At 41.3% G+C, this 57,671-nt stretch carries 49 protein-coding genes, 1 tRNA gene and 1 riboswitch; of the genes, 22 read left to right on the top strand and 28 right to left on the bottom strand.

Features of this window, described 5'->3' with window-relative positions; translation table 11 throughout:
* Window positions 1–63: 63 nt before the first annotated feature.
* A tRNA-Asp gene (locus tag BTO08_RS00005) sits at window positions 64–140 on the top strand.
* 173 nt (window positions 141–313) lie between these two features.
* On the opposite strand, the gene BTO08_RS00010 is transcribed toward BTO08_RS00005, so the two are convergent.
* Window positions 314–1,171: a TIGR03899 family protein gene (locus BTO08_RS00010; RefSeq protein ID WP_105059402.1), complete on the bottom strand. Its 858-nt coding sequence runs from the start codon at window positions 1,169–1,171 to the stop codon at window positions 314–316.
* 295 nt (window positions 1,172–1,466) lie between these two features.
* Window positions 1,467–2,018: a YtfJ family protein gene (locus tag BTO08_RS00015; RefSeq protein WP_105059403.1), complete on the bottom strand. Its 552-nt coding sequence runs from the start codon at window positions 2,016–2,018 to the stop codon at window positions 1,467–1,469.
* Between the two features lie 214 nt (window positions 2,019–2,232).
* On the opposite strand from BTO08_RS00015, the gene BTO08_RS00020 reads away from it, so the two are divergent.
* From BTO08_RS00020 to tamB, 3 genes are all read left to right on the top strand, one after another.
* Window positions 2,233–2,442 carry a DUF1107 domain-containing protein gene (locus BTO08_RS00020; protein ID WP_006646030.1) on the top strand — a complete coding sequence of 70 codons (210 nt, stop codon included), beginning with the start codon at window positions 2,233–2,235 and terminating at the stop codon, window positions 2,440–2,442.
* Between the two features lie 579 nt (window positions 2,443–3,021).
* Entirely contained in the window at window positions 3,022–4,773 is a 1,752-nt protein-coding gene (gene tamA, locus BTO08_RS00025; protein ID WP_105059404.1) for an autotransporter assembly complex protein TamA, read from the top strand.
* On the top strand, window positions 4,770–8,525 hold the full coding sequence (gene tamB, locus BTO08_RS00030) for an autotransporter assembly complex protein TamB (protein ID WP_105059405.1): 3,756 nt from the start codon (window positions 4,770–4,772) through the stop codon (window positions 8,523–8,525). Before tamA ends, tamB begins: the two co-directional genes overlap by 4 nt.
* An 83-nt stretch (window positions 8,526–8,608) precedes the next feature.
* Here the strand turns inward: tamB and BTO08_RS00035 are convergent, their stop codons facing one another.
* The 3 genes from BTO08_RS00035 to fbp all read right to left on the bottom strand — a co-directional run bounded on the left by BTO08_RS00035 (window position 8,609) and on the right by fbp (window position 10,683).
* Window positions 8,609–8,971, bottom strand: coding sequence for a rhodanese-like domain-containing protein (locus BTO08_RS00035; RefSeq protein ID WP_105059406.1), 363 nt, complete (start codon window positions 8,969–8,971; stop codon window positions 8,609–8,611).
* Between the two features lie 36 nt (window positions 8,972–9,007).
* Window positions 9,008–9,538: an inorganic diphosphatase gene (gene ppa / locus BTO08_RS00040; protein ID WP_105059407.1), complete on the bottom strand. Its 531-nt coding sequence runs from the start codon at window positions 9,536–9,538 to the stop codon at window positions 9,008–9,010.
* 131 nt (window positions 9,539–9,669) lie between these two features.
* Window positions 9,670–10,683, bottom strand: a complete 1,014-nt coding sequence (gene fbp, locus BTO08_RS00045; protein ID WP_105059408.1) for a class 1 fructose-bisphosphatase — start codon at window positions 10,681–10,683, stop codon at window positions 9,670–9,672.
* Between the two features lie 199 nt (window positions 10,684–10,882).
* Here fbp and mpl point away from each other — a divergent pair, with 199 nt between their 5' ends.
* A complete protein-coding gene (mpl, locus tag BTO08_RS00050; protein WP_105061285.1) occupies window positions 10,883–12,235 on the top strand; it encodes a UDP-N-acetylmuramate:L-alanyl-gamma-D-glutamyl-meso-diaminopimelate ligase in 1,353 nt (450 codons plus the stop codon).
* A gap of 12 nt (window positions 12,236–12,247) precedes the next feature.
* Window positions 12,248–12,865, top strand: a complete 618-nt coding sequence (locus BTO08_RS00055; RefSeq protein WP_105059409.1) for a flavin prenyltransferase UbiX — start codon at window positions 12,248–12,250, stop codon at window positions 12,863–12,865.
* Window positions 12,866–12,905: 40 nt separating this feature from the next.
* Here the strand turns inward: BTO08_RS00055 and BTO08_RS00060 are convergent, their stop codons facing one another.
* On the bottom strand, window positions 12,906–13,889 hold the full coding sequence (locus BTO08_RS00060) for a TAXI family TRAP transporter solute-binding subunit (protein ID WP_105059410.1): 984 nt from the start codon (window positions 13,887–13,889) through the stop codon (window positions 12,906–12,908).
* Between the two features lie 260 nt (window positions 13,890–14,149).
* Window positions 14,150–14,620: a transcriptional regulator ArgR gene (gene argR, locus BTO08_RS00065; protein WP_045083547.1), complete on the bottom strand. Its 471-nt coding sequence runs from the start codon at window positions 14,618–14,620 to the stop codon at window positions 14,150–14,152.
* A 392-nt stretch (window positions 14,621–15,012) separates the two neighbouring features.
* On the opposite strand from argR, the gene mdh reads away from it, so the two are divergent.
* Entirely contained in the window at window positions 15,013–15,951 is a 939-nt protein-coding gene (gene mdh / locus BTO08_RS00070; protein WP_105059411.1) for a malate dehydrogenase, read from the top strand.
* Window positions 15,952–16,021: 70 nt separating this feature from the next.
* Here mdh and BTO08_RS00075 read toward each other — a convergent pair whose 3' ends face one another.
* Together BTO08_RS00075 and ispB are read right to left on the bottom strand one after the other, a co-directional pair.
* On the bottom strand, window positions 16,022–16,213 hold the full coding sequence (locus tag BTO08_RS00075; RefSeq protein WP_045083545.1) for a hypothetical protein: 192 nt from the start codon (window positions 16,211–16,213) through the stop codon (window positions 16,022–16,024).
* A 124-nt stretch (window positions 16,214–16,337) separates the two neighbouring features.
* Window positions 16,338–17,309 (bottom strand): octaprenyl diphosphate synthase, encoded by a 972-nt coding sequence (gene ispB, locus BTO08_RS00080; RefSeq protein WP_105059412.1) that lies wholly within the window; start codon window positions 17,307–17,309, stop codon window positions 16,338–16,340.
* Window positions 17,310–17,587: 278 nt separating this feature from the next.
* Between ispB and rplU the strand changes: the two genes are divergently transcribed.
* The 7 genes from rplU (at window position 17,588) to folA (ending at window position 22,347) form a co-directional block, all read left to right on the top strand.
* A complete protein-coding gene (gene rplU / locus BTO08_RS00085) occupies window positions 17,588–17,899 on the top strand; it encodes a 50S ribosomal protein L21 (RefSeq protein ID WP_005369904.1) in 312 nt (103 codons plus the stop codon).
* Between the two features lie 18 nt (window positions 17,900–17,917).
* Window positions 17,918–18,175: a 50S ribosomal protein L27 gene (gene rpmA / locus BTO08_RS00090; protein ID WP_005369901.1), complete on the top strand. Its 258-nt coding sequence runs from the start codon at window positions 17,918–17,920 to the stop codon at window positions 18,173–18,175.
* Window positions 18,176–18,241: 66 nt separating this feature from the next.
* Entirely contained in the window at window positions 18,242–19,168 is a 927-nt protein-coding gene (locus BTO08_RS00095; RefSeq protein ID WP_005369900.1) for a DMT family transporter, read from the top strand.
* An 83-nt stretch (window positions 19,169–19,251) separates the two neighbouring features.
* The gene (gene cgtA, locus BTO08_RS00100) at window positions 19,252–20,421 is read left to right on the top strand and encodes an Obg family GTPase CgtA (protein ID WP_005369899.1); all 1,170 of its coding nucleotides are present in this window, start codon (window positions 19,252–19,254) and stop codon (window positions 20,419–20,421) included.
* Between the two features lie 127 nt (window positions 20,422–20,548).
* A complete protein-coding gene (locus BTO08_RS00105; RefSeq protein ID WP_105059413.1) occupies window positions 20,549–21,352 on the top strand; it encodes a threonine/serine ThrE exporter family protein in 804 nt (267 codons plus the stop codon).
* On the top strand, window positions 21,349–21,825 hold the full coding sequence (locus tag BTO08_RS00110; protein WP_105059414.1) for a threonine/serine exporter family protein: 477 nt from the start codon (window positions 21,349–21,351) through the stop codon (window positions 21,823–21,825). The genes BTO08_RS00105 and BTO08_RS00110 overlap by 4 nt, the downstream gene beginning before the upstream one ends.
* 39 nt (window positions 21,826–21,864) lie before the next feature.
* Window positions 21,865–22,347 (top strand): type 3 dihydrofolate reductase, encoded by a 483-nt coding sequence (gene folA, locus BTO08_RS00115; protein ID WP_105059415.1) that lies wholly within the window; start codon window positions 21,865–21,867, stop codon window positions 22,345–22,347.
* Between the two features lie 61 nt (window positions 22,348–22,408).
* On the opposite strand, the gene BTO08_RS00120 is transcribed toward folA, so the two are convergent.
* The 6 genes from BTO08_RS00120 to lptD all read right to left on the bottom strand — a co-directional run bounded on the left by BTO08_RS00120 (window position 22,409) and on the right by lptD (window position 29,411).
* Window positions 22,409–23,224 (bottom strand): symmetrical bis(5'-nucleosyl)-tetraphosphatase, encoded by an 816-nt coding sequence (locus BTO08_RS00120; protein WP_105059416.1) that lies wholly within the window; start codon window positions 23,222–23,224, stop codon window positions 22,409–22,411.
* A gap of 36 nt (window positions 23,225–23,260) precedes the next feature.
* The gene (gene apaG, locus BTO08_RS00125) at window positions 23,261–23,644 is read right to left on the bottom strand and encodes a Co2+/Mg2+ efflux protein ApaG (RefSeq protein WP_045148724.1); all 384 of its coding nucleotides are present in this window, start codon (window positions 23,642–23,644) and stop codon (window positions 23,261–23,263) included.
* Window positions 23,645–23,761: 117 nt separating this feature from the next.
* On the bottom strand, window positions 23,762–24,586 hold the full coding sequence (gene rsmA / locus BTO08_RS00130; RefSeq protein WP_045083538.1) for a 16S rRNA (adenine(1518)-N(6)/adenine(1519)-N(6))-dimethyltransferase RsmA: 825 nt from the start codon (window positions 24,584–24,586) through the stop codon (window positions 23,762–23,764).
* The gene (pdxA, locus tag BTO08_RS00135; RefSeq protein ID WP_105059417.1) at window positions 24,583–25,575 is read right to left on the bottom strand and encodes a 4-hydroxythreonine-4-phosphate dehydrogenase PdxA; all 993 of its coding nucleotides are present in this window, start codon (window positions 25,573–25,575) and stop codon (window positions 24,583–24,585) included. Before pdxA ends, rsmA begins: the two co-directional genes overlap by 4 nt.
* 8 nt (window positions 25,576–25,583) lie before the next feature.
* The gene (gene surA / locus BTO08_RS00140; RefSeq protein WP_105059418.1) at window positions 25,584–26,885 is read right to left on the bottom strand and encodes a peptidylprolyl isomerase SurA; all 1,302 of its coding nucleotides are present in this window, start codon (window positions 26,883–26,885) and stop codon (window positions 25,584–25,586) included.
* 45 nt (window positions 26,886–26,930) lie between these two features.
* A complete protein-coding gene (lptD, locus tag BTO08_RS00145) occupies window positions 26,931–29,411 on the bottom strand; it encodes an LPS assembly protein LptD (protein ID WP_105059419.1) in 2,481 nt (826 codons plus the stop codon).
* 172 nt (window positions 29,412–29,583) lie between these two features.
* Between lptD and djlA the strand changes: the two genes are divergently transcribed.
* Window positions 29,584–30,435, top strand: coding sequence for a co-chaperone DjlA (djlA, locus tag BTO08_RS00150; protein WP_105059420.1), 852 nt, complete (start codon window positions 29,584–29,586; stop codon window positions 30,433–30,435).
* Window positions 30,436–30,501: 66 nt separating this feature from the next.
* Here the strand turns inward: djlA and BTO08_RS00155 are convergent, their stop codons facing one another.
* The 3 genes from BTO08_RS00155 to rapA form a co-directional block, all read right to left on the bottom strand.
* Window positions 30,502–31,455 (bottom strand): D-2-hydroxyacid dehydrogenase, encoded by a 954-nt coding sequence (locus BTO08_RS00155; protein ID WP_105059421.1) that lies wholly within the window; start codon window positions 31,453–31,455, stop codon window positions 30,502–30,504.
* A 140-nt stretch (window positions 31,456–31,595) separates the two neighbouring features.
* Window positions 31,596–32,288: a bifunctional tRNA pseudouridine(32) synthase/23S rRNA pseudouridine(746) synthase RluA gene (rluA, locus tag BTO08_RS00160; protein WP_242446258.1), complete on the bottom strand. Its 693-nt coding sequence runs from the start codon at window positions 32,286–32,288 to the stop codon at window positions 31,596–31,598.
* Window positions 32,289–32,449: 161 nt separating this feature from the next.
* Window positions 32,450–35,368, bottom strand: coding sequence for an RNA polymerase-associated protein RapA (gene rapA / locus BTO08_RS00165; RefSeq protein ID WP_105059423.1), 2,919 nt, complete (start codon window positions 35,366–35,368; stop codon window positions 32,450–32,452).
* 322 nt (window positions 35,369–35,690) lie between these two features.
* Between rapA and BTO08_RS00170 the strand changes: the two genes are divergently transcribed.
* Window positions 35,691–37,067 carry a PhoH family protein gene (locus BTO08_RS00170; protein ID WP_045083531.1) on the top strand — a complete coding sequence of 459 codons (1,377 nt, stop codon included), beginning with the start codon at window positions 35,691–35,693 and terminating at the stop codon, window positions 37,065–37,067.
* A gap of 81 nt (window positions 37,068–37,148) precedes the next feature.
* On the opposite strand, the gene thiQ is transcribed toward BTO08_RS00170, so the two are convergent.
* The 8 genes from thiQ to leuA all read right to left on the bottom strand — a co-directional run bounded on the left by thiQ (window position 37,149) and on the right by leuA (window position 46,431).
* Window positions 37,149–37,883: a thiamine ABC transporter ATP-binding protein gene (gene thiQ / locus BTO08_RS00175; RefSeq protein WP_105059424.1), complete on the bottom strand. Its 735-nt coding sequence runs from the start codon at window positions 37,881–37,883 to the stop codon at window positions 37,149–37,151.
* Window positions 37,870–39,480, bottom strand: coding sequence for a thiamine/thiamine pyrophosphate ABC transporter permease ThiP (thiP, locus tag BTO08_RS00180; RefSeq protein ID WP_105059425.1), 1,611 nt, complete (start codon window positions 39,478–39,480; stop codon window positions 37,870–37,872). Before thiP ends, thiQ begins: the two co-directional genes overlap by 14 nt.
* A 12-nt stretch (window positions 39,481–39,492) precedes the next feature.
* Window positions 39,493–40,482 (bottom strand): thiamine ABC transporter substrate binding subunit, encoded by a 990-nt coding sequence (gene thiB, locus BTO08_RS00185; RefSeq protein WP_198038441.1) that lies wholly within the window; start codon window positions 40,480–40,482, stop codon window positions 39,493–39,495.
* Window positions 40,483–40,595: 113 nt separating this feature from the next.
* Window positions 40,596–40,709: riboswitch (TPP riboswitch) on the bottom strand.
* A gap of 27 nt (window positions 40,710–40,736) precedes the next feature.
* Window positions 40,737–41,519 (bottom strand): DUF547 domain-containing protein, encoded by a 783-nt coding sequence (locus tag BTO08_RS00190; protein ID WP_105059427.1) that lies wholly within the window; start codon window positions 41,517–41,519, stop codon window positions 40,737–40,739.
* A 140-nt stretch (window positions 41,520–41,659) separates the two neighbouring features.
* Window positions 41,660–42,262, bottom strand: coding sequence for a 3-isopropylmalate dehydratase small subunit (gene leuD / locus BTO08_RS00195; RefSeq protein ID WP_005369865.1), 603 nt, complete (start codon window positions 42,260–42,262; stop codon window positions 41,660–41,662).
* A 15-nt stretch (window positions 42,263–42,277) separates the two neighbouring features.
* On the bottom strand, window positions 42,278–43,720 hold the full coding sequence (leuC, locus tag BTO08_RS00200; RefSeq protein WP_105059428.1) for a 3-isopropylmalate dehydratase large subunit: 1,443 nt from the start codon (window positions 43,718–43,720) through the stop codon (window positions 42,278–42,280).
* 14 nt (window positions 43,721–43,734) lie between these two features.
* On the bottom strand, window positions 43,735–44,823 hold the full coding sequence (gene leuB, locus BTO08_RS00205; protein WP_105059429.1) for a 3-isopropylmalate dehydrogenase: 1,089 nt from the start codon (window positions 44,821–44,823) through the stop codon (window positions 43,735–43,737).
* Between the two features lie 63 nt (window positions 44,824–44,886).
* Entirely contained in the window at window positions 44,887–46,431 is a 1,545-nt protein-coding gene (leuA, locus tag BTO08_RS00210) for a 2-isopropylmalate synthase (protein WP_105059430.1), read from the bottom strand.
* A 507-nt stretch (window positions 46,432–46,938) separates the two neighbouring features.
* On the opposite strand from leuA, the gene BTO08_RS00215 reads away from it, so the two are divergent.
* From BTO08_RS00215 to ilvN, 6 genes are all read left to right on the top strand, one after another.
* On the top strand, window positions 46,939–47,448 hold the full coding sequence (locus BTO08_RS00215) for a phosphatase PAP2 family protein (protein ID WP_105059431.1): 510 nt from the start codon (window positions 46,939–46,941) through the stop codon (window positions 47,446–47,448).
* Window positions 47,449–47,458: 10 nt separating this feature from the next.
* Window positions 47,459–48,577: an MJ1255/VC2487 family glycosyltransferase gene (locus BTO08_RS00220; RefSeq protein ID WP_105059432.1), complete on the top strand. Its 1,119-nt coding sequence runs from the start codon at window positions 47,459–47,461 to the stop codon at window positions 48,575–48,577.
* Window positions 48,578–48,900: 323 nt separating this feature from the next.
* Window positions 48,901–49,857, top strand: a complete 957-nt coding sequence (leuO, locus tag BTO08_RS00225; protein ID WP_105059433.1) for a transcriptional regulator LeuO — start codon at window positions 48,901–48,903, stop codon at window positions 49,855–49,857.
* Window positions 49,858–50,204: 347 nt separating this feature from the next.
* On the top strand, window positions 50,205–52,028 hold the full coding sequence (locus BTO08_RS00230; protein ID WP_105059434.1) for an AMP-dependent synthetase/ligase: 1,824 nt from the start codon (window positions 50,205–50,207) through the stop codon (window positions 52,026–52,028).
* A gap of 326 nt (window positions 52,029–52,354) precedes the next feature.
* On the top strand, window positions 52,355–54,073 hold the full coding sequence (locus tag BTO08_RS00235; RefSeq protein ID WP_105059435.1) for an acetolactate synthase 3 large subunit: 1,719 nt from the start codon (window positions 52,355–52,357) through the stop codon (window positions 54,071–54,073).
* Entirely contained in the window at window positions 54,073–54,570 is a 498-nt protein-coding gene (gene ilvN / locus BTO08_RS00240; RefSeq protein ID WP_005369845.1) for an acetolactate synthase small subunit, read from the top strand. The genes BTO08_RS00235 and ilvN overlap by 1 nt, the downstream gene beginning before the upstream one ends.
* 321 nt (window positions 54,571–54,891) lie before the next feature.
* On the opposite strand, the gene BTO08_RS00245 is transcribed toward ilvN, so the two are convergent.
* Both BTO08_RS00245 and pykF read right to left on the bottom strand, forming a co-directional pair.
* A complete protein-coding gene (locus tag BTO08_RS00245; protein ID WP_105059436.1) occupies window positions 54,892–55,515 on the bottom strand; it encodes an FCD domain-containing protein in 624 nt (207 codons plus the stop codon).
* A gap of 363 nt (window positions 55,516–55,878) precedes the next feature.
* Complete coding sequence (pykF, locus tag BTO08_RS00250; protein WP_005369842.1) at window positions 55,879–57,291, bottom strand: pyruvate kinase PykF; 1,413 nt, start codon at window positions 57,289–57,291, stop codon at window positions 55,879–55,881.
* Between the last annotated feature and the right edge of the window lie 380 nt (window positions 57,292–57,671).

The following is a 57,671-nucleotide window of genomic DNA, read 5'->3' on the forward strand; positions in this document are numbered from 1 at the left end:
AAAATTTAAGATACTTGTTCTGAACGACAGGTATCGGATAAAACGAAAGTTTTATCTCCGTGTGGAGCGGTAGTTCAGTTGGTTAGAATACCGGCCTGTCACGCCGGGGGTCGCGGGTTCGAGTCCCGTCCGCTCCGCCACTTTATTAGAGAAACCTGAATCGAAAGATTCAGGTTTTTTTTCGTCGGTAGAAAATAATTATTAATAAAGTAATGAGTAGATGCTTTATTGGGAAACTGCAGCCTTGTTATTTCGAGTTCCTCCTGCTTTAACAATTATTAAAAAGCGGAGTCACAAAAATTTAGGCTATGTATCAGTATTGGTGGGCTACCGTAAAATATTTTAAAAGTAGTTCATTAAGTTGATCTTGATATTCATGATGAGTCTGTGAACCAATTAGTTGGGCTAATTCCTGTCCTATTGGTGATAAACGATAATAGGTAAAAGATGTCCCTTTTTTGATGGGAGATAAGCTGTAAGACTCTGTATGATAGTTGAAATTGAGTTTATCTGTGTAACTTATTAGGTTTGTTTCCAGTTCAGTGCTGAGTAATAGCCCAAGCTCAGTTAAGATTAAAATAGACGAATAAGGTAAATGGTATTGGTTATAGTCAATATGTGTTTGATGGCTTCTACGAAAAGTAAAACTGCTTGTTCGTTGTTTGATACTTGTGAGAAGTTTTTTATTTTTATCGTTACCAATACAACAGGTAAGAGTAAGCACTTTTTGAAATAGAGCTGCTTCTCGATGTGTCATTGATAAGAGTATTTTTAAAGTGCGAAGAGATACAGAGCCTGGTTGAATGATCTCTTGTTTTAGAATTTTTGCCCACAGCTTTTGCATAGATGGAGTATAAATTTGTTGGGCCATTTCTATAAATCTCACTAACCAATCAGGATCAGGATCTCTAGCTGTTTCATCATTACATTGGTTATAGGCTTGTTTTATGATCTGCTCTAAATTCGATTGTTCTTGTTGTTGTTTTTTTTGCAGACGAACTTGTAATCTTTCTTCTAAACCTCTCTCTCGAGCATTATTAATTTCCCCATCGATAGCATATTTTTCGGCGATGCTTTTTATTTTGTTTTTACTGTTGGTTAATGTCTTTAATACTCCAAGCGCTCGACTATTTTCTATTGGTTTATCGATACTCTCTGCTTTATAGCTCATACTTTTTTCATTCTCTTAACCAATGCTTCACCCGTTTTTGTTATCTTGATCTCATGATTAGGAACGAACACGATGAGATGTTATCTTTGTGTTAAGTTAAAGTAAGTAATGATTACGGAGAATCCCATGAAAAAATTGAATCGATATATTACTGATCTTATTTTAGTCATTGGTTATTCAACGATCGTGAGTTACTTGCTTTGGTTTTTTAGTAAATAGTATATCGACTAGAGCTATCGTTTCTTTATTACTTTAAAAAAACCTTAGCCACCCTAGAGAGATGACTAAAGTATCATTATAAATTTTTATTCACTAAACTGATCACTTCTTTAATCTCACTAGGTGTCAGTTTGCCATCTTTTGCGAATATGACTTTACCTGCCTTATTCACTACAAATACGGCAGAGCTTTCCTTTTTTAGATCCCATGTTTTTTGAACAATTCCGTTGCTATCTAACACTATTGATGACCATGGGTATTCACGTTTACTGTCTTCTGTTGCTGATTTTACAAAGCCTCCAGTTCCCCAAATCGCATCATTTTGGTTAATGATAGTTGTTGTTTGGTATTCACTTTCCGGAAATTTTGCGGCAGAAATGGCTGTAACAAGTGGTGCATTAAGCTCTTTGGCTGAACTGCGTCCAGCAATGGCGAATACTATACGCATTTTGCCTTTTAGCTTTGTACTTCTCCATGATTGGTAACTAATTGCCTTATCTTTTAAAACAAGCTCACCTTTATTAGTAACAGTAACACCAGGTAATGAATCTCCTGATTTTATGTTGGTAGCAAAGCTGATTGAAGGGGCTAAAGCTGCAAGTAGGATAAAGGTTGCCTTTAATTTCATGTGTTACCTCTTTTTAGTCTGATTTGTGATTATGATAGTTAATCTTCTTTGAACTGGTAGTACCAGAAGTTAATATTTGGGCTCTAAGTCGATCATTATTGTTACAAGGTTCGTATGTATTGGAATATGGCAAGTTGTTTGCATTAAGTTTTGATGTGATGAAACAAAGTCATCGATTTGCGGTCTATACCTGTAACCGTTAAGTGAGGACAGCATGCTTAGAATCTTTAAAATTTACCGACCAAACCAAGTGGCTCGTTATGTAAAAAGCTATTTTCGAGGTCGTATTTTCATTATGGGTGTAGGTGGCTTTGAATTTGATAGTGGACGACTATTACCACCTAAGTCTGGTGATTTAAAAGCATTAAATGTACTAACTGAAGTGAACAAAGAGATTCAAATGCTATCAGGCATGGTCGTGTAATCACTAAAAGCCCATATATATCTAATTCATCCTCGTTTGTGGAATACGAGTAAGATGTAAGTACTACTTTGTTCCTGCTATAGGCTAACTGGGAACATGATCCTGCCATATGACAACACAGATATACTCCCTCCATCGTCATGTATCAATTTACAGATCTGTATTAAATTATTTTTTCTCAAAAAAAGTAATTTAATGTTCTACAGTTGTTTGGTTACTGAAAGTCGTTTGAACCGTTTGAGTGCTATCTTTACTTAGTGATAATCCTTAATAATTCCAACAGGCTATAATACTGACTGTTAAGTTATAGATAAGGCTTTGGATGTGTTTTAATGCTTCCATTAAAGCGATCGCATTATATTAGTGTAGAGGCATTGTTTTTCTTAAGTTCATTGACTTTAGGTTACTTTTTTTTAGATTCATTTTGTTAATATTTATAAATAGGTAGCTGAAAATGGATCAAAATTCTATTCGGTTCAATATTCATAAGTTTTCAGATGGCAAAGGTTGGAAGTTACTTATAGCTTTGTCAAAATGGGTTCGTAATTAATTCTAAATTTCGCGAAGAAGCACAATAGAATGAATAAAGTTTTTAAATGGTTGGGTGTGACATCATTTGCTTTGGTGCTATCGAGTCCGGTTATGGCCTCTTCATTGAAGATAAAAGGCTTAGATGGAAAAGTAGAAGATAATGTCGATGCTTATCTTTCTGCATTATCAAAGGATGATTACAGCGCGACATTGCGCTTTAAAGATCAGGTATTAAATGAAATTAGCGATGCGCTGCAAGCTTTAGGCTATTACCAGCCAAAGTTTGATTATCAAGTCTCGGGTAGTGGCGCTAAAACGAAAATAGTGGTTACTGTTGATCAAGGTCCACGAGCGCATATTAGTAAAAGTAATCTTATTATTACTGGTGATGCTAAAAATGATCCTGCTTTTATGTCATTAGTAAAAAGCAGTGGTTTAGGGCTAGGTGAACCGCTTAATCAAGGTAAATATGAGGCTTTTAAATCATCATTAATGAGTTTAGCTCTTCGTCGTGGTTATTTTGATGCTGAACTAACGAAAAGTACATTAGAAGTGGTGCCTAGTCGTAACGAGGTCTTTATCAATATTAATTTTGATTCAGGTCGACGTTATACTTTTGGTGAAACGACTTTTCAAGGAAGCCAAATTGATGATAATCGCTTACGTTCAATGATCCCTTATACGGAAGATGAACCTTACCTTGCTTCAAAACTGGGAGAGTATAATGAGCGTTTGTCTAACGTTGGTTGGTTCTCCTCCATTTTTGTTGGTGGGGATGTCAAAGAGCGTAAAGATGATGCGATCCCAATTCACGTCGTTGTTTCGCCACAAGTTAAAAATCAATTTGAAACGGGTATTGGTTTTTCGACTGATACCGGACCTCGTTTGAAATTCAATTGGAAAAAGCCGTGGATTACGAGTAAAGGTCATAGCTTTAACTTGAAATCGGAAATATCGAAAGAAGAGCCAAAAGTTGAAGCTGTTTATAAGATCCCACTCGATGATGTGTTGAATGATTATTATCAAGTTGTTGGTGGCATTCGTTATGTCGATACGCACGATACGATAAGTACACAATTTGGTATCGGGGTTGAGCGTCACTGGCGTTTAGATTCGGGATGGAATCGTACTGTTGCACTTCGTTGGTTGACGGAGAAATATGAGCAAGGTGGTATGGAAAAAGGGGTATTCAATGTTTTGATGCCAGGATTGTCGTACAGCAAAAGCAGTATGGTTGGGGGAATATTCCCGACCAGCGGGAGTAAATATAATTTTTCTGTTGATCTTGCTAATGAAAATGTTGGATCAAATACTACGTTCGCTCGAGTGCAAGCAAAAAATGCTTGGATTCGTAGTTTTGGTGAAAATCAGCGCGGTATTTTCCGTTTAGATGGCGGCGCTATTATTAGTGATAGCATTCAAGACGTCCCACCTTCGTTACGTTATTTTATTGGTGGTGATAATAGCCTCCGAGGTTATGGTTATCAGTCTATATCCCCTCGTAATAGCCAAGGGAAAATGGAAGGCGGTCGTTATATGGCAACCTCCAGCATTGAATATCAACACCGCGTTTATGGTGATTGGTGGGGGGCTGTATTTTATGATTATGGTTCTGCTTGGAATTCTACACCAGATTGGAAGCGTGGCGTCGGAGTCGGTGTTCGATGGGTTTCACCTGTAGGTCCTATTCGCCTTGATTTTGCTTGGGGCTTAGATAAGAACAAGAGCAATAATGATGGTTTCCTTAAACTGAGCAAAGATGAATTTCAGCTCCACTTTACTTTAGGTCCTGAATTATGATTTGGGTTAAGCGTATAGCACTTGGTGTATTAGCCTTATTATTATTATTAGTTATTGCCGTAGCTGCACTACTTTACACTCCTGCAGGCATTAAAGTTGCTGCATGGGGAGCGCAGAAAGCACTTCCTGCCTTGTCGATTGGTGAGTCGCAAGGTGCTTTATTTGATGGTTTTGAATTTAAGAATGTCCGCTATAACGACGGAAATATAGATCTTGCTGTTAATAAGCTGAATTTAACATTAAATGATAGCTGTTTATTAACCCCTGAGATTTGTGTCTCTGATCTAGGGGTGCAAGGTGTGAAGTTTTCAATGCCAGAACTTCCACCCGCATCGGATAAGCCTGAACAGCCTTCAGAGCCAGTAACTGAAATTTCAATGCCATTGCCTATTCATATTGAGAAGGTAACGCTCGATGATATCGATTTAGATATATTGGCGAATAAAGTGCGCTGGAAGCATTTCTCTACAGCAGCTGATTTACAAGGCAGTCATGTCACCTTAAAGCCAACGGATTGGGATGGGATTCATTTAGCATTAGCACCATCTAAAGTAGGTGATAAAAAGCCAGCAGCAGCGTCGAAATCAACGAAAAAAGCGGAAGTAATAAAACTGCCTGATGTTGTGTTACCGATGTCGTTTGATATTGAGCGTTTTACGGTAAAAGACTTTGAGTTAGCTGGCGAAACGCCACAAAAGGTCTCGTTATTAGAGCTGATTGCGAATGCTAAAGATAGCGATATCAAGATTGATAAGTTGCAAGTGAATGCGCCTCAAGCGTCTTTAACCGCAAAAGCTGATGTGACGTTAAAGGGAGATTACCCACTTACATTAGATGCGAATGCAAAGGTATCGATGAAGCCTGTTGAAGGTCATCAGTTGCATTTAAAAGCATCAGGATCATTAGCGAAATTGGTACTTGATGCAACGTTAAAAGGTAAATTAGATGCGTTGATTAAAGGTAAATTATCGCCGCTGGATCCGAATCTTCCTTTTGATGTGGTGGTATCAAGTAAGCATTTACAATGGCCTGTTGATAAAAAAGCAGAATTTACTGTTGCCAATACTGATATAAACGCCAAAGGTAGCTTAAAGGGCTTTACGTTTAATGCTAAAAGTAACGTAAATGGCAAGCCTATGCCAAACGTGAAATTTAATTTGAAAGGTAAAGGTAACCTTGATTCGGTGAACTTATCGGCACTGAATGTAGAGACCTTAGGTGGCTCTATTACAGGTAATGCAAAAGCAAGTTGGAAAGATCTTGTTAAATGGCAAGGTCAGCTCGCTTTTGTCAATATCCAGCCAGGTAAGCAATGGCCAGAAGCGGAAGGCAACGTAAGCGGTAAGTTAAATACATCGGGTGGTTTAACTGCAAAAGGTGGTTGGTTTATTAAATTGCCAGAGCTTGCTGTTAATGGCTCCATCATGAAGCAGCCTCTTGATCTTCATGGTCAGCTTGATGCTTCTGATGTGACGGGTAAAGGTAAAGATCTTAAGTTTAAAACACAGGACTTAACATTAAAGCATGGTCCTAATGGTTTAGTCGCGAAAGGTGAATTAGACAAGACGTGGAACGTTGTTGCTGATATTAAAGCGCCAGATTTATCTAAATCATTAGCGGACTTACATGGTCGTGTTACTGGTGAGGTGAAGCTATCAGGCAAGATGGCTGAACCGGATGTAAAACTTGACCTTGAAGGTGATGATCTTGGTTGGCAAAAAGTCGCAAGCCTTGCGTCTTTTAAATTGAAAGGTAGCGTAACGCCATTACCAGCATTAAAAGCTGATATTAGTTTAAATGCTAAAAAAGGGAAATTTGATACTGTTACGTTGGATGATATGGATGTGTTGTTTAAGGGCACAGAGCAAGATCATCGTTTAATGGTAAAAGTAAAAGGAGAGCCAGTAGGTACTGAGTTACTTCTAACGGGTAAATTAGATCGTAAGACAGGCTGGCAAGGGATCTTGCAAAAAGGTGACTTTACAACTCCTGTTGGTGAGTGGGTACTAAACCATCCAACACCTATCCGTTATGATCTGAAAACCGCAATGGCAACAGTGGGTGCACACTGTTGGCAACAAGGCAAAGCTGGAATTTGTTTAACTCAAGATCTGACTGCTGGTACATCTGGTAATGCGCAATTAGCAATAAAGCGTTTCAATTTTGATTTGCTGAAATCATTTATGCCTGAGCAGATGAACGTCAACGGTGAGCTTGGTGCGAATGTTGTCGCTAAATGGGCACCGAAGAGTGCACCTTATGTTAAAGCCCAGATTTTGATGCCGAGCGGTAGTTTTACTCAACAAGTAGATACCGATGATACACCATTAACGTTAGGCTGGGATAAAGTTACCGTCAATGCTGAGATGGAAAATGATGTTCTAAATGCTAATTGGTTAGTGGCGGTTAAAAATAATGGTGATTTATCAGGTAATGCTAAGATCACTGATCTACAAGGTGATAAGCGCATTAATGCTAATGTGAAATTAGATCGTTTTACGCTTGCATTCTTAGAGCCTGTTATTAAGGATTACCATCAGTTTGGTGGTCAAGTTGATACTAACTTGCAAATAACCGGTCCAATTATGCACCCCGCGGTGAATGGTTTATTACAAGTCACGAAGCTAGAAGCAAGAGGGCGTAAAGTACCATTAGATGTTCAGAACGCTGATATTAAATTAGCCTTTACGGGTTATAACGCAACGTTAATGGGGAATATTTATACTCCTGATGGACAATTACTGTTACGTGGCACCGGCGACTGGCAAGATATGGCTGCGTGGAAAACAGAATTAAATATTAATGGTAAAGAGTTGCAAGTGAGTATGCCTCCAATGGTTTCTCTTAAGGTCTCTCCAGATCTCACCATTAAAGCAACACCTAAATCTGCAGATATTAGCGGAAAGGTGGGGATTCCATGGGGACGTATTACGGTTAATCAATTACCAAAATCTGCGATTTCGGTTTCTAAAGATCAGGTCATTTTAAAAGATAACCTAGAACCAGTTAAACCGAAGAAATCAGTGCCGTTTGATATTACAACTAATATCATGGTGCACGTTGGTGATGACGTGAAGTTATCAGCGTTTGGTTTAAAAGCTGGCTTATTAGGTGATCTGAATGTTCGCCAAGATGGCAAAGGACCAATGATTTACGGTGAAGTGAATATTGCCAAAGGGTCGTTTTATCGAGCTCTTGGACAGGAATTACTCATCCGTAAAGGGCAGATATTATTTAACGGTCCTGCAGATCAACCATTCCTGTCGATTGAAGCGATTCGTGATCCTGATAATATCGAAGATGATGTTATTGCTGGTGTGAAAGTGACTGGCTCTGCAGATAAACCAGAAGTAACGATTTTCTCTGATCCGGCTATGCCACAGCAAAACGCCTTATCGTATATTTTAACTGGCCGTAATCTTGATAGTGAGGATGATGGCGGTTCAGGTAATGCGATGACGACGGCATTGATAGGTATGGGACTGGCGCAAAGTGGTCAACTTGTTGGTGATGTTGGTGAAGCCGTTGGGATCAAAGATCTTAGCTTATCTACCGCAGGGGCTGGCGACGACTCACAAGTAACTGTTAGTGGTTATATCGCACCAGGACTACAGGTGAAATATGGCGTAGGCTTATTTAATGATGTGGATGAGTTTACAGTACGTTATCGCTTGATGAAGAATTTATATATCGAAGCAGTAAATGGTCTCGATCAGGCTGTGGACTTGCTTTACCAATTTGAATTTAATTAATCATTAGTGATGCCATCTAATAAAAAAACCCAATGCTTGCATTGGGTTTTTTTATGTTTGTAGCATGTGTTTAGTCCTTTGGTTTAGTCCTTTGGTTTAGTTCGGAGGAGTTGTTGGTAACTTATGCCGTTAAATGTGTTTTTATAGCCAAGAGAATATAGCTCAGCTTCTGCTATTTCAGCACGTCGGCCTGAGCGACAGTAGAGTAATATCGGTTTGGACTTGTCTGTCAAATATTTTGAAATTGTCGCGATCTGTTCAAAAGGAATATTAACAGCATTAGAAATATGTCCTGCGGCAAATTCATCGGCTGTTCTTACATCAACTATGATAGGGTTATGTGTTTGCTCTAGTTGCCAAAACTCATCAGGGCTGACATTTTTAGCAAATGAAATAGCGGTAAAGAAAGTTAAAAATACCGCGAGTAAACCACGTTTATTTTTCATTATATTTTACCGCTATTAATAAGTGTTATTAGCTAGTTACTTCTTTTGAGCACGTTCAAAGGAAGTCAGAATTTCAGCTTTTGCTGCTTCTGCATTATCCCAGCCTTCTACTTTTACCCACTTGTTTGGCTCAAGCTCTTTGTAGCGCTCAAAGAAGTGAGTGATTTGTGCTTTAAGTAATTCAGGCAAATCATTCACATCTTGGATATGATCGTATTCTTTACTTAGTTTACTATGAGGTACGGCAACGATTTTTGCATCTTCACCCGACTCATCTGTCATTTTCAATACGCCAACAGGACGACAGCGGATCACTGCGCCAGGAACGAGTGGATGCGGCGTTGGTACGAGTACATCAACCGGATCACCATCAAGTGATAATGTGTGGTTAACGTAACCATAGTTACACGGATAAAACATCGGGCTAGACATAAAACGGTCAACAAAAATAGCACCACTGTCTTTGTCTACTTCATATTTAATCGGATCTGCATTTGCAGGGATTTCAATAACAACGTAAATATCTTCTGGGATATCCTTGCCAGCAGGGACCTGATTAAGGCTCATGACTAATTCCTTCTAAGGTTAATGAAATGTGTTGTTTGTTAAAATTATAATGAATGTAAACAAAAACAAAAGCAAATCATCATCGTTGATGTGTCGCGCCTTTAAATGCGCGACATGTATCGAGTTAACACTTATTTTTCTGGATATTCACGTAACAAACTTTCGACTTTTTCGACCATATTGGTTGAGCCAACAAAAAAGGGTACGCGCTGATGAAGTTCTGTTGGCTCAATATCAAGTATACGTTGAAAACCATCCGTTGCCTTACCACCTGCTTGCTCGATAATAAATGCCATGGGATTACATTCGTAAAGTAAACGTAATTTACCATTAGGGTAACTGGCGGTACTTGGGTAGAGGTAAATCCCACCTTTTAATAAATTACGATGAAAGTCAGCAACTAAAGAGCCTATGTAGCGTGATGTGTAAGGTCGTTTTTCTTCAGGTACGGCTTCTTGGCAATATTTAATATATTGCTTAACACCGGTAGGAAAACGAATGTAATTACCTTCGTTAATTGAATAAATGACGCCATCTTGTGGAATGGTCATATTTTCATGAGAGAGGCAAAAACTACCTAATGAGGGATCATAGGTAAAACCATGAACACCATTGCCCGTGGTATAAACGAGCATAGTGGATGAGCCATAAATGACATACCCAGCAGCAACTTGTTGGTTGCCGGTTTGCAGAAAGTCTTCTTTTGTTGGAGGAGAGCCGACAGGTGAAACACGGCGATAAATGGAAAATATCGTTCCCACAGAGACGTTAACATCAATATTAGATGAACCATCGAGAGGGTCCATTAAAACAACGTATTTTGCATTTAAATTTAATGGCTTATCAAATCCAACAGCTTCATCTTCTTCTTCACTCGCAATACCACAGACTTGATCCCTTGCTTCAAGAGCGGCTTTAAATTTATCGTTGGCATAGACATCGAGCTTTTGTTGCTCTTCGCCTTGGATATTGTTCTCGCCGACTGTACCTGTAATATCGACCAATCCTGCTTTGTTAATTTCTCGGTTGACGATTTTAGCTGCGAGTTTGATTGACCCTAAGAGGGATGAAAGCTCGCCACTTGCATGAGGAAAGTCACTCTGTTTCTCGACAATGAATTCACCAAGCGTTCTAATATCAGTCATAAACATTCCTTTCATCATGTTGTCATATAATCGGGTGAAGAGAGTAGAATATAGCACTTGATGAACTCACCTGCGGGTGAGTGGAAGTGCTAAATCGTATTTTTTGTTATATAAGAAATTGTATATAAAGATCTTTTTTATGGTAACGAAGTAACGCGAAAGCGTGAAACTAACCGAATTAATCACGGAGCCAGCAGCAATGCATATTCATATTTTAGGTATTTGCGGTACATTCATGGGCGGTGCTGCAATGCTTGCAAGGCAGTTAGGCCATAAAGTCACTGGCTCTGACGCCAATGTGTATCCACCGATGAGTACCATGTTAGAAGCCCAAGGTATTGAAATTATCCAAGGGTATGATCCGAAACAACTTGATCCTGCTCCTGATCTCGTGGTGATTGGTAATGCAATGAGCCGTGGCAACCCTTGTGTTGAGTATGTCCTTAACAGCAATCTACGTTACACCTCAGGCCCACAATGGTTACAAGAGTATTTATTACATGATCGTTGGGTAATGGCGGTATCGGGTACACACGGTAAAACAACAACAGCAAGCATGTTGGCGTGGATTTTGGAAGATTGTGGTTATCAACCGGGGTTTTTAGTCGGTGGTGTGCTGGGGAACTTCGGTATTTCAGCGCGTTTAGGGGAAAGCATGTTCTTCGTGGTTGAAGCGGATGAATATGACAGTGCTTTTTTTGATAAGCGTTCGAAGTTCGTACATTACCACCCTAGAACCTTGATCATGAATAATTTGGAATTTGATCATGCTGATATTTTCGATGATCTTAAAGCTATCCAACGTCAGTTCCATCATCTCGTACGCACAGTGCCTGGTAATGGTCGTATTTTAGCGCCAAAAGGGGTGAAAAATATTGATGAAACGCTAGAGATGGGTTGCTGGAGTGAATTGGAATATATCGGTGGTGACGGTCATTGGCGCGCTGAAAAGCACCATGCTGATGGTAGTGTGTTTGATGTGTATTTAGATAGCGATATGGTGGGTACCGTACATTGGCCTTTAGTGGGTGATCACAACGTTAATAATGCCTTAATGGCTATCGCTGCGGCACGTCATGTTGGAGTTACGCCAGATCTTGCATGTGAAGCATTAGCTAAATTTATTAATACTAAGCGTCGTCTTGAGCTTAAAGGCGAAGTTAACGGTGTAACGGTTTATGATGATTTTGCTCATCATCCAACCGCTATCGAGCTAACGTTAGGTGGGTTACGTGCAAAGGTGAACCAATCGCGTATTTTAGCCGTATTAGAACCTCGATCTAACACCATGAAGTTAGGGGTACATAAAGATGATCTTGCTCCTTCTTTACATGCTGCAGATGAAGTTTTTTTCTTCCAACCGCCAAATATTCCATGGTCAGTAGAAGAGATTGCTGAGCAATGTTCACAGCCTGCTTATTGCAGCGCGGATTTAGATGATTTGGTCAATAACATTACAAACAAAGCACAACCGGGCGATACCATTTTAGTGATGAGTAACGGTGGTTTTGGTGGTATTCATGATAAGTTATTGGCAGCACTAGCTAAATAATAGGAAAACGTAATGACAGATAAACGTATAACGCTAGCATGGACAGGCGCATCGGGTGCACCTTACGGACTACGTTTATTAGAATGTTTATTAGCGGCTGATTATCAGGTGTATTTATTGATTTCATCCGCGGCACGTGTGGTTTTAGCGACAGAGCATGGTTTGAAGCTATCAGCATCACCTGATAAAGCACGAGAGCAATTAGCGGCTCATCTGCAGGGTAATGCTGATAAATTAACTGTGTGTGGTAAAGATGATTGGTTTTCTCCTGTTGCGTCTGGCTCTGCAGCACCAAAGCAAATGGTTGTTTGCCCGTGCTCGGCTGGCTCCTTAGCTTCTATTGCTTACGGTATGTCAGAAAATCTGATTGAGCGTGCTGCTGACGTAGTGGTTAAAGAACGCGGTCAACTGGTGCTGGTGGTCCGTGAAACACCATTTTCGACTATTCATTTAGAAAATATGCTCAAGCTTTCTCAGATTGGGGTGACTATCATGCCAGCCGCACCGGGTTTTTATCATCAACCACAATCGATTGATGATTTAATTGATTTTATGGTCGCAAGGATCTTGGATCATTTAGGTGTTAAGCAAGGCTTAGTCCCGAGATGGGGATATGACCAACGCGCATAATGTTAAATATTTAAGCCCGTAATTAATGTTACGGGCTTTTTTAATATTGCTCGTTAGGGGGCAGAAATCCTGCCTCTTGATAATAACGAATAGCGCCTGGATGGAAAGGAACCGATAATCCGTTTTGGAGCATGCCTGCTTTAGTTAAATTGGCAAAAGCTGGGTGAAGTCTCTTAAATGTATCAAAATTACTAAAAATTGATTTTGTTAATGCATAAACGATTTCTTCAGAAACATCTGTACTTGAAATTAAAGTCGCTGACACACCAAAGCTTTCAGTATCCTCTTTAATCCCCTTATAAAAACCGTGAGGAGTCATTGATTTAGTATAAAAAGGATGATCTGCAATGATCTTTTCGATATTAGCCCCAGTGGTCGGAATTAATTTAGCATTACAATAGACTGCGGCTTCTTTTATTGCTCCGTTTGGGTGACCAACAAGATAAATATAGGCATCAATTTCGTTATTACATAATGCTTCTGAGCGTTCCGCGGCAGGGATCGAGATAAGCTTAAAATCAGAATGCGTCCAACCAAGGCTATCCATAACAATTTCCATTGTAGCTCGATCGCCTGATCCTGACTCACCAATATTGATCCGTTTTCCTTTAAGATCATCAAGATCATTTATACCTGAATCTTTACGAACAATAATATTAAAAGGCTCATCATGTAGCGAAAAGATGGCTCTCATCTTGCTATAAGGACCTTGGTCTTTAAATTGGCTCGTACCGTTATAGCCATGAAACTGCCAATCAGATTGAACAACACTAAATTCAAATTGTTTATCTTTGAGTTTATTAATGTTGTAGATAGAGCCGGTGGTTGATTCAACCAAACAACGCAGATTATGTTGCTGTCGTCCTTGATTCACTAATTTACAAATCGCACCGCCTGCAGGGTAATAAACACCATTGATAGGCCCTGTTCCTATCGTGATAAAACGTTGGGCGTATGCTGTCGATGCGATGAAATAACAACTTAAACTAAATAGCCCAAGTATCATTCTTTTTTTTAATGTCATGAATGAATCCTTTCTAATCATGATGGTTAATGGATACGAATGAGAGCGTATTAAAGAATATTTTTGCTGTTTATCATAACAAATGACGATAGTCTGAGGGGCTTTTGTCTGTGCTTCACCACTCAAATTGAGCAATAAGAAAGATGAAAATAGGTAAACTTGAGATCAATAACAAGAGTCAGAGATAGGGAATAAAGTGGGGGAAGAGCCGGGTCTATTTGATATGTCACTCAATGATGAAAATAAATAGACCCAAGGTATTACTTGCTGTAATCAAATAGCTCACAAACAGAATCGTAAAGCTCTTCTGCTGTTACGCTGCTAGTTGGTGTAATAAAGATCGTATCATCACCCGCTACTACGCCAAGGATGCCTTCGGCTTTACCTAAAGAATCTAATAAGCGAGCAATCACTTGTGCCGCACCAGGACCTGTGTGAATAACAACAAGTGCGCTGTTGTAGCCTACATCCATGACAAGATCTTTTAATGGACTGCTTGTTGTGGGTACGCCGAGTTCAACAGGTAAACAATACACCATTTCCATTTTTGCATTGCGTGTACGTACTGCACCGAACTTCGTCAGCATACGAGAAACTTTAGACTGGTTGATATTATCGAAACCTTGCGCTTTCAACGTATCAACAATCTCACCTTGAGAACTGAATTTTTCTTCTTTTAGAATTAGTTTAAACGCTTTTACTAAGCGCTCTTGTTTATCTGAATTTCGCATAAATAAATATTATCTACAGAGATGAGGTGGGGTATTTTTGCATAACATATCACTAAGTAGCAAACAAACTGCATGAAATCTGATTTTTGTATTATCAGGTGTTAATGGTCAGCATAAGGATAGTAATAATCTTTGTCGTTGTTTTTACTAAAGAACATCATCTTTTAACTGTTTAAATTATCACTTTTTTGCATAAAAGTTGTTTTTGTTGTGACAAGAGCGGATCACAAAAAAGGGTTTCTGCGCAACTTCGCAAAGCGTGCGGCCGAAGATTGTATTTGTTATCAGCTTGCTATAACGTCCCTTTATTATGCTTATCTTATGCAATGAAAATTGGCTTAAGTAAGCTGTATTAATAAAAAAAGATACTTCTATCGTAAAGGAGAACGAACATGAAAGTTGCTGTAATTGGCGCTGCTGGTGGTATCGGTCAAGCTCTTGCTCTGCTATTAAAAAACCATCTTCCAGCAGGTTCAGATCTTGCTCTATATGACATTGCACCAGTAACACCTGGTGTTGCAGCCGATCTTAGCCATATCCCGACCCCTGTATCTATTAAAGGTTATGCAGGTGAAGATCCTACTCCAGCATTAGAAGGCGCAGACGTTGTCCTTATTTCTGCAGGTGTAGCGCGTAAACCGGGTATGGATCGCGCTGATCTTTTCAATGTAAATGCCGGTATTGTTAAATCACTAGCAGAAAAAATTGCTGTGGTATGTCCTGATGCTTGTATTGGTATTATTACTAACCCTGTAAATACAACAGTGCCTATCGCAGCTGATGTACTTAAAAAAGCAGGTGTATACAACAAGCGTAAGCTGTTCGGTATTACAACACTTGATGTTATCCGCTCTGAGACGTTTGTTGCTGAATTAAAAGGTAAATCGCCTTGTGATATTCGTGTTCCAGTAATTGGTGGTCACTCTGGTGTGACTATTTTACCGTTGCTATCACAAGTTGAAGGTGTTGAGTTTACTGATGAAGAAGTAAAAGCATTAACACCACGTATTCAAAATGCAGGTACTGAAGTCGTTGAAGCAAAAGCGGGTGGTGGTTCAGCAACCTTGTCTATGGGTCAAGCGGCATGTCGTTTTGGTTTATCGCTAGTACGTGCATTACAAGGTGAGCAAGGTGTTGTTGAATGTGCTTACGTTGAAGGTGATGGCCAGCATGCACGATTCTTCGCACAACCTGTACTATTGGGTAAAGATGGTATTGAAGAAGTAATGGATTACGGTTCATTAAGTGACTTTGAGCAATCAGCGATGGAAAGCATGCTAGATACGCTTAAAGGCGATATTACTTTAGGTGAAGAGTTCGCTGCAAAGTAACCAGCTTGAATAGTATAATAAGAAAAAGCGGCGATTAAGCCGCTTTTTTATTGTCTGCGAGAAGTCTTTTCTAATAATAACGATCACAGCCTGTATGTAGTTGTGGTTGATCAATGATCTCGTTGCATTCAATGGAACGCAGTTGATGATCGTTTTTATGTTCAATGATCACTGCATTGTTTTGTTGATCAATGCCGATCACTTTCCCCACGCCATGTAATGACTCTACCCACATACCAACCTTTAATTGTGTTATCTCCATTATTCACTCCTACTTACCAGCAAAAGAAATAAACTAATATCAATTATAGATCATCGTGATTGTCTGATTTTTAGATATAAAAAAACCTGCCAAGTGGCAGGTTCTATGATGGTAAATCGCAGGCTTATTTATTACGCTGTACAGCCATGTGTGCTAGTGCAACTAAGGCTTCTTTGTACTCAGAGTCTGCAATCGGTGCTAAAGCCGCAATGGCTTTTTCTGCTTCTTCTTCTGCACGTTGTTGAGTGTACTCTAGTGAACCATGCTCGTGCATCGCAGCTAAAATAGCATCAAGCTTTTCCATCCCATTTGCTTTTTCAATAGCTTCGCGAATCATGGTTGATTGCTCGGTATTACCATGATGCATAGCATGGAGCAGTGGTAAGGTTGGTTTGCCTTCAGCTAAATCGTCACCGACGTTTTTCCCCATTTCTTTACCATCTGCAATGTAATCTAATACATCGTCGATAAGTTGGAATGCAGTACCTAAATAACGACCGTATTCTTGAAGTGCTAACTCAATTTCAGCAGGTGCTTGAGCAATAATGGCTGCGATTTGAGTTGAAGCTTCAAACAAGCGTGCTGTTTTTGAATAGATAACTTGCATGTAGCTATCTTCGGTGGTGTTAGGATCATTACAATTCATTAATTGTAGAACTTCACCTTCAGCGATCACATTGGTTGCTTCACTCATGATGTCGAGGATCTTTAAAGATCGTAGGCTTGTCATCATTTGAAATGAACGTGTGTAAATGTAGTCACCGACTAAAACACTGGCAGCATTACCAAACGCTGCGTTAGCCGTTTCTTTGCCGCGACGCATGTTTGATTCATCGACAACATCATCGTGCAATAACGTTGCTGTATGAATAAATTCAATAAAAGCAGCAGCTGTTGTGTGTTTATCGCCGTCATAGCTCAAAGCTCGTGCAGCTAAAACTGCTAGCATTGGGCGTAGACGTTTGCCACCGCTACTGACAATGTAGAAACCTAGTTGATTGATAAGCACAACATCTGAGTTAAGTTGTGCTTGTATCTTCGCGTCGACCTCGGCCATATCGTTGGCGGTGAGCGCTTGGATAGCTTTGAAATCCATTAATACATCCAGCAAGATTGTTGGCCACGTAGGGCGGAAAAGTGATTCGAATGGTTTATCGAATCTTACACTAAAATAGTACTATCGTCATAACCCCAACGTGCGCTATTTCAAAGACTTTTTTTGTTGGGCAGCTTTTCATCAATTTTCTTTCCATAATGGCTTGCCAGAATAACTCTTTTCGCGTAACATTCGCGCCCTATTGATGACAAGATTAAGCGCATACCCATTGCCTTTTTTATGCGGCAAATGGCCTATGCGGACAAGCGGAGTAAGACATGTACGCTGTTTTCCAAAGTGGTGGTAAACAACACCGTGTAAGCGAAGGCCAAACCTTACGCTTAGAAAAACTAGACGCTGAAACTGGCGCTAGCATTGAATTTGACTCAGTACTTTTAGTAGCTAATGGCGAAGAAGTATCTGTAGGCGCACCTTTTGTGGCTGGCGGTAAAGTAACTGCTGAAGTTGTTACTCACGGTCGTGGCGATAAAGTTAAAATCGTTAAGTTCCGTCGTCGTAAGCACTCTCGTAAGCAAATGGGCCACCGTCAGTGGTTCACTGAAGTCAAAATTACTGGCATCAGCGCTTAATAACAGGAGAATTTAAAGATGGCACACAAAAAAGCTGGCGGTTCTACTAATAACGGTCGCGATTCAGAAAGCAAACGCCTAGGTGTTAAGCGTTTTGGTGGCGAATCAGTTCTAGCAGGTAACATCATCGTTCGTCAACGTGGTACTAAGTTCCACGCAGGCAACAATGTTGGCCTAGGTAAAGACCACACTCTATTCGCTCTATCTGATGGTAAAGTGAAGTTCGAAGTTAAAGGTCCTAAGAACCGTAAATTCGTATCTATCGAAGCTGAATAATATTCAACTTTGACACGAAGATTAAAGCCCTGCCTATTGGCGGGGCTTTTTATATCTGGAGGGTTTATGCGCGATCGTGGCCCTATGATCGGCTTTTTCCTCGCATTAACAACGGCAGTCTTCTGGGGCGCGTTACCAATTGCGATGAAGCAAGCTGTTGAAGTGATGGACCCTTTCACTATTGTTTGGTATCGCTTTATTACGGCATCTGTCGGTTTAGGTTTATTATTAAGCTGGAAAAAGCAGTTACCAACAATTTCAAATTTAGGCCGAGCTGGTGGGCTAGTGTTACTGATTGCAAGTATTGGTCTTGCGGGTAACTTTGTCCTGTTTAATAGTTCGCTAAAATATCTTAATCCACCTGTGGTACAGGTTATTATTCAATTAGCTCCAGTGGGCTTATTGGTGACCAGTGCATGGGTATTTAAAGAAAAGCTTGCTAAGCACCAGATTATTGGTGTGATTTGTTTACTGGCTGGCTTACTACTGTTTTTTAATGAACGCTTAATTGAGTTATTTACCAGTTTTTCTGGTTATACTTTAGGTGTGAGTTTAGCTGTGGCGGCTGCTATTGTGTGGGTGATATATGGCCTTGCACAGAAGTGGTTATTAAAGCAATTTACATCAGCACAAATTTTGCTGATGATCTATGTGATCTGTGCTTTGATCCTTACGCCAGTAGCGCAACCAGAACAAATCTATGCAATGGATAATCGTCAACTTGCGATGTTGGCATTCTGTTGTATTAATACGCTTGTTGGCTATGGTGCTTTCGCTGAAGCGATGTCACGCTGGCAAGCCTCACAAGTGAGTGCAGTGATCACACTGACTCCTTTGTTTACGATATTATTTGTCGATCTTGCGAGCCTTGCTCTACCACAATACGTTGCGCCAGTAACGTTGAACATCTGGGGTTACCTTGGTGCGATGGTGGTGGTAAGTGGTGCGATATGCTGTGCTATAGGCCATAAATTTATTCGCCAGCACAAATAATCTAGGTCGATGACAATAATTACTACGCCATGATGAGTTTGTGATCATGGCTGTATGTTAAACGCCACAGTGCGGAGAAAAGAATGAAGTTTATAGATGAAGCAGTTATCAAAGTTGATGCCGGTGACGGCGGTAACGGCGTAGTGAGTTTTCGTACTGAAAAGTACATTCCTAAAGGTGGCCCTGATGGCGGTGATGGTGGTGACGGCGGTGACGTTTACCTATTTGCTGATGAAAACTTTAACACCTTGATCGATTATCGTTTTGAACGTTTCCATGCGGCAGAGCGTGGTGAAAATGGTCGTGGTGGTAACTGTACGGGTAAGCGTGGTGCCGATAAAATACTGACAGTTCCTGTAGGTACACGTGCAGTTGATGACGATACTGGTGAAGTGATTGCCGATCTGACTGAACACGGCATGAAAGTGATGGTTGCTAAAGGCGGTTTCCACGGCCTAGGTAACACCCGTTTTAAATCATCTGTAAACCGCGCACCTCGTCAAAAGACAATGGGTAGTTTAGGTGAAGTTCGTCATCTTCGTCTAGAATTGCTGCTTTTGGCTGATGTAGGTATGTTAGGTTTACCTAACGCAGGTAAATCGACCTTTATTCGCTCTGTATCGGCAGCTAAGCCGAAAGTAGCGGATTACCCATTCACTACGTTAGTACCAAGCTTAGGTGTTGTACGTGTTGATGCAGAGCGTAATTTCGTTGTTGCTGATATTCCGGGTCTTATTGAAGGTGCGGCAGACGGTGCTGGTTTAGGTATTCGTTTCCTTAAGCACTTAGAGCGTTGTCGTGTATTACTACACATGATTGATCTACTGCCTGCTGATGGCTCTGATCCGGTAGAAAATGCATTCACTATCATCAATGAGCTTGAGCAATACAGTGATAAATTAGGCAATAAGCCGCGTTGGATTGTATTTAACAAAGCTGACTTACTTGATGAAGAAGAAGCACAAGAGAAAATGACTGAAGTATTAGAAGCCCTTGCTTGGGAAGATAAGTACTACAGTATCTCTGCACTAAACCGTACTGGTACGAAAGAGCTAACGTATGATCTTATGGAAGCGATTGATGCTATGCCTAAGATCAAATACGAGCCTGAAGAGAAAGAAGATAAAGTTGACTTCAAGTGGGATGATTACCACGCTGAGCAAATTAAGAAAGCGCAGGATGAAGACGACGATGATGATTGGGATGATTGGAATGAAGATGATTACGATGTTGAAATCATCTACAAGCCATAATCAAGCCTGATTATGTAGAAGAAGCCGTGCCGTGAGGTACGGCTTTTTTTGTGCTTAATCAAAATGGATGTAGTAGTTATTCGATACTCTAATAGGATAATAAGTGCGCAATATTAATGGATGATAAATGGCAACTCATAAGGACGGTACTATTCCTCAACTCTCAGAGTCTGACCAAAGAGATATAACACGGCTTGTGATATCTGCAGGTCAACGTCTTTTACAACATGGCGCAGAAAGTACCTTAGTGGCTGATGTGACACGTCGACTTGGTTTGGCACTTGGGGTTGAAAGTGTTGAGGTATCATTATCTGCTAGTTCGATGGTGATCAGTACACGTCATCAGGGAAGTTGTATTACGACCACGCGGCGTTGCCAAGATAGTGGGATCAATATGCAGATCGTGACGGACATTCAACGGATCTGTATTTTAACTGAGCGTGGACTGCTTGATCGTCATGATGTTCACCACAAATTAGAACAAATTCAACCTCAGCGTTATCACCGCTTATTGGTGATTATTATGATTGGTCTATCATGTGCTTCTTTTAGTCGCTTAGCCGGGGGAGATTGGCCGGTTTTTTTCCTGACTTTTCTCGCTTCATCTATTGGTATGTTTGTTCGCCAAGAGATTGCACATTGTCATTTTAATCCTTTGATTAATTTTGCTTTCACCGCTTTTGTTACCACGTTAATTTCAGGTTTTGGACAAGTTTATCAAATTGGTGATAAACCTTTTTTAGCGATGGCTTCTTCTGTACTGATGTTGGTACCGGGTTTTCCATTAATCAATGCCGTTGCTGATATGGTAAAAGGTTACCCTTCAATGGGGTTAGCAAGGTGGACGATGGCGAGTTTATTAACGCTTGCCGCTTGTATTGGCATTGTTGCCGCGATGAATGTGCTGGATGTGTGGGGATGGTTACTATGAATGATCTGATCTCACTAATGCTGGCGCTAGGCAATGACATGTTTTTCGCTATGATCCCAGCTGTTGGTTTTGCATTAGTTTTTAATGTCCCACTAAAAGCACTGAAATATTGTGCCATTGGAGGAGCATTAGGGCATGGCTCCCGTTTTCTTTTAATGCATTGGGGAATGCCTATTGAGTGGGCTACATTTGCAGCAGCTACTCTTGTTGGTATGATTGGTGTGCATTGGTCACATCGCTTTTTAGCTCACCCTAAAGTCTTTACTGTAGCAGCAATGATCCCTATGGTTCCTGGCGTTTTTACTTATAAAGCAATGATTGCGATTGTTGAAATTAATCATCGTGGTTTTTCAATGGAATTATGGGGAGTGATGGTTGAGAATTTGCTTAAAGCGATCTTTATTGTTGCTGCATTAGCCATTGGGTTAGCTATGCCGGGATTATTGTTTTATCGCCGTCGACCTGTGGTGTAACCTATAGAGTCACAAATATTAAAAAGGAGTTTCCTGAAGATGAAGATCAGCATGATCGCCGCAATGGCGCATGATCGAGTAATTGGCAAAGAAAATGCGATGCCATGGCATTTACCCGCTGATTTTGCTTGGTTTAAGCAATGTACTTTAGGAAAGCCTGTGGTCATGGGGCGCAAAACGTTTGAGTCTATTGGTCGCCCGCTTCCAGGTCGTCATAACATTGTGATCACCCGTACCCCTGAGTTTCATGCCGAAGGGATCACTGTTGTGAGCGATATAGAAGCTGCAATACAAGCCGCTGGTGATGTAGAAGAAGTAATGATCATCGGTGGTGGTAGTATTTACCAAGCGTGTTTACCAAAAGCGAATTGTCTTTATTTAACGTTTATTGATGCTAACTTAGACGGTGATACACGTTTCCCTGAATGGGGAGAGGGGTGGCATCAAGTGAAGTCTGAGCATTATACAGCAGATGAAAAAAATGCTTATGCGATGGACTTTACGGTACTTGAACGCAATTAATCATACTGTTTAATAATGCCCATGCAGGTGGGCATTATTGGATAGGATAAAGTGGCTAGATTTAATAAATAGGGCACTCAGTAACAAAGCGTTGTCCGTCTTCCCAGCGTAACATGGTTAAACTGTTTCCCCACACGCACCCTGTATCAAGCCCAATACAATGCTTATCTTGATGCCCCATGAGTGCAGCCCAATGACCAAAGATAATGGTTTTCTCAATCGGCTCACTGCGCTTTACTTCAAACCACGGGATCAAGTTGCCAACGTCAGGGTTTCCTGGCTCTACTTTACACTGCATATCTAAACGTCCGTTAGGCTCACAAAAGCGCATACGGGTAAAACTGTTGATGGTATAGCGGAGCTGCTCTAATTCATTAAGTTCTTTTTGCCAAAAATCAGGGCCATCACCATACATATTTTCTAATAGCCATACATAACGTTCAGACTGAAGGATCGCTTCAACTCGGCGAGCTTGTTGACGCGCCGTCGCTAACGACCATTGTGGACTAATGCCAGCGTGTACCATAACTAATGGAAAATCAGGATGTTCAGCCAGCAATGGTTGATGGCGTAGCCAATGAAGTAATTCTTGGCTATCGGGCGCGTCTAAAATAGCTTGAGTTTTATCACTCGGTTTTAAACGTGCGAAGCCATTTGAAGCGGCTAATAGGTGGAGATCATGATTGCCTAAGATCACCTGTGCACTATTACCTAGTGCTTTAACAAAACGTAATGTTTCTAATGATTCAGGGCCACGTGCGACAAGATCGCCAGCAAGCCAAAGGTGATCGTGCTTGGGATCAAAATGCGCTTGAGCAAGGAGTTTTTTTAGATCAGGTAAGCAGCCCTGAATATCACCAACAAGGTAGGTTGCCATATTGCTCTCATTATTGAGGAAAGTGAAAGTAAACAGCTAGTGGATAATGTTAGGCACAGCCAAACGAAAAGGGGCAATGTCAACTTTAAAGCTATTACCGTCCCCGTCTTCCATAATGTAATGCCCTTGCATCACACCAAGCGGGGTATCAATAATTGTACCACTGGTGTAGGTATAGTCATCACTTGCTTGAATAATGGGTTGTTTACCCACAACACCATCACCATCAATCACTAGTTTTTTGCCATTAGCATCGGTGATCAACCAGTGGCGCTTAAGCAATTGTGCTTGTCCACGACCAAGATTATGAATGGTAATGGTATAGGAAAACACATAGCGACTATCGTCAGGCTCAGACTGATCATCGAGGTAATGAGTAACGACGTGGCATTTGATGGTTGGGGTAGAAGTGATACTCACAGACAACATCCTTTGTTTATGCTCTCTTTTTATTTTAGCGTCATTCATCCACAAATAAAGAAAAACCCCGATAACCGTGAAGCTATCGGGGTTTTTGTGTAATCCGTTTAAATGAGATTAAGCTTTCGCATCTTTTTGGTAATTAGCATCAAGCCAGTTCGCCATTGCCACAAACTGTTCAACAGTAATGTTCTCTGGGCGATTACCTGGGTTAACACCTAGTGCTTCAAGCTGCTCTGCTGTGAAGAGTGCTTTATAGCAGTTACGAATTGTTTTACGACGCTGGTTAAAACCTTCACGACATACACGATCCAACCATTTTAGGTTGGTACATGGGAACGGCAACACTTCGTAAGGTGTTAGACGTACTACCGCTGAATCGACTTTCGGTGCTGGTACAAAAGATTCTGGCGGCACTTCAAGTACAGGCATCACACGGCAGTAATACTGCGCCATAACCGTTAGACGACCGTATGCTTTGCTTCCTGGTCCTGCCGCAAGACGGTTAACCACTTCTTTTTGCAGCATAAAGTGCATATCTTCAACATCTTTGTGGAATTCAAAAATGTGGAACATTAAAGGGGTCGAAATGTTGTATGGCAAGTTTCCGAAAATTCGTAACTTATTATTTTCTTTAATAAGTTGCGTGAAGTCGAAACGCATTGCATCACCTTGATGGATCGTTAGCTTAGAAGCTAGATCTGGGTGATTTTCAAGGCGTTCAGCAAGATCGCGGTCTAGCTCTATAACAGTAAATTTATCAACAAGTTTACCAACTTGCTCGGTGATCGCACCTAGACCTGGGCCGATCTCTACCAAGTTTTGACCTGGTAATGGATTGATTGATGACACTATGCCGTCAATGATGTAAGGGTCTTTCAAAAAGTTCTGGCCAAAGCGCTTACGGGCGCGGTGACCTAGATGGACTTGATCGCTGCTCATGCTTGTTTATCTACCAATTCTAGGGCGTGAGATAGCGCTGTCCAAAGGCTACCTGTATCTGCCTGTCCGGTACCTGCGAGTTCCAGTGCGGTACCATGATCTACTGAAGTTCGGATGAAGGGCAATCCTAACGTAATGTTAACTGATTTACCGAAGCCTTTATATTTCAGCACCGGTAGCCCTTGATCGTGATACATGGCTAATACCGTATCGGCATCAGCTAAATATTTTTCTTGGAAAATAGTATCAGCCGGTAAAGGGCCGATAAGATCCATGTTTTCTTGCTCGCGTAACTGCTCAAGCGTCGGAGTAATAGTATTTATTTCTTCCATCCCTAAACAACCATCTTCGCCAGCATGGGGGTTTAATCCACAGACATAAATTTTTGGTGATTCAATTCCAAATTTACTGACTAAGTCAGCGTGTAAAATACGAATCACCTGCTTTAATCTGTCTTCTGTAATTGCTTGTGATACACAACTTAGAGGGATATGAGTTGTCACTAACGCGACGCGTAATCCTTCGGTAGCTAGCATCATAACAACTTGTGCAGTGTCAGATTGTTGAGCAAAAAATTCAGTGTGGCCACTAAATGATACGCCAGCTCGGTTAATGACCCCTTTATGTACAGGGCCGGTGACAACGGCGGCGAATTCACCATTCATACACCCTTCTGCAGCACGTTTAAGCGTCGAGAGCACATACATGCCATTACGTTCATCTAACGTGCCAGCGACAACATCAACAGCAGTATTGATGTGCGCAACCGTCATCGTTCCTGCTCTATGTGGCAGGGCTGGTTGATCGGGCTGATAAGGTAAAATGGTTAGTGGTAAACCTAATTTAGCCGCACGTTCTACCATAACCTGCGCATCAGCACAAATAACAAGTTGGTGCGGCCAATTTTCTTGGCATAAGGCGATGACTAAATCTGGGCCTATTCCAGCAGGCTCACCGGGGGTGATTGCAATCCGTTGTGTGTCAGTCATGTCTTTATTTAGCCATTGTTGGTTGTATTCATTGGTTCAATGTAAGCGCCTGCACGTAGTTCTTGTAACCATGTCTGTGCTTCTTCATTGAATTTACGGTTAAAGATGATTTGTGCAGCACGGTTTTTCATTGCAGCATCCGTACGGTCGACTTTACGACGTCCTTCAACTTCAACAATATGCCAACCAAATGTAGATTTAAACGGTTCACTTATTTTATCGACTGGCAGCGTTTCTACTTTGTCTTTAAATGCCGGTGCATACATATCAGGCACTTGCCAGCCTAGTTGACCACCATTTGCCGCAGAACCTGGATCTTCGCTGTAGGCTTTCGCTGCTGCTGCAAAGGTTTGTTTACCGCTAATAATACTTTGGCGAATTTTCTCAAGCTCAGCTTTTGCTGCGGCATCACTTAGAATCATTGAAGGTTTGATCAAAATATGACGCGCTTTTACCTCAACAACAGAGACGCTTGGCATACCTTTTACATCGTTGATTTTTAAGATGTGATAGCCAACGCCACTACGGAATGGACCAATGATCGCATCTTTTCCGTTATTTTGAATCTGATCTGCAAAGACGGTTGGCATTTCTGCTTTACTCATCCAGCCCCATTCGCCCCCTTTTAGAGCTTTAGGCCCTTTTGAGTAGCGGTAAGCCAGTTGTGAAAAGTTTGCGCCTTTTTTAAGTTGAGCAACAATGTCTTCTGCTTCTTGCTTTGCTTTATCACGTGCTGCTTTATCAGCATCTTCATCAACACGAATTTGAATTTGGCTAATGTTGTATTGCACGTTTTGTTGAGTTTGCTCTGCCATTTGTTTTGCTAAAGACTCTACCTCTTGCGGCAGAACGTTAACACGTTTACGAACGATAATGGTACGCGCTTCAGATGCTAGCATATCGTTACGCATCTGCTCACGGAACATAGAGTAAGAAACTCCTGCTTTAGCAAGGCTTTGACGTAGTTGGTCTACACTCATATTACGTTGTTTAGCAACATCAGCGATCGCTTGATCTAATTGGCTGTCATCAATACGGATCCCTAGCTGTTGAGCTTGTTGAATCTGTAAGTTTTCAAGGATCAATTGATCCATCACTTGCTGACGTAAAATGTTATTAGGCGGTAACTGTTGGTGTTCTTCAGCAGCGTTAAGACGAACCGTTTTTAGCATGGCGCTCACATCGCTTTGTAAGATCACACCATCATTAACAGTCATTACAACTTGGTCAAGTTCCTGAGGTGCTGCCATGCTGGTTGCTGACATACCCATCATCATTAGACTAAGTACAGAATACTTCCACGTTTTCATTTATATTCCATCAGGTTATAAGGCGACACATGTGTCGCCTAAACATTAATTATTAAGAGTGAACGGATCGCCGTAAGACAAAATATTGCCGCCATCATCCGATGATTGACCAAATGAAGGTCCTGCACCTTGTAAACCAAGTAAACTGAATGAGAAGCTGACATTGCTATCGTATTCAGTAAAGTCACTTGAAAGTGGATCTTTAGCGTAACGGTTGTAGCTAAGTCCTATCATCCAACATGCAGATGTGTAGGTGAAGCCTACTTTACTTTCAAGCATCTTGTTAACATTCATGTCTTGGTAGTAATCAGCTTTGACATCAACACTATCGCTAACAGGGAAGCCAATGGATAAACCTAACTGTGAAATACCGTCACGCTTATCTTTCGAGCCTGAAATGACAGGGTTCGGGTTGGTAACGTATTTTGTTAAGTAATCACTTGATACGTAACGGTAACTAGGTTGAACAAATACCCCACCACTACGGTACTCAACGGTCACATTACCTTGCTGAATGTCATTTTCACTTGAGTCATATTGCATTGCTGTTTTTAAGAACAGACTATCATCAAGATTAAATTCTGTTTCAACCGCTGTCGCTGAATAACTTTTTGCTTCTTTGTTATCGGAGCCTTGGTTTAAAGGTTTATCGATATAGAAGATTTGACCCATAGATAGGGTAAATCGTTCCTTAAAATCTTCATCAAAGTAGCGTGTCGATGCGCCGACAGTGAACTGGTTCGCAGGAGCTATATAGTCGTTACCACTGTATGTTTTATCGCTAAATAGACCGTAGTAGTCTTGTTGTAAACGGGTTGAATCATAGCCGCCACCGTTATAATCAAAGGGATTATAAATACCTTCTTGATCAACATTTTTTACATAAAGGTATTGAATTTGTGGCTCTAAGCTTTGGGTATAATGACTTCCTAATATTGAGGTATCACGCTCAAAGTATAAGCTACTGTTGACGCGAAACTCAGGAACAACGCGATTAACACTGTCTTTAAGAGCGTCAAAATCAGCATTTTTATCTAATTCTTTTTTATCTTGGTTGTAATAGGCATAGTTCACTTTTGCCTGAGTCGTAACAGACCACCAAGGTGTCGCGTAGGGAAGTGTTAGTGTCGGTTCAAAAGTTATACGATCAGCGTCGGGCTTGAATATTGAACTATTCTCAAACTTACTGATACTCATTGGCATTTTAAAATCGAGACCGTAGCCGAGATCAGTTTTATAGTAAGTTGATGAAAGTTGTGGCATTAAGCGATACGGTGAACGATTATCTGTTGATGACTCAGCTTCGTCAGGATCTTTTAAAAGCTGAAAATCACGGACCATCAACATCGTATCCCAGTTCGCATTACGGTAAGACACTTCTGCTGTTTGGAGCAGGTTATTATCTTCACGTTCACCAATACTAGAATCTAAGCCACGCTCAAAATATTTATAATCACTGACTCTACTGTAGTCGATATCAACTAACCAGTTTTCATCAATGATCCCACTGTGTGTCCATTGGAAGCCCCAATATTTGCCACTGTTGGGTTTATTGTCTTCCAATTGGTAATCTGCGAAATCGGCCTTTTTATCATGGCCCATGTATTCACCAACAACTTGACCTTCACCCAATTCATTCAGGTAGCGGAATTTAGCCGTTGTTTGTAGACCACGATGGTTCATGTATTTTGGCGTTAATGTTAAGTCGTAGTTTGGTGCAATGTTCCAATAAAATGGCGCTTCGTACTCCATACCATTTCGTGAACCATAGGTTAACGTTGGGTATAAGAAGCCTGTCATACGCTCTTTTGTGACAGGAATGCGTAGCCATGGTAGATAGAATACCGGTACATTAAGTACTTCAAAGCGAGCGTTATACAAATCGGCAAAGGGAGAGTCGCCATCGCGCTCCAAAGAGCCAGCAGCAAAGCGCCAACTTTTATCTCCTGCAGGACAGGTAGTGAAAGTACCATCTTTCATTTTGTAGAACTGAGTACCATCAACATTTTTCTTGTCGATTTGCTCTGCGTCACCGCGCCCTGGCTGACAGGTCATACGATAAACAGCATCATCCATTTGTGAGTCTTTGGTGTTTAGATCACTCTGGAGTTGTTTGCCATCCATTTCTATACCACCATCGTGGTAGTAAACATTGCCTTTTGCTGTAACAATATTTTGTGGTTGTTGCAGTGTTACTGTATCGGCGGCAATCGTACGCGTTCCTTGCTGAACAATAACATCACCAGAATAAACTGCTTGATGCTCATTTTTAGCTTGAGCATTGTCGGCTTCAATGTGGATCGGTGTGTTATTGGTATCTTCTTTACGGTCTTTTGGTGCAATACAAACACCACGTACCATAGCTAAAGGATCGTCATTAACGGCTGTTTTTGTTGTTTGATCTTCTGCTACAGCATGTTTACCGTTGATATCTTTATGTAAAGATGTGGCATCTTCTGCCATTGCCGGTCCATAAAGGGCAAGACCAATCATGGTGGCAAGTAAGCTGTGAGAGGTGAGTGACATCAGATTCAACATTCCTGTATCAGTTTAAGAGCAAGGCGAATAATTGCGCTTTTTACAAGCATTCCCGATAAATGACAGCTATCATAATGCAAATTCGACGCGACGGCATCTTTTCAGCGCATGCTGTTGGGTAAACATTGAAAAAATTTAACAAATTACCAGAGAGTATAGAATGCAGAAGACAGGTATATGGGGAAAAATTATTGGTGCGTTACTTGGCCTCTCCATTGGAAAATTGCCTGGATTGTTGATTGGTTTATTTATTGGTCACCAGTTTGATAAGGCTTATGCTCGTCAGATGAATGGCGGTTTTGCAGGTTTTGGTCAGAACCGAGCCAGCAGTGCAGAGCTGCAAGCAGAGTTTTTCCATGCTTGTTTCGCAGTAATGGGGCATGTCGCAAAAGCGAAAGGGCATGTTACAAAAGAGGAAATTCGTGTTGCAAGTGCGATTATGGATCGAATGGGGTTACAAGGTGAATCTCGACTTCAAGCGCAAAATGCGTTTCGTGAAGGAAAAGAAGATAACTTCCCATTAGAAGAGATGCTAAATCGTGTTCGTAGCCGTGCACGACGTGCTGATTTACTCCAATTTTTCTTAGAATTACAAATTCAAGCAGCATTTGCGGATGGTTCATTACATCCTAAAGAGCGTCAGTTACTGCATATTATTGCGCGATACCTTGGCTTTTCTGAAGCCCAGCTTGAACAACGCTTGCGTATGCAAGAAGCGGCGTTTCGTTTTCAACAAGGTGGTTTCCATCAGCAATATCAACAACAAGGCGGTGGTTTCCAAGCGCCTCCTAGTCGAGATCAATTAGCTGATGCATTTAATGTCTTAGGGGTTGATGAAAGTGCCTCTGCGCAAGATGTGAAACGAGCTTATCGTAAACAGATGAATGAACACCATCCAGATAAACTCGCAGCGAAAGGGTTACCACCAGAAATGATGGAAATTGCGAAGCAAAAAACCCAAGAGCTACAAGCTGCTTATGATTTGATCCGAAAAGAGAAAGGATTCAAATAATCAAAATTCTGCGTTGAAAAGTAATAGAAGCGAGCCTTGAGCTCGCTTTTTTTATTGGTAAGACATTCAAACGAGATTGTGTGGCTTGCCATTACAAAAGCATTCAATATTTTCAATTAGCTGATTTACCAATGCCGTAATCGCGGAATCAGATCCCCATGCAACATGTGGGGTTAGTAATAGATTAGGCAAATGTGCCTGTTGTAATAATGGATTATCATCATTTGGCGGCTCAGAAGTAAAAACATCACAGCCAGCACCCGCAATTTTTTTAGCTAGCAATGCATCGACTAAATCTTGCTCATTCACCAGTCCACCACGTCCAGTATTGATCAAAATAGCGTTAGGTTTCATCTGTGCCAGTTCTGTTTTTGCGATAAGATCTTCAGTGGTATCTGTTAGCGGGCAATGTAAGGTGATGATATCGGCTTGCTGTAATACGTCGTTAAACAACGTATAGCCTTCACGACAGGTGGTGACGTGCTTGTGCTCTGCAAATAGCACCTTCATCCCCAGCGCAGTTGCAAGATTGGCTGTTGCTCCCCCTAAGCTGCCTTTACCGATAATACCGATTGTTGAACCTGCGATATCGCTAATTGGATGAGTGAAAAAGCAGAACTGTTGTTGCTTCTGCCACTCGCCTGCGATGATATCTTGCTGATAGCCAATCAGATTACGTTTTAGTGCAAAGATCATTGCTAGCACGTGTTCAGGGACAGAGCGAGTCGCATAACCTCGAATATTGGAAACCGGAATGTTATGGCGGTGACAATAATCGAGATCGACGTTGTTAGTCCCCGTCGCACCGATAGCAATAAATTTCAGGTTTGGCAGCTGAGATAAAATATCAGCAGTGAGTTGGACTTTGTTAGAAATGGCGATAGTTGCGTGTTGTAGACGTTCAATGACTTGAGATGGCGATGTACGTTGATATTCAACCCATTGATGAGCAGATTGTGGGCGAGGAATATCAATGTGTGCTGGGATAGTAGCACGATCTAAAAATACAATATGTTCCACTGTTAGACTCCATGGAACCTTTGTTCCGCTTGGTGTGAAAAGAAGAATGCTAGTTTAGGTTTTTGCTTGTTAAAACAAAGCTAGCATTCTTTTTTCTCGTGATCTAACTTCCGTGCGATAGTTCTGACTTATCAGTGGTTTTATTTACTAAAAATCGTTTGTGTTGGCGCTTCTGGATAAAACTCACAAGGGGCAAACAAATGCATCGGTTGATCACTTCCTGGATGCGTAAAAGTCAGTTCTGCTGCGTGTAACAGTAAACGAGGAGAGGCTGCCATTGCTTCCTCATTAGCGTAAAACTTATCGCCTAAAATTGGATGACCTAATGCTTGCATGTGAACACGCAATTGGTGAGAACGACCTGTTACGGGCAGTAAACGGACCAGGGTTGTTTTCTCATCACGACTTAAGACTTCGTAATGCGTTACAGAAGGTTTGCCATCGTCAAAACACACTTTCTGGCGTGGACGGTTAGGCCAATCACAGATCAAGGGAAGATCCACGGTTCCTATGTCTTGCTCGATATGTCCCCACACACGGGCGTAATACACTTTTTGTGTTTCTCGCTCGCGAAACTGAGCTTTTAAATGACACTCCGCTTTTTTGTTTAGAGCCAGCACAATTAAGCCTGATGTCCCCATATCTAAACGGTGCACAATTTGTGAGTTAGGGTATTTTTCAAGTACGCGAGCAAATATGCTGTCGTGATGCTCTGGTGCTCGTCCTGGGTTTGAGAGTATGCCAGCAGGCTTATTAACGGCGATGATGTCGCTATCAAGAAAAAGAGTATCCAACCATGGTTCGGTAGGTGGATTGTAGTTCAACACTGGCAATGGTTTCATGATGCGCTCGTAGGATAGGTATGAATAAAAACGGGGCGAATACTAATATGAATAATAGTAAATTGGTATGTTTGGTGATGCGATTAAAGAAAAAAGCCGTGAATATCAGTAATGACATTCACGGCCTTAATTTAGTTATGATGAGTTATTGATCAGTTATGACTTACAACGATCAAGCGCAGTGAATCAAGCTGGATTTGTGCTTTTTCAATGTAGTTAGTTAACTCAATGATTTGGCTTTCAATCAGCTCTAATTCGTCATCACGAATATTTGGATTAACCGCTTTCAGGGCCTGAAGGCGATCAAGCTCAGCGCGCAACGTGTTTTCCATCTCAGCTTGTGCTTGGCTTCTTACGACATCAAGCTCTTTGCTGATCTCGCGCTCTGCGTGCTCAATCAGAGTATGAATATCTTTTTGCACCGAGTTAACGAGCTTACTGCCAAGGTGACGATTGACTGGGCTAAGTTGGCGATTAAAGCCTTCAAATTCAACGTTAGCTGATAGGTTATTACCTTTACCATCAAGCAAAATACGGATCGGTGTTTTTGGTAAGAAACGACCAATACCTGATTGCTTAGGTGCTTGAGCGTCAACCACATAGATAAGCTCAAGTAGCAGTGTACCAACCGGTAGTGCTTTGTTTTTCAACAACGATACTGCCGTTGTACCCACGCCTTCACTTAGAAGTAATTCAATACCGCCTTGGATCATTGGGTGTTCCCAGCTGATGAAGTTGATATCTTCACGAGAAAGTGCAGTATCACGTTCAAAAGTGATGGTACAACCATCGTAAGGAAGCCCCGGGTAGCTTGCCACCATCATGTGCTCTGATGGGGTCACAACAATTGCGTTTTCGCCTTTGTCATCTTGGTTTAAACCAATGGTATCAAACAAGCCCAGTGCGAAAGTCACAAGGTTAGTATCACCATCTTTAGCGCTGATCTTTTCAACCAACTGCTGAGCTTCTTCGCCCCCATTAGAGTGAATTTCTAATAGGCGATCACGACCTTGCTCTAACTTGGTTTTAAGCTCATTGTGCATTTCAGCACTGCGCTGAATAACGGATTCAAGCGCTTCAAGATCGTGTTTATCACTGGCAAGCAAGGTGATCAGATCTTCACATACCGCTTCATAGACAGCACGACCAGTCGGACAAGTTTCCTCAAAGGCATTTAAGCCTTCGTTGAACCAACGCGCTAATAGTGCTTGAGAAGTGCCTTCTAGGTAAGGCACATGAATTTCTATCTCACGCTTTTGACCAATACGATCCAAACGACCAATACGTTGCTCAAGTAAATCAGGATTGCTTGGTAAATCGAACATCACCAATTGGTTTGCAAACTGGAAGTTACGACCTTCTGAACCGATTTCAGAACATAATAGTACCTGAGCGCCATCATCTTCTTGGGCAAAGTAAGCCGCCGCTTTATCACGTTCGATAATCGACATTCCTTCGTGGAACACAGTGGCACGGATACCTTCACGTTCACGTAATGCTTGCTCTAAGGTTAATGCGGTTTGCGCACGAGAACAAATCACCAACACTTTCTCGTTACGGTTGGCTTTTAGCATATCAAGTAGCCAGTTAACACGAGGATCGAAGTTCCACCATGTTGCTGATTCACCTTCAAATTCTTGGTAGATATCTTCCGGGTAAAGTAGCTTGATCGCTTTCTCGTTGACACCCATTTTACCGCCCATCATTGCCGCAACGCGCATGGCTGTGGTGTATTGGGTTGGCATTGTTAACGGGTACATATTTAGGTGACGCTGAGGGAAACCTGTGATTGCTGAGCGGGTATTACGGAACAATACGCGGCCCGTACCGTGGCGATCCATCAGGTTGTTGATCAATTCATGACGCGCGGCTAATGCTTCAGGATCGTCTTGAGCTGAATCTTCGATCACACGTAACATTGGCTCGATATCTTGCTCAGATAACAGCTCGGTTAAGGTGTTTTTCGCATCATCATTCAGTTTTTCACCAGCAAGCAGTTGTGTTACAGCATCAGCAACGGGTTCGTATTGACGCTCTTCTTCAACAAAGGCTTCATAGTCGTAAAAACGATCAGGATCAAGAATACGTAAGCGTGCGAAGTGGCTTTCACGACCTAATTGCTCTGGTGTTGCGGTTAGTAGCAGCACACTTGGCGTTTTTTCTGCTAAGGCTTCAATCACTTGGTACTGACGACTAGGCTTATCTTCACTCCACTCAAGGTGGTGAGCTTCATCGACAACCAATAGGTCCCAATCAGCATCTAGCGCTTGTTCAAAACGACGACGGCTTTTACGTAAAAAGTCTAATGAACACAATACATATTGCGCAGTATCAAATGGGTTAGCGGCATCAGCAAATGCTTCAACACAACGCTCTTCATCAAAGATAGAAAAGTGCAGGTTAAAACGACGCATCATTTCAACTAGCCATTGATGTTGTAGGGTTTCAGGAACCACGATCAGAATACGTTCAGCACGGCCTGATAGAACCTGCTGGTGGATGATCATACCGGCTTCAATGGTTTTACCTAAACCGACTTCATCGGCAAGTAGAACACGTGGCGCATAGCGACGACCGACTTCGTGAGCAATATATAACTGGTGTGGGATCAAACCTGCACGCATACCGCACAAACCACGTAATGGGCTTTTTAGTTGCTCGTATTGGTTTTTCAGCGCGCGGTAACGCAGTGCAAAACGATCCATGCGATCAATTTGACCGGCAAACAATTTATCTTGCGGTTTATTGAAACGAATTTGGTGACTTAAGAAAAGTTCACGTAGTGCGACATTTTCTTCTTCTGTGTCGGTGCGCGTACCTACGTAGGTGATCACGCCTTTATCTTCGTTGATCGCTTCTACCTTTAGTGACCAACCCTCATGGCTTTCAATCACATCACCAACGTTAAACATGACACGGGTAACAGGGGCATCATTACGTGCATATAGGCGATTTTCTTCTGATGCGGGGAACATCAAGGTAACCGTTCTTGGTTCAAGAGCGACAACGGTACCTAGACCTAAATCACTTTCTGTATCACTGATCCAACGTTGACCCAAAGCAAATGGCATAGTGGTAGAAACCTTCTAATTATTTGATATCAAAGAGACTGCAATAAGCTGTGCAAAGTGTTAATAAGCTACACTGAAGATAAGTGTACGCTAGAATTTAAAATTTGTGCATAGCTCAAAAAGGGGACTCATGTTACTGCATGATGTGATTAAGGTCACGGTGAAAGTGATGAAAATCGGTCACAGTAAAATCATAATAAAACTTTCATCTACCGAGGGCTTAATAGGAAAGACGTCATAATTAAACCAGATGGGTAATTTTGACGTAAGCTAATAGAGTGATAGCTTAATTATCGCTGTCCAGACTACCAAGGAGGTGCCTATGGACGACGCCGAACGGAAACTGTTTGTACTTGATACAAATATTCTGCTTCATGAACCTCTGGCGTTCTTTTCTTTTCAGGAACACGACGTGGTTATTCCCATGACGGTTCTGGAAGAATTGGACAGAATTAAAGACAGTAAGCGTGATGTTTCTCGTGATGCGCGAGTCGCGATACGTGCGCTTGAAGATATATTCCACGACGCACCACCAGAGCAAATTTCGGCTGGTATTCCTTTCAACGACAAAGTGGCTCATAGCGGTACTATTGCTATTTTTGCTGACTATGAAGTAAAACAAACCGTCCATGCCTTTAGTGATAAGGCGGGTGACAATCGTATTCTTAATAGCGTTCTCTTTCTGCAACAAAAACATGCACCACGCTCTGTGGTATTAGTGACTAAGGACATTAACATGCGACTGCGTGCCAAAGGTGCAGGCGTCTTGTATGTTGATGACTATCGTACCGATCAGTTGATTGATGATGTCGCATTATTAACCAAAGGCTTTCATCGCTATCACGGCGATTTTTGGGAAAATGTTGCTGAGTGCCAGTCGGAAAATAGAGGTCGTTCAACCTTACATACCTTACCTAAAAACTTATTTGAAACTCCCTTTGTTAATCAGTATTTACTGGATGAAGGCAATGATTTTGCCGCTAGAATTCAAAGTATTGATGATGAAAGTGTCACCATTAAAGACATTAGCCAAGAGCGACTAATGCATCGACAAGCTTGGGGCGTTAATCCTAAAAATATTTATCAAGGGATGGCGCTTGATGCAATGCTTGATCCTCGGATTGATTTAGTGATCTTAACGGGTCCTGCTGGTTGTGGTAAAACCATTTTAGCGATGGCTGCAGCACTTGAGCAGGTCATTGAAAAAGGGATGTATGACAAAATTATTGTCACTCGTAATACGCCCGAAATAGCCGAATCAATTGGTTTCCTACCGGGTACCGAAGAAGAAAAAATGATGCCATGGCTGGCAGCGGTTACCGATACTATGGAAGCACTTCATAAGCATGATGTTTGTACTGATGGCTCAATGAAGTACATTTTTGATAAAGCCAATATTCAATTTAAATCGATTAACTTTATGCGTGGGCGTTCTATTCAAAATGCCTTTGTTTTACTCGATGAATGTCAAAACTTAACAGCGTCACAAATTAAAACCATTATTACCCGATGTGGTGAAGGAACAAAAATTGTGTGTTCGGGTAACCTTGCTCAAATTGATTCCAACTATCTATCCCCAGTGACCTCGGGATTAACCTATATTGTTGAGCGCTTTAAAAACTTTGAAGGTAGCGCCAATATTTATCTCAATGGGGTGGTTCGAAGCCGTCTAGCGGAATTTGCCGAAGAAAATCTTTAATCACTAGCAAGAAGAATAAGAAAAGCGAGCACATAGGGTGCTCGCTTTTTTGTTTATATTGTTACTTATTGCATTCTGCGGTTATGTTTCTTGTAGGGTTAAACCGAGATAGTTTTTAAGCTCAGGTAATACGGGATTAGACAAAACATCACGGGTTTCTCCTACCGCTTTGATAGTGCCTTCATTAATAAAAATACATTTATTGGCAATCTTTTCGGCATCTTCAGGGCTATGAGTTATCATCAATACCGTCATATTACGCGTTGTGGCTAATTGCTTAACGAGGTTTAGCATCTCCGCACGCAGTGCAGGATCAAGGGCCGAAAATGGCTCATCAAGCAGTAGCAAAGGGCGCTCTCGTAATAAACATCGCGCTAATGCTACTCGCTGACGTTGCCCGCCAGAAAGTTGCTCAGGTAAACGCTCAAGATAGGTATCAATCCCCACTTTTTTCGCTGAATTAATTACTCGCTGTTTTTGCTCTGCGGTAAGTTTAAGGTTTGGGTTGATACCTAACGCAATATTTTCAAATACACTGAGGTGAGGAAATAAGTTGTGCTCTTGAAATAACATCGAAAGTGGACGCTGTGCAGGCTCTAGCTGACAGATAGATTTGCTATTAATGGTGATCTCACCGCTATCAGGGACGAGAAAGCCAGCAATGAGTGCTAATAAGGTACTTTTACCCGCGCCACTTGGGCCAATGAGTGCGGCAATATCTCCCTGCTCAAGTTGAACATCAAAGCTCAACGCCATCGCAACCTCATTTTTGTGTTGAGGTAAGTAGGTATAGTTGAGTTGATTAATGTTTAGCATGATTAACCCCTTGGCGATGGCGAGTAACAACAAGATACTCGACGGCACTAAATAAACCTAAGCTGAGTAACAGTAAAACTAATGCAGCAACAGCAGCGGCATCCATTCGGTAACTGCCCATGAGTTCAAATAAATACAGTGGCAGCGTTTGAAAGTCTTGACTGCCAAATAATGCAATCGCACCTAAATCCCCCAGTGATAAGACAAAGCTAATAGCGAGAGCTTGGGCAATAGGGGCACGTAATGCACGCCACTCAACCAAACGTAATCGCGATAGATGCGTCATCCCTAAACTGCGACATAACGGATTATATTGCTGCGCGAGGTGGAGCATTGGTTGACTTAATGTTTTGATTACATAGGGCAATGCCATTAGGGCATTAACACAGACCACAACCCAAAACGCAGCACTGTAAGCATCGGTATATTGGCGCAGTAAAAGAAAAATACCAGTACTTAACACTAACCCAGGTGTCACTAAAATAACTGTGCCGATCATTTCAATCCCGTCAGCAGCCAGTTTTTTACGTGCTAAGCGTAAGCTACGACTCGTGATGAGGATCATGACGCCAAGACAAAATGCTAATAAGCAGGAAAATAGTGCGATATGGAGTGAGTTAGTGATTGCTGACCATAACTGCTTTTGTTCTAAGATAGTAAATAATTGCTGGTTAATACCCGATACAAAGACGGCAATGATCGGTGGTATAACAAACACTAACGCACTGATGATCCAGAATACATCCCAACATTTAGCGCGCCATGTATCGTTATAATTCACTACCTTTCTGCTGATAGAGCCGTTTAGGGTAGAAAGCGGTTTAGCAAAACGTTGGGTAAAAAGTACTAATGAGCAGCAAAGTAGCATTTGCCATAAGGCTAAAATCGCACCTGTCGCTAAATCAAAGTCATAACGCAACGCTTGATAAATGGCGAGCTCGATAGTGGTTGATTTAGGGCCACCGCCAAGCGACATGATCACGGCAAAGCTGGTAAAGCACAACATAAAGACTAAACCCGCGATATGCGGCAGTTGTTGGCGTAGTCGAGGCCATGCAATTAAGCGAAATTTACTCCAGCCAGTAATACCTAAATGCGCCGCAAGCTGATGTTGCTCTGCGGGGATACCGTCTAGGCTTTGCAGTAGAAAACGAACGGTCAGTGGCAGGTTTAAAAATACGTGCGCCAGTAAGATCCCGCTTAAACCGTAAATGTTTAATGGCGGTAAGCCTAGTATTTCTAGGTTATGACTGATCAATCCACTTTTGCCATAAATCGATAATAAACCAAAAACAGCAACCAAGACGGGCATCACGAGCGTCATCGCAAATAAACGTAATAGCAGAGCTTTTCCTACAAACTGCCGTCGTGAGAGTGCATAAGCAATGGGAATCGCTGGGATGATGCTAAATAGAGTCGACAAGATGGCTTGGTAGAAGCTAAATCCTGTTACATGTCGCAGATAAGGATCATGCCATAGTGTTGATAGTTGCCAGTCGTTAGCTTGGCTGATCAAGGCGGTGGGCGCGGCAACAACAACAAAAGTGATCAGCCCGGCACTGATAATGCCGGGCAATAAGGTAATGCGTTTGTTCAAAGTCTTAAACCATTACTGAGTGAGGGCTTGCTGCCACTCTCGGATCCAGGCTTTGCGATGTGTTGCCACTTCGTCGGCACTAAATTCAAGTGCTTTGCTTGGTACGGTGAGTTCATCAAAACCTTTCGGTAGGCTTTGCTTTGTTATTGGATACATCCAGTTGTGAGTAGCGATTTGTGACTGAAAAGCATCACTTACAATAAATTGCATAAATTGATCGGCAAGCTTTGGATGTGGGCTATTTTTCATTTTTGCTGCCACTTCAACTTGCATGTAATGGCCTTCTTTGAAGTTAGCCGCTTTGTACTGGTGTTTGTCTTCAGCAATGATGTGATAGGCCGGTGATGTGGTGTAAGAAAGCACCATATCTGATTCGCCTTTTAAGAACATGTTATAGGCTTCAGACCAGCCCTTAGTGACGGTCACTGTGTGTTTCGCTAGTTGCTGCCACATTTCAGGGGCTTTATCACCGTAGACCGATTTGATCCATAACATTAGACCTTGGCCTGGGGTTGAAGTACGAGGATCTTGGTAGATAACGCTGATATTTTGATCTTTGATCAGAGCATCTAAACTCGCAGGTGGGTTCTTCAGTTTATCGCTGTCATACACAAAGGCAAAATAGCCGTAATCATAAGGGATGAAAGTATCATCACTCCAACCTTTAGGAAGCGTTAGCTTACTGGTATCAACATCACTTTTTGCTAATAGGCCGGTATTTTTCGCTTCTGTCATTAGGTTGTTATCTAGCCCTAACAACACATCTGCTTTACTGTTTTTCCCTTCTAGACGAACGCGATTTAAAATCGATACGCCATCTTCTAAAGAAACAAAATTGACTGTACAACCATTACATTGTTTTTCAAACGCTTTCTTTACTACAGGACCTGGACCCCAGTCGGAAGCAAAGGAACTGTAGGTATAAACATTAAGAGTATTGTCTGAGGCGAAAGCTGAGCTTGCAACCAATGACAGAGAGATTAGGGGAAGAAGAGTGTTTATTTTTTTCACTATGCGCTCCGAGATGTCCTGCATCCTTGGGACAAAAATTGAAAGAGAGAGCGGCACAGGTTTGAGTGCTGTTGCATCATGCAATGTTCAGCGAGCTCGAAAGAATGTTCGAGCATCTCAATTCCTACGCCAGCATTACCTGGTTCAGGTTCAATGGGTTCTGCTATAAAGCATGTATGCTTAACAATCTCAGCCAAATGGCTCCCCAATGAGAACAAACTATTGTACCTGCAACCGTATCGAAGTTATAGCTTCTGATTAAGTTGCCAATTATAGGTATAACGGATCTGAGTTAATTGCACGTTAGCCGTAACACGATAATGATTAAGGTGTTGTTGCAACTCAGTTAACGATCCAAAATCAGTTTGATACCAATCATAGATAGATGACAGCGTGATGCCATTTTTTGTTACTTTTACTGCTTTTTCACTATTAATAAAGCGTGTGGCAGCTTGATCTAACTGGGAGTCTAATCGATCGCTATTAAATGCTTTAGGCAGTAAATCAGGACAACCGAGGCTGGCACAGTTGACCGCGTAGTGGATCCTAGGATCTTGCCAGATAGGGCGTAAGATCCGATGTTCAATATCGTTTAAAGTTAGCTTTTTATTATTAATGGTAATAATGGTTTGATCCCATGGTCCAAAGCTAAATAAACCTCCCAGTTTAGTAATTGATTTTACAGGGTAATTATCAATAATTAGTTGAACGCTTAGGGCGTTATATAAATTAACCCAATAGGCAAATTGAACATCACGATTATAACGGTGAGGGTTTTGGGCACTGAGCCGCTTAATATAAGATGCTAGCTTTTGTTTATCAGCACTTGATACTTGGTTATAACGAAATAAGGTTTGATTCGGTTGAATGACAAGATATTTATCGAGTAGTTGCTGCCAATCTTGATGACTGATCTTGTTTGTGTTTTTAGGATCATGAGGTTGCCAATATGACCAGAGTTCGGATTTTGGCGCAGCAAAGATCGGAAGAGTGAATAACAGCAGCCAAATAGCAATAACAATACGCATATTCTTCCTATTAATATAATAAGTAACAATATTGATTAAGACCGTAATAAGTATTGGCTAATTTCATTATCTTTTTGATATTTTAAATAAAAACGCCCTGTTTATATTAAACAGGGCGTCCAATTTCAGATAATGTACGATTACGCTAAGAAGCTAGGAATACGGTTTTCAAAGTCTGTAATTTTATCTTCGTGTTGTAGTGTCAAACCGATATTGTCTAAACCATTTAATAGGCAGTGACGACGGAATTCATCAATTTCAAAGGTGTACTCTTTACCATCCGCACTGACGATCATTTTTTCAAGATCAACCGTGATCTGTGCGCCTTCATTTTCATCGACATACTTAAATAAAGTGTCGACGTCTTGCTCAGATAGACGTACTGGCACCATTTGGTTATTGATCGAGTTACCATAGAAAATATCGGCAAAGCTTGGCGCAATCATAACTTGGATACCGTAATCAGCAAGCGCCCACGGTGCATGTTCACGAGAAGAGCCACAACCAAAGTTTTCACGCGCCAGTAAGATACTCGCGCCTTGGTAGCGAGGGGCGTTCATAATAAAGTCAGGGTTTGCCTGCTCGCCTGCATCATCTAGAAAACGCCAATCATGGAAAAGGTGCTTACCAAATCCAGTTCGGGTTACTTTCTGCAAAAACTGTTTTGGAATAATCGCATCGGTATCAATATTTGCCGTATCTAGCGGTACAACTAAACCTGTGTGTTGTTTAAAACCTGTCATGTTCAAATCCTTTTGTTACACCGATGCGGCATCTAGTTGGCGAATATCAACAAAATGTCCGGCACATGCCGCTGCTGCTGCCATGGCTGGGCTAACTAGATGAGTACGCCCATCACGACCTTGGCGGCCTTCAAAGTTACGGTTACTGGTTGACGCACAACGCTCACCGGGACCTAAGCGATCGTTATTCATTGCCAGACACATTGAACAACCGGGTAGTCGCCATTCAAAGCCTGCTTCAATAAAAATCTTATCAAGCCCTTCTTTTTCAGCTTGTGCTTTCACTTGCTCTGAGCCTGGAACGACTAAAGCTTGTACGTTAGCGGCAACTTTACGCCCTTTAGCAATGGCTGCTGCTGCGCGCATGTCTTCAATACGTGAGTTAGTGCATGAACCAATAAAGACTTTATCAACAGTAAAATCAGACAGGGCTTTGCCAGCTTCTAGTCCCATGTAAGCTAATGCTTTTTCTGCAGAGGCTTTTTCAACGGGATCGTTAAAGCTTTCAGGGGCAGGGATTGGCTCATCAACGGCAATTACTTGCCCCGGGTTTGTTCCCCATGTCACTTGCGGCTTTATGTCTTTAGCATCGAGCGTTACAACGGCATCAAACTCGGCGTTCGGATCGGATTTCAATGATGTCCAGTATTCTACTGCGGCATCAAAGTCTGCGCCTTTCGGGGCAAATTCACGATCTTTAATATAATCAAAGGTCGTTTGATCCGGTGCAATTAAACCTGCTTTAGCGCCTAGTTCAATCGCCATATTACAAACGGTCATACGACCTTCCATCGTAAGATCAGTGATTGCTTCGCCACAGAACTCAACCACATAGCCAGTACCGCCAGCTGCGGTTGTCTTACCTATGATGGCAAGGACGATGTCTTTTGCTGTAATGCCTTCAGCTACTTTACCTTTAACTTCAATCTTCATGGTTTTCGCACGAGATTGTTTTAAGGTTTGAGTGGCTAAGACATGTTCTACTTCCGAGGTACCAATACCGAAGGCTAGTGCACCAAAGGCACCGTGAGTCGCGGTATGTGAGTCACCACAAACAATGGTCATACCCGGCAGAGTAATCCCCAGCTCAGGCCCCATGACGTGTACAATACCTTGATATTTATGATTTAAATCATACAGGGTGACACCAAACTCTTCACAGTTTTTTGCCAGTGCTTCCATTTGAATACGTGCCATTTCACCCGATGCATTGATATCTTTAGTTTGGGTAGAAACGTTGTGATCCATCGTGGCGAATGTTTTTGATACTTGACGCACTTTACGACCTTTTTCACGCAAGCCGTCAAAAGCTTGCGGGGATGTCACTTCATGTACAAGGTGACGGTCGATATATAGGATCGGATTTTCCCCTTCTGCTGCAACGGCAACATGGGAATCGTAAACTTTTTCATAAAGCGTTTTAGGTGAAGCTGAAGCGTTATTATTAGTGTTCGACATTGCTCAATGCTCCCTTATGCTTGTTGAATGTAGGCTGCGATCTTATCGCCCATTTCACTGGTGGTTAGTGCAGGCTTATCACTCGCAAGATCGGCAGTTAACTCACCAGCTTCTAGCGCTTGTGATACTGCTTGCTCAATAGCACGCGCTGCTGTTTCTTCACCTAGGCTGTAACGAAGCATCAGTGCAGCTGATAGGATCTGCGCGACTGGATTTGCTATGTTTTTACCTGCAATATCAGGTGCTGAACCGCCAGCAGGTTCGTACATACCAAACTTATCTTGGTTAAGGCTAGCAGAAGGCAACATACCCATAGAGCCTGTGATCATTGCACACTCATCAGAGATGATATCGCCGAAGATATTTGAACATAGCATGACATCAAATTGAGAAGGATCTTTGATAAGCTGCATGGTCGCGTTATCAATATACATGTGAGTTAACGTCACATCAGGGTAATCTTTCGCGATTTCTTCCACGACTTCACGCCATAAAATAGAGCTCTGTAGGACGTTAGCTTTATCAATAGAGCAGACTTTTTTGCTGCGTAAGCGAGCTGATTCAAACGCAATTTTTGCAATACGTTCAATTTCATAGCGGTAGTAGACTTCGGTATCGAATGCTTTTTCTTGTGCGCCTTCACCTTCGCGGCCCTTTGGCTGACCAAAGTAAATACCGCCAGTGAGCTCACGCACAACTGCAATATCAAAACCACGTTCTGAAATATCAGCGCGTAGTGGAGAGAACTTCTCTAAGCCACGGTGAATTTGAGCTGGGCGTAGATTACAAAATAATTGAAAGTGTTTACGTAGTGGCAGAAGAGCACCACGCTCAGGTTGATCGTTAGGCGCTAGATGTTCCCACTTAGGGCCACCAACAGAGCCAAATAATACGGCATCGGATTGTTCACAGCCTTTTAGAGTGGCATCAGGTAGTGGGCAGCCATGATTATCGATAGCAATACCGCCCACATCATATTCTGTACGCTTAAAGGTTAGATTAAATTTAGCCTCAATTGCATTTAGCACTTTATGTGCCTGTTGCATCACTTCTGGACCAATCCCGTCACCGGGTAAAACTGCAATATTGTAAGAACCAGCCATGGTATCTTGCTCTCCATAATTGTTTAAAAGTATAAATTCGTGAGTCGCTGCAAGCGTTATCAACTAGTGAGTTGCTGAGCGTTGCTTAATTTCTTCAATTTGATCTGCACGGTGAATGCTATTGATAACGTGCAGTAACGCTTGACCAGACGCTTCTACAATATCGGTTGCTAAACCCGTTCCGTGGTATTTTCTGCCTTTATAATTAGCGATGATATCTGCTTGTCCTAAGCCGTCTTCGCCTTCACCTTTTGCGGTTAAATCAAATTTATCCAGTACAATGTCATAACCTGTTAGGCGGTAAATACACTGGTATAACGCATCGACAGGACCGTTACCGACTGCCGCTTCACATTTTTCTTCGTCACCACACAATAGCTTGATACTGGTCGTTGCCATCACACTACCCGATTGAACACTTAGGTAGTTCAGTTTGAAGTAGTCATCTTCATCACGAAGATTAGAAAAATGCATCAGCGCTTCTAAGTCATAATCAAATACTTGGCCTTTACGATCTGCCAGTTTTAAGAAATCAGCATACAGTTTGTCTAGGCTATATTCGTTTTCGGTGTAGCCCAATGCATCCATGTGACTTTTAACTGCCGCACGACCAGAGCGACTGGTTAGATTTAGTGCTTGGTTTTTAAGGCCAATCGATTCAGGCGTCATGATCTCATAGGTGTTTTTATTTTTTAGCATACCATCTTGGTGAATACCCGATGAGTGACTAAAGGCATTGGCACCAACAATCGCTTTATTGGCTTGAATTGGCATATTACACAACTGGCTAACCATTTTACTGGTGCGGTGAATTTCATTGTGTTTGATATTGGTGGTAACACCCAGTAACTCCTGACGAGTTTTGATGATCATCGCAATTTCTTCTAGTGAGCAGTTACCTGCACGCTCACCTAGACCATTAATGGTTCCTTCTACTTGACGAGCACCTGCTTGAACGGCTGCCATTGAGTTGGCAACAGACATACCTAAATCATCGTGACAGTGGACAGAAATAACAGCTTTATCGATATTTGGAACGCGGTTAAATAGTTGAGTAATAATGCCGCCAAATTCGCTCGGTAGGGTGTAGCCCACGGTATCAGGGATGTTAATGGTGTTAGCGCCCGCATCGATAGCGGCTTCTACCATGCGGCATAGATTATCAATCGGTGTACGGCCCGCATCTTCACATGAAAACTCAACATCATCAGTATAATTACGCGCGCGCTTTACAGCCGCGACCCCCATATCAATGACATCATCATAGCTACGACGTAGCTTGTCTTGTACGTGAACGGTTGAGGTTGAGATAAAGGTGTGAATGCGGAAAGCTTCTGCGACTTTCAATGACTCTGCCGCTACATCAATATCTTTTGCTACCGCTCGGGATAGAGCACAAATACGACTGTTTTTGATGTGTTTCGCGATGGTTTGTACTGACTCAAAATCGCCAGGGGATGAAACAGGAAAGCCTGCTTCAATCACATCAACGCCTAAACGCTCTAATGCGTATGCGATCTGTAGTTTTTCTTTTACGGTAAGGCTTGCCGATAACGCTTGTTCACCGTCACGTAGCGTAGTATCGAAAATAATGACCTGATCTTTCATTGCTACTTCCTTTTAATCTATTACCGTTACAGGTTAGTTCGCATTCACTTGCGCTAGTCGATATATGAAAAAACCCGCGCAAGTTGCGCGGGTTTTAAAATCTTTAGTGGCGTTTCCCACTCAAAAGCAACCCGCGCGATTTAAGTCACGATAAGGAGGAGGCTAAGGAGTAAAGAGAAACGTTTTTTCATTTTATACACACTTATATAAAGTTGATTAACAAATGAATACCAAATAGACAGGTCAAAGGTCAACCAATAATTATGTTTATTTTACAATTATGATGCTAACTAATTGATTTTTAATTGCTGCGATATATTTCCCCATAAATATGGGAAAACACAGAGAAGGTTGGGCAATAACATTTCATGATAAATAGTTGTCAAATCATTAACAATTTACGTAATTCTCTTTTCTTCTAGATTGTCATTGACTCTCCTTTGAAGTTTCACCTTGTTGTCACAAGTCCTTTTTATTCTAGTGACAGTTATAAAAAGGAGAACAATGATGACATTACTTACCCCCATTCAGCGTTTTGATTATGCGTTTTCAACGCTATGTCTCTGTCATCGATTTAATATTCCGCTGGCTAAAATTAGCCGTATTGTTTCACGAACCGGTGATGGCCACTTATATGCAATGATTGGCTTTCTCGTATGGTGGGGTGATCAACAACAGGGTGGTGACTTCATTTTCTATGGTTTGTTGATGTTTTTGATTGAACTCCCATTGTATTGGTTGCTCAAAAACAGCTTTAAACGCAGTCGTCCGGTTAGTTTACCTTCCTTTATAAAACCTTCAGATCGCTATAGCTTGCCATCAGGTCATACTGCGGCGGCCTTTATGATGGCAGCCTTAATTTCAAGTTTTTATCCTTCATGTAGTGAAATGGTATGGCTATGGGCAAGCTGTATTGGTTTCTCCCGTGTATTACTGGGGGTGCATTATCTTAGCGATATTGTTGCTGGCGCATTATTAGGCTTTGCTTGTTTTGAATTAGCCGGTTTTATCTTATAAGGAATATACAATGAAAATACTTTATGGGATCCAAGGTACGGGTAATGGCCATATTTCTCGAGCTCGTGAAATGGCACGTGCTTTTGATGGATTAGATTGTGAGGTTGATTATTATTTTTCAGGGCGAGAAAGAGATAAGTTTTTTGATATGGCCTGTTTTGGTGATTACCAATTGGGAAAAGGGCTGACTTTCGTTACCGAACAAGGCTGTATCCAGCGATTAAAAACATGGCATCAACTTGATTTACGACAATTTCGACAAGAAGTGAAAACGTTAGATTTATCTCGTTATGATTTAGTGTTGAATGATTTTGAGCCGGTTACTGCATGGGCTGCAAAACAGCAGAAAGTACCCAGTCTCTCGTTAAGTCATCAAGCGGCTTTCCTGCATGATGTACCAAAAGCGAATGAAAGCGTATTTGATCGATTACTTACGCGTTATTTTGCTCCGACGCAATATCAAATTGGTTTGCATTGGCATCATTTTAACTGCCCAATATTACCGCCAATTATTCCTTGTTTTGATGCACCAAGCCGTCATCAACAACCTTTTATTCTGGTGTATTTACCCTTTGAATCTCTTTCTCAAATTACCGATTTACTCTCTCATTTTCAGCAAGTGAATTTTGTTTGTTATCACCCAGATATTGAGAGTAAATCACAGTGGCAAAACGTACAGTTAAAACCATTAAGTCGAGAAGGTTTCCATCACCATCTACATCACTGTAAAGGTGTCGTGGCAAACGGTGGTTTTGAGTTGCCTTCTGAGGCTATTTCTCTAGGGAAAAAGTTATTGTTAAAACCACTCCAAGGGCAATTTGAACAAAGTAGTAATGTTGCCACGTTAGCGATGATGGGGTTGGCCCATGTTACTCAATCGTTAGATGTGACGACGATGCGCGTTTGGCTTGATAGCGAGAGTGTTGGGCGGGTTAAAATCCCTGATGTTGCAAGTGAAGTTAGTAAGTGGTTACTTAATAAAGAGTGGGATGATATTGATACACTAAAAGAAGTGTTATGGCAGCAAGTAGAGTTCCCTGAATCTGTAGCTGAAGCAATGTCTGAGCATTACCCTGAAAGCCAATATATAACGGTAACACCTTCACTTATTAAATCATTGGTGAAATGAATCAATAGAAAAAGCTACTGATTATTCTTGAATTTGTTATCGTTTTTTATCTTAAAAAAATGTCTGATTTTTTATTTATATCTTTTTTTATTTATTTTATGTCAGAGTTAACATTATGATTTTTAATGTTTATATTTCTGAATATGCATTAATTCATATAAGGATCATAATCACTTATATTCTATTATTAGTCTCATCAATCTGTTTGGATAATACTGGTCTCATCCCAAATCAAGCGGGTTTAGACTAGAAGCAAGAATTAAGCTTCTAAGTTACTGAAGGCATAGGAAGTGCCGATGAACTCATAAATTTAGAGGCATAATATGACACGTAAAACAGCTTCAGTTTTCCCAGCAGAAAGTTACTCAATGGAATCAACATTACGTAGTGTTGATCTTAATTTATTAACTGTTTTTGACGCTGTAATGCAAGAGCAGAACATTACTCGCGCTGCACATAATTTAGGTATGTCACAACCTGCGGTAAGTAATGCGGTTGCACGCCTAAAAGTGATGTTTAATGATGAGCTATTTATTCGACATGGTCGCGGTATTCAACCAACGCAACGCGCAAAACAATTGTTTGGTCCACTGCGCCAAGCACTGCAATTAGTTAAGAATGAATTACCATGTTCTATCTTCAATCCAATGACTTCAACCCGTACTTTTAAGTTGGCAATTTGCAGCCCTTCAGACATGCGTTTTGCACCTCAGATTTTAAAAGAAATGCACACGCAAGCTCCCCATTTACGCCTTCAACTTGAAGCAGAATTTGAAGCAGAATTAGCACAGAAATTGCGTTATCAAGAAATTGATTTTGTGATTGATTATGTACGCTTTGACGAACAAGGTTTTTGTAGCACAGAATTATTCAGTGATGAACTTGTTGTCATCGCATCAGGAAATCACCCCCGTTTACATGACAGTATTTCTGAAGCTGAATTTAATCATGAAATGCACGCAGTATTAAAAACGATCCCTGAAGTTAAAGGTTTCGCCGATCATATTTACAATCAAGCGCACAGTTACAATGAAGCTTATCAAGGTGTGAGTTTAAGCAATATTATGTATGTGGTCGGTCAATCTGAATTAATTGCGGTAGCACCTCGTTGGTTAGCAGAATCTGTGGCAGATAACCTACACTTAAAAGTATTAGAGCTTCCCTTTGCGAATAATAAAATTAGCGGTTACCTAAGTTGGCATGAATCAACACAAAAGGATAAAGGCAATATCTGGATGCGAGATCAGCTAATGACTATTTGTGGCGATTTAACGCAATAAACCCCATGATATAAACGTGAAGGTCAGCACAATTGCTGACCTTTTTTGGTTAAAAGCTATCGATATTACAGTGGTAAGAGTTGTCTGTTGTTTCGCAATATGAATAATGCCGCGACGTGAAATAAGGTTGATTTTTTCGTTCTTCAACCATGTTATTTATAGATTCTTACACTTTTGCTTTTTGATTGAAAAGTCGTTTGATAGCCATTATTCACAAGGCGTAGAGTAGCGAGTAAGCGTTGGGAAATATAATTTTATGTGCATTATGGTTGGCTTTTTATAGGCTGAATTGTAGACTGCATATCTCGAATAAGCTTACAAGTGTAAGCTAAAAAAATAGAGTACTTATGGCACAACACGATTTTCATATTGTTCACCGCATTCGCAGTCAAGTTTCTCGCTTAGGTGATAAGCCGGCATTACGTCATCAAGTCGATGGTGAGTGGCAAGATATTAGTTGGAATTGTTTTGGTGAGCAAATTCAGCAACTGGCTTTAGCATTATTGTGCCAAGGCCTACAAGTACAAGATAAAGTTGGTATATTCGCAAACAATATGCCTCGCTGGACTGTTGCTGATTTTGCCACGTTATACAATCGTTGTATTACTGTTCCTATTTATCCAACAAGTACAGAGCAGCAAGCGGCTTATATTCTTCAAGACGCAAGTGTAAAAGTACTTTTTGTTGGCGAGCAAGCTCAAATGGATGCGGCTGTTGAAATTGCAGCACAATGTCCTCAGCTTGAACGCATCGTTGCATTGTCTGACGATGTCACGATCCCTGAACATCCATTGGCGTGTCATTATAATGAGTTTATAAAGCAAGCAAGTGGCGAGTATCAACAAGAACTTGATACTCGATTATCTGCACAACAAATGGATGATTTGGTCACACTGATTTATACCTCGGGAACAACCGGTACACCGAAAGGGGTCATGTTAGACTATGCAAATATTGCTTCTCAGATTGAAGCGCATGATCAACGTTTAGCACTAGATGAAGGTGATACGTCATTATGCTTCTTACCGTTATCACACGTCTTTGAGCGTGCATGGACGTTCTACGCACTACATCGTGGTGTCGTAAATTGCTACCTATCTGATACGAATAAATTAAAAGAAGCATTAATCACGGTGAAACCGCACTATATGTCAGCGGTTCCTCGTGTGTTTGAAAAAATTTATTCAGGTATTCACGACAAAGTCTCTCGCGCACCCTTGCACCGTAAAATGATATTTACCTGGGCGGTGAACATGGGCGCTAAGATGTCTGCTGCGCGTCAAGAATGTCGTGAGCCATCTTGGCTATTGAAGAAATCTTATGCGCTAGCTGAGAAAGTGGTGCTATCCAAACTGCAGGCCGTCCTCGGTGGCAATATTAAATTTATGCCATGTGGTGGCGCGAAATTAGATGCAGGTATCGGCCGTTTCTTCCACGCGATTGGAATTAACGTTAAATTAGGCTACGGCATGACAGAAACCACAGCGACGGTTTCTTGTTGGGATGACAGTTGTTATAACCCTGATTCGATTGGTATGCCAATGCCCGGTGCTGAGGTTAAAATTGGCGAGCAGAATGAAATTTTAGTTCGTGGTCCGATGGTTATGCGTGGCTATTACAATATGCCAGAAGAAACCGCGAAAAATTTCACTGAAGATGGCTTCTTAAAAACCGGTGATGCGGGCTATCTTGATGAGCAAGGTAACTTATTTATTACAGATCGTATTAAAGAGTTAATGAAGACTTCTGGTGGTAAATATATTGCACCGCAAGTGATTGAAGGTGCGATAGGTAAAGATCACTTTATTGAGCAGATAGCTGTCATTGCCGATACTCGTAAGTTTGTATCAGCCTTGATTGTTCCATGTTTTGAAACGCTTGAAGAACATGCGCGCGAATTAAATATCAAATACAAAGACCGTTTAGAGCTAGTTAAACATAGCCAAATTGTTGAGTTAATTGAAAAGCGTGTGGTGGAGTTACAAAAAGATTTAGCACGTTTTGAACAAGTGAAAAAATTCACCTTGTTACCTAAATCATTTTCGATGGACAAAGGCGAGTTAACGCCGACTCAAAAACTTCGTCGAAAAGTGATTCAAGATCGTTACCACAAAGAAATTGAGCATATGTATGAGGAAAGCCATAAAAAGGCGTCTCATAAAGACAAGTAATGTTTTATTTTTAATAAATTAAGGAGCCGTTATGGCTCCTTTTTTGTTTTCGCTAGTAACATATTTGGTAATAAAACTATGCAGTGGTTATTAATGTGGCTGGATGGTTTTATTTACCTGTAAAAAGTCATAAAACATCAATTTTTAAGATTTTAAAATCAAAGTCGACTTTTCCTCTAGATTCAAATGCTGCAAAAGCGTTAAAGTTGTTACAGGTAGCTGCGTATTGTTATTGCATTGCGCAGTATACATAGCATGATTTATTCATGGCGTTTATTAGGCTAAAAATAAGCCCTAACTATGTTTCATCGACCTGGAGACAAAATATGGAGATGTTGTCCGGCGCTGATATGATCGTACGTTCTATGATCGATCAAGGCGTTAAGCATATATTCGGCTACCCTGGTGGCTCTGTTCTTGATATCTACGATGCCCTTCATGAGAAAAGCGATATTGAGCATGTTCTTGTTCGTCATGAACAAGCAGCTGTTCATATGGCTGATGGCTATGCGCGTGCCACGGGTGATGTAGGCGTTGTACTGGTGACCTCTGGTCCTGGCGCAACGAATGCCATTACTGGTATTGCAACGGCTTATATGGATTCAATTCCTATGGTTGTGCTATCAGGACAAGTAATGAGTAGCTTAATTGGTAACGATGCATTCCAAGAATGTGACATGGTCGGAATTTCCCGCCCAGTTGTTAAACATAGCTTTCTTGTTACCAAACCTGAAGACATCCCTGCAATTATCAAAAAAGCCTTCTATATAGCATCTACAGGCCGTCCAGGCCCTGTTGTGGTTGATATCCCTAAAGATATGCTAAACCCCGCTGAAGCGTATCCATATCAATATCCAGAATCGATTTCATTACGTTCATATAATCCAACGACCCAAGGTCATAAAGGACAAATTAAACGTGGTGTTAAAGCACTATTATCTGCGAAAAAGCCAGTATTGTACGTCGGTGGCGGTGCCATTATGTCATCGTGTAGCGATCAATTGATTGAGCTTGCTGAGTCATTAAACATCCCTGTTGTAAATACCCTGATGGGGCTAGGGGCGTTCCCAGGTACACATAAACAGTGTTTAGGTATGTTGGGTATGCATGGCACTTATGAAGCTAATATGGCAATGCATAACGCAGATCTTATATTTGGTATTGGAGTGCGTTTTGATGATCGTACGACGAACAATTTAGAAAAGTACTGCCCTGACGCAACAATTATGCACATAGATATTGATCCCTCATCAATATCTAAAACAGTATCAGCAGATATTCCTATCGTGGGCTCGGCGGATACCGTATTAAATAACATGCTTAAGTTATTGAAAGAGCATGAAGTTAAAAATGATCAGCAAGAGATCGCGCAATGGTGGCAATCAATTGAATCGTGGCGTGAACGTGAATGTTTGAGTTATGACACTGATAGCGATCGCATTAAACCACAGCAAGTCATTGAAGTGCTTCACCGCTTAACGAATGGTGAAGCTTATGTTTCTTCTGACGTTGGTCAGCATCAAATGTTTGCCGCGCTTTATTACCCGTTTGATAAGCCTCGTCGTTGGATTAATTCTGGTGGTTTAGGCACGATGGGCTTTGGTTTGCCTGCTGCGATGGGAGTGAAGTTCGCTTTACCTGATGCTGAAGTGGTATGCGTAACTGGCGATGGCAGTATTCAGATGAATATTCAAGAGCTATCTACGGCGCTGCAATACGATATTCCAGTGAAGATCATTAACTTAAATAACCGATTCCTAGGCATGGTGAAACAGTGGCAAGATATGATATATCAAGGTCGCCATTCACATTCATATATGGATTCTGTGCCTGATTTTGCGGCTATCGCTGAAGCTTATGGTCATGTCGGTGTACGAATTTCAGATCCTAATAAATTAGAAAGTGAACTAGAGAAAGCTTTAGCACTAAAAGATAAATTAGTCTTTATTGATATCAGTGTTGATGAAACAGAACACGTCTACCCAATGCTTATCCGTGGTGGTGCAATGAATGAGATGTGGCTAAGCAAGACGGAGAGAACATAATGCGTAGAATTATTTCAGTATTACTTGAAAACCAACCGGGTGCATTATCTCGAGTGGTTGGTCTGTTTTCTCAACGTGGCTACAATATCGAATCACTCACTGTTGCGCCGACTGACGATCCAACGCTGTCTCGTTTAAACATCACGACCAATGTGAAAAATGAATCGGCTTACGAGCAAATTGAAAAACATCTTCATAAGCTTATTGATATTTTAAAGGTCAGTAATATTACTGAATCTGAGCATGTTGAACGTGAATTAATGCTCACCAAAGTTAAAGCTAGTGGTTTTGCGCGAGCAGAGGTTAAACGTACTGCTGATATTTTCCGTGGGCAGATTATTGATGTTACAAGCCAAATTTATACGATTCAATTAATCGGCACAGGTGAAAAACTTGATGCATTTCTAGCGGCAGTAGGTGAAGCGACAGAAATTATTGAAGTCGCTCGAAGCGGCGTAGTAGGCATGGCTCGAGGAGAGCGTGCGTTAAAGGCGTAATCGTATCGTGCATTATTAACAAAGCCGATTGTCGTAATAAGCAATCGGCTTTTGTTTTTTTAATGAATAAATATCGACTAACCTTTAGTAAGGAGCAGAATGCAGGGAGGCGCTTATACCATATGAGGTAAGCGATGCTGCGGCAATTTTTGGTCCGATTAACCACAGCTATTCTCGTTATTTTAGGTTTTAAAGTGAGTGCAATTTACTTTTTGTTAGTTGTATTACTGTTAAACACCCACCATAAAGAGCTCTTTGGCTGGTAAGATCAAAAAAGCTCGTTAATTGTATTAACGAGCTTTTTCTTTAGTATTTAAAAGGTTAGAGATGATTTTTTATATCATCAACCGCTCTTTCAAAGTGGGTCTGCATAATTTTCTGAGCAAGCTCTATATCACGATCAAGAACAGCTTTCATTAAGGCTTCGTGTTCCCCTTGATCGTTGTAGCGATCTTCTGCTTCTCGTGTTTTACTTACCCAAATATGACGATAACGTTTTATTTGATCGTAGATATCATTATAGATATCAAGCATTACAGGAGAGTTGGCACTGGTTAAAATAGCGGTATGAAAATCATTATGTCGTTGTTCCCATTCTGATAAATCAGTGTCATCAAGCGCTGGATCTAAGCGACTGAGTTTGTGATAAGTCGTTAAGATATTGAGTTCCCAAGCTTCGTCACCTTGTGTGATCGCGCGCGTTAATAGCTCTCGAGAGATAACATTATTAGCACTAAAAAGATCTTGTAGTTCCTCAATTGAAACAGGGGCGACCCAACACCCTTTTTGTGGTGCAAATTTAACGTACTTTTTCCATGATAATTGTACTAAGGCTTCTCTAATTGGAGATGCACCTACGTTGTATCGCTCTTTAAGATCAGCGACAACGAGCTTTTGGCCTGGGGTCAGTTTACCGAGCAAGATATCTTGTCGGATAACCTCCATAACCTGATTCGTTAAAGTCGGGCTAGACACGTCAATCCTCTTCAGCTTCTTAAATTCTCGTTATTATTATTATTGAGAATTTATCGTCTTGTTATATATGAATTTATTAGTAATTTAAGACTAAAGTATACATTGGTTTGTTTATTGCTTAAACATTTTAGGTGCTATTTGGGCATTTATAGAAGGGGTATCATATAAGTGATGGCTAACATAAGGATGTCGCATTCCCCAAAGTAAGGGTTATCACGTATTTATTGTTTAGATTAAAAGGAGCACCTTAAGGGGGAGGATGTTTAAGGTGTTAAGAGAATAAAATAAAAAAGGAGCTACTAGAGCTCCTTTTTGTACATCAGTAGGTACGAATTAAAGTACGTGTACAGATGCTGTGTTTGTAGTACCTGAAGCTACTAGAGCACCAGAAACCATAACAACGATGTCGCCTTTAGCACCAAGACCCGTTTCAAGCGCTAGCTCTTTACCGCGTAGGTAGAACGCATCAGTGCTTTCAATTGAATCAACAACAACAGGTGTAACACCTTTAGAAAGACATAGCTGAGCTGCTGTCTTAGTATTTGTTGTTACAGCAAGAATGCGTGCTGTTGGGAAGTACTTACGTACAGAGCGAGCTGACTTACCAGCTTCAGTAGCAACGATGATTAGCGGAGCGTTTAGTTTCTCAGCTGTATCTACTGCACCTTTACATACCGCTTCTGTGATACGTAGACGAGGGCTATCTAGACGAGAACCTAGCTCTGGCTTAACAACGTAATCAGTACGTGCACAGATTTGCGCCATAATAGTTACAGCTTCAATTGGGTATTTACCCTTAGCTGACTCACCAGAAAGCATTACTGCATCTGTACCATCCATGATTGCGTTAGCAACATCGCCCGCTTCTGCGCGAGTTGGACGTGGGTTCTTAATCATAGAATCAAGCATTTGAGTTGCAGTGATAACAACTTTACGTGCGCGGTTACACTTCTCGATCATCATCTTCTGAGCGAAGATTACTTCTTCTACTGGGATCTCAACACCTAGGTCACCACGAGCAACCATGATACCGTCAGATGCATCAAGAATCGCGTCGAAGTTATCAACACCTTCTTGGTTTTCGATCTTAGAGATGATTTGGATGTTTTCGCCACCGTTAGCTGTTAGAAGCGCACGGATTTCTTGTACGTCTTCAGCTTTACGGATGAAAGATGCAGCAACGAAATCAACGCCTTGCTCACAACCAAACTTAAGATCAGCTTTGTCTTTTTCAGCAAGTGCAGGAAGTTTTACAGAAACGCCAGGTAGGTTAACACCTTTGTTTTCGCCTAAGTCACCGTTGTTAAGTACTTTACACTTAACTTCAGTATCAGTTGTTTCTAACACTTCCATTTCGATTAGACCGTCGTCTACTAGGATAGTGTTACCTTTTGTTAGGTCTTTAGCAAAACCTGGGTAAGTTACTGCAACGCAGTTTTGGTTGCCTACAACTGAAGTGTCAGTTGTAAATGTAAAATCTTGACCAGCTACTAGAGAGAAGTCTTGACCGCCTTCTAGTTTGATTGTACGGATTTCAGGGCCTTTAGTATCTAACAGGATTGCTAGTTCTTTGCCTGTATTAGCCATTACTTCGCGTAGATTACGAATACGTTGACCGTGCTCTTCGAAGTCACCGTGTGAGAAGTTAAGACGCATTACGTTCATACCAGCGTTAGCTAGTTTAGTAAGCATTTCTACAGATTCAGTTTTAGGTCCAATCGTACATACGATCTTGGTCTTTTTCATTGAGGGTCTCTCCAGACGAACTTTTACCCGAGGGGAAATTATCATCATAGAACTAGTGTTCTCATCTGATTGCTGTATCACTACATCCTAAATGAGAGAATAGTTACTACGATGGTTGTAATAAAAAACTCGATAAACATTACTTTATAAAAACGTTGGCGCTTTGATAAAGTGACAGTACAAAATTTTTATTGTTACTTATCGTTGGTTAGATCTTGATACTTGCGTTAATTAATAATATCAAACAGTTTATTGGATATGAGCTTAACGAGCGCAACATTATAGCAGAACTCTTATGATTTGCACTTAGAGTTAAGAGCCTAAATCGTCTCATTGTTATGTGACGTAACGATGATGATTATGCTGAAAAATAAAAATAA

It is taken from the genome of Photobacterium angustum, assembly GCF_002954615.1.
Taxonomy (GTDB): Bacteria; Pseudomonadota; Gammaproteobacteria; order Enterobacterales; family Vibrionaceae; genus Photobacterium; species Photobacterium angustum_A.

What these genes read in the sequence shown, in the direction of transcription:
- BTO08_RS00105 (WP_105059413.1), top strand. Translation starts at nt 20,549, where the DNA reads ATGGCAACTCATAAGGACGGTACTATTCCTCAACTCTCAGAGTCTGAC.
- argR (WP_045083547.1), bottom strand. Translation starts at nt 14,620, where the DNA reads ATGCGAAATTCAGATAAACAAGAGCGCTTAGTAAAAGCGTTTAAACTA.
- BTO08_RS00110 (WP_105059414.1), top strand. Translation starts at nt 21,349, where the DNA reads ATGAATGATCTGATCTCACTAATGCTGGCGCTAGGCAATGACATGTTT.
- rapA (WP_105059423.1), bottom strand. Translation starts at nt 35,368, where the DNA reads ATGCCATTTGCTTTGGGTCAACGTTGGATCAGTGATACAGAAAGTGAT.
- pdxA (WP_105059417.1), bottom strand. Translation starts at nt 25,575, where the DNA reads ATGACTGACACACAACGGATTGCAATCACCCCCGGTGAGCCTGCTGGA.
- rsmA (WP_045083538.1), bottom strand. Translation starts at nt 24,586, where the DNA reads ATGAGCAGCGATCAAGTCCATCTAGGTCACCGCGCCCGTAAGCGCTTT.
- BTO08_RS00060 (WP_105059410.1), bottom strand. Translation starts at nt 13,889, where the DNA reads ATGACATTAAAAAAAAGAATGATACTTGGGCTATTTAGTTTAAGTTGT.
- leuB (WP_105059429.1), bottom strand. Translation starts at nt 44,823, where the DNA reads ATGGCTGGTTCTTACAATATTGCAGTTTTACCCGGTGACGGGATTGGT.
- ppa (WP_105059407.1), bottom strand. Translation starts at nt 9,538, where the DNA reads ATGAGCCTTAATCAGGTCCCTGCTGGCAAGGATATCCCAGAAGATATT.
- pykF (WP_005369842.1), bottom strand. Translation starts at nt 57,291, where the DNA reads ATGAAAAAGACCAAGATCGTATGTACGATTGGACCTAAAACTGAATCT.
- lptD (WP_105059419.1), bottom strand. Translation starts at nt 29,411, where the DNA reads ATGTCACTCACCTCTCACAGCTTACTTGCCACCATGATTGGTCTTGCC.
- tamB (WP_105059405.1), top strand. Translation starts at nt 4,770, where the DNA reads ATGATTTGGGTTAAGCGTATAGCACTTGGTGTATTAGCCTTATTATTA.
- BTO08_RS00010 (WP_105059402.1), bottom strand. Translation starts at nt 1,171, where the DNA reads ATGAGCTATAAAGCAGAGAGTATCGATAAACCAATAGAAAATAGTCGA.
- BTO08_RS00015 (WP_105059403.1), bottom strand. Translation starts at nt 2,018, where the DNA reads ATGAAATTAAAGGCAACCTTTATCCTACTTGCAGCTTTAGCCCCTTCA.
- leuD (WP_005369865.1), bottom strand. Translation starts at nt 42,262, where the DNA reads ATGACAGGTTTTAAACAACACACAGGTTTAGTTGTACCGCTAGATACG.
- rpmA (WP_005369901.1), top strand. Translation starts at nt 17,918, where the DNA reads ATGGCACACAAAAAAGCTGGCGGTTCTACTAATAACGGTCGCGATTCA.
- BTO08_RS00075 (WP_045083545.1), bottom strand. Translation starts at nt 16,213, where the DNA reads ATGGAGATAACACAATTAAAGGTTGGTATGTGGGTAGAGTCATTACAT.
- mpl (WP_105061285.1), top strand. Translation starts at nt 10,883, where the DNA reads ATGCATATTCATATTTTAGGTATTTGCGGTACATTCATGGGCGGTGCT.
- tamA (WP_105059404.1), top strand. Translation starts at nt 3,022, where the DNA reads ATGAATAAAGTTTTTAAATGGTTGGGTGTGACATCATTTGCTTTGGTG.
- BTO08_RS00215 (WP_105059431.1), top strand. Translation starts at nt 46,939, where the DNA reads ATGACATTACTTACCCCCATTCAGCGTTTTGATTATGCGTTTTCAACG.
- BTO08_RS00035 (WP_105059406.1), bottom strand. Translation starts at nt 8,971, where the DNA reads ATGAAAAATAAACGTGGTTTACTCGCGGTATTTTTAACTTTCTTTACC.
- leuA (WP_105059430.1), bottom strand. Translation starts at nt 46,431, where the DNA reads ATGAAAGATCAGGTCATTATTTTCGATACTACGCTACGTGACGGTGAA.
- BTO08_RS00245 (WP_105059436.1), bottom strand. Translation starts at nt 55,515, where the DNA reads ATGGAGGTTATCCGACAAGATATCTTGCTCGGTAAACTGACCCCAGGC.
- ispB (WP_105059412.1), bottom strand. Translation starts at nt 17,309, where the DNA reads ATGGATTTCAAAGCTATCCAAGCGCTCACCGCCAACGATATGGCCGAG.
- leuC (WP_105059428.1), bottom strand. Translation starts at nt 43,720, where the DNA reads ATGTCGAACACTAATAATAACGCTTCAGCTTCACCTAAAACGCTTTAT.
- BTO08_RS00120 (WP_105059416.1), bottom strand. Translation starts at nt 23,224, where the DNA reads ATGGCAACCTACCTTGTTGGTGATATTCAGGGCTGCTTACCTGATCTA.
- BTO08_RS00190 (WP_105059427.1), bottom strand. Translation starts at nt 41,519, where the DNA reads ATGCGTATTGTTATTGCTATTTGGCTGCTGTTATTCACTCTTCCGATC.
- surA (WP_105059418.1), bottom strand. Translation starts at nt 26,885, where the DNA reads ATGAAAACGTGGAAGTATTCTGTACTTAGTCTAATGATGATGGGTATG.
- BTO08_RS00095 (WP_005369900.1), top strand. Translation starts at nt 18,242, where the DNA reads ATGCGCGATCGTGGCCCTATGATCGGCTTTTTCCTCGCATTAACAACG.
- rplU (WP_005369904.1), top strand. Translation starts at nt 17,588, where the DNA reads ATGTACGCTGTTTTCCAAAGTGGTGGTAAACAACACCGTGTAAGCGAA.
- BTO08_RS00170 (WP_045083531.1), top strand. Translation starts at nt 35,691, where the DNA reads ATGGACGACGCCGAACGGAAACTGTTTGTACTTGATACAAATATTCTG.
- cgtA (WP_005369899.1), top strand. Translation starts at nt 19,252, where the DNA reads ATGAAGTTTATAGATGAAGCAGTTATCAAAGTTGATGCCGGTGACGGC.
- BTO08_RS00220 (WP_105059432.1), top strand. Translation starts at nt 47,459, where the DNA reads ATGAAAATACTTTATGGGATCCAAGGTACGGGTAATGGCCATATTTCT.
- djlA (WP_105059420.1), top strand. Translation starts at nt 29,584, where the DNA reads ATGCAGAAGACAGGTATATGGGGAAAAATTATTGGTGCGTTACTTGGC.
- BTO08_RS00235 (WP_105059435.1), top strand. Translation starts at nt 52,355, where the DNA reads ATGGAGATGTTGTCCGGCGCTGATATGATCGTACGTTCTATGATCGAT.
- fbp (WP_105059408.1), bottom strand. Translation starts at nt 10,683, where the DNA reads ATGACTGATATTAGAACGCTTGGTGAATTCATTGTCGAGAAACAGAGT.
- thiQ (WP_105059424.1), bottom strand. Translation starts at nt 37,883, where the DNA reads ATGCTAAACATTAATCAACTCAACTATACCTACTTACCTCAACACAAA.
- folA (WP_105059415.1), top strand. Translation starts at nt 21,865, where the DNA reads ATGAAGATCAGCATGATCGCCGCAATGGCGCATGATCGAGTAATTGGC.
- BTO08_RS00020 (WP_006646030.1), top strand. Translation starts at nt 2,233, where the DNA reads ATGCTTAGAATCTTTAAAATTTACCGACCAAACCAAGTGGCTCGTTAT.
- leuO (WP_105059433.1), top strand. Translation starts at nt 48,901, where the DNA reads ATGACACGTAAAACAGCTTCAGTTTTCCCAGCAGAAAGTTACTCAATG.
- mdh (WP_105059411.1), top strand. Translation starts at nt 15,013, where the DNA reads ATGAAAGTTGCTGTAATTGGCGCTGCTGGTGGTATCGGTCAAGCTCTT.
- BTO08_RS00055 (WP_105059409.1), top strand. Translation starts at nt 12,248, where the DNA reads ATGACAGATAAACGTATAACGCTAGCATGGACAGGCGCATCGGGTGCA.
- BTO08_RS00230 (WP_105059434.1), top strand. Translation starts at nt 50,205, where the DNA reads ATGGCACAACACGATTTTCATATTGTTCACCGCATTCGCAGTCAAGTT.
- ilvN (WP_005369845.1), top strand. Translation starts at nt 54,073, where the DNA reads ATGCGTAGAATTATTTCAGTATTACTTGAAAACCAACCGGGTGCATTA.